This window comes from Streptomyces sp. NPDC046881 (genome assembly GCF_040645015.1).
Classification (GTDB): domain Bacteria; phylum Actinomycetota; class Actinomycetes; order Streptomycetales; family Streptomycetaceae; genus Streptomyces.
Genome location: NZ_JBEYXJ010000031.1, coordinates 1 through 57,671, shown reverse-complemented (window position 1 = coordinate 57,671; position 57,671 = coordinate 1). Strand labels below are relative to the sequence as shown.

The window sequence follows — 57,671 nt, the reverse complement described above, 5'->3', positions numbered from 1 at the left end:
CGCGCAGTGTTCGTGCAGGCGCGTTTACGATGGAAGCCTTCACGTCACAGCACCCGCCTCGCCGACCTGACATGCCCTCAAAAGCGCAGGAAGGCCAGATGAATCCGGATGGGGAACTCAATGTCGTTCATCGGCCGTGACATGGCTGTCGACCTCGGGACCGCCAACACGCTGGTGTACGTCAGGGGTCGCGGGATCGTACTGAACGAGCCGTCCGTCGTGGCGATCAACACCAACACGGGTGGGATCCTCGCGGTCGGTGCCGAAGCGAAGAAGATGATCGGCCGGACGCCGGGCAACATCGTGGCCGTCCGCCCGCTGAAGGACGGCGTGATCGCCGACTTCGAGATCACCGAGCGGATGCTCCGCTACTTCATCCTGAAGATCCACAAGCGGCGGTATCTGGCCCGGCCGCGGGTCGTCGTCTGTGTGCCCTCCGGTATCACGGGCGTCGAGCGCCGCGCGGTCATCGAGGCGTCCTCCCAGGCAGGCGCCCGCCAGGTGCACATCATCGAGGAGCCCATGGCCGCCGCCATCGGCTCCGGTCTGCCGGTCCACGAGGCCACCGGCAACATGGTGGTGGACATCGGCGGCGGCACCACCGAGGTCGCGGTCATCTCGCTCGGCGGCATCGTCACCGCCCAGTCCATCCGCGTCGCCGGAGACGAACTGGACAACGCGATCATCCAGTACATCAAGAAGGAGTACAGCCTCCTGCTGGGTGAGCGCACGGCCGAGCAGATCAAGATCACGATCGGTTCGGCGTACGACCTCGACACCGACGAGCACACCGAAGTGCGCGGCCGGGACCTGGTGTCCGGGCTGCCGAAGACCGTCGTCATCTCGGCGGCCGAGGTCCGCAAGGCGATCGAGGAACCGGTCAACGCGATCGTGGACGCGGTGAAGACCACCCTCGACAAGTGCCCGCCGGAGCTGTCCGGCGACATCATGGACCGGGGAATCGTTCTGACCGGCGGCGGCGCCCTGCTGCGCGGGCTCGACGAGCGGCTGCGGCGGGAGACCGGCATGCCGATCCACATCGCCGAGGACCCGCTGGACAGCGTCGCGCTCGGTTCCGGCAAGTGCGTCGAGGAGTTCGAGGCGCTGCAGCAGGTCCTGGACGCCCAGCCGCGCAGATGACGCGACGCAGCGATTCCGCCGTACGAGACGTTCTCCTCTCGTGCGGCGGATCGTTGACATAGAGGCATAAGCTCCCGCACATGGGCCACTTGGGTCGCGCCGCAGCACGCGCGTCCCCAGGGGTCCGACGAATTCCTACTTGAGGAAGGGCACGGCCGCCGCACGTGAGGGACACGAAAGAGAGCCGGCTGCTCCTGGTCCTGCTGGTCGCCATCGCGTTCGCGCTGATCACGGTGGACATCCGGGGAGGCCGGAACTCCCCGGTCGACGGTGCCCGGCACGCCGCCGCGGCGGTGTTCGGCCCGGTCGAGGACGGGCTGTCCTCCGCGGTCGACCCGGTCGGCAACGCCGTCTCCGCGGTCCGTGACTCCGGCAGCCGGCACGACCGGCTCGCCGCGCTGGAGAAGGAGAACGCGGCCCTCAAGGCCAAGCTCGGCAGCGACGACCGCAACCGCAGCCGCCTCAAGCAGCTGGACAAGCTGCTGAAGATCGCCGGCGAGGGGCAGTACGGCATCAAGGGCGCCCAGGTCATCGCCATCGGCTCGGCCCAGGGCTTCTCCTGGACCATCACCATCGACGCCGGCGCCGACGACGGCATCCGGCGGGACATGACCGTCCTCAACGGCGACGGCCTGGTCGGCCGGGTCACCACCGTCGGCCCCGGCACCTCCACCGTGCTGCTGGCCAACGACCCCGACTTCACCGTCGGCACCCGCATGGAGGCGGGCGACGAACTGGGCTTCGCCTCCGGCCAGGGCGACCGCCCGCTGCGCGTGGAACTGCTCAACGGCAAGGCGGAGGTGAAGAAGGGCGACCGGCTCGTCACGTTCGGCTCGCAGGCCGACAAGCCGTTCGTGCCCGGCGTCCCGGTCGGCGTGGTCTCCCGCGTGGACCCGTCCGGCGGCGGCCTGACCCGCACCCTCTACGTCACCCCGTACGTCAGCTTCACCAAGCTCGACATCGTCGGCGTGGTCGTGCAGGCGCCGGAGAAGGACCCGCGGGACACCGTGCTCCCGGCCCGGCCGAAACCGGTCCCGACACCGACGGTGACCGTCACGGTCACCCCGTCGGCCGACGCCCCCGCCACCGACGAAGAGCAGTAGGAGCCGAATCCCATGCGTGTCAACCGGATCCTGCTCTCCACCGCGCTGGTCGTCGTGGCCCTGGTCATCCAGGTGAGCGTCCTCGCCCGGCTGCACCTGCCCGGTGCCGTCCCCGACCTGCTGCTGCTCACCGTCCTCGGCCTGGCCATGGTGTACGGCCATGTCGGCGGCGCCCTCGTCGGCTTCGGCGCCGGCCTGCTCGCCGACCTGGCCCCGCCTGCCGACCACGCGGCCGGCCGGTACGCGCTCGTGCTGTGCGTCATCGGCTACCTCGCCGGGCTCGTCCGCCCGGAGAACGGCCGGCTGAAGTCGGCGACCGGCCCCATGGCCGTCGTGGTCGCCGCCGCCATCGGCTCCACCCTGCTCTACGCCGGGGTGGGCGCCCTGGTCGGCGACACCGCCGCCCGCCATGTCGGCCTGCCCGGGCTGCTGTTCTCGGCCGCCCTGTACGACCTGCTGCTCGCCCCGTTCGTGGTGCCCGGCGTGATGTGGCTGGCCCGCCGCTCCGACAACGACCCGCTCACCGAGAGCGGGCCCGCCGCCAAGGCCGGGGACATCTCCTCCGGCTGGCTCTCCTCCGGCACCGGACTGCGCATCGGCAGCCAGCGCGGCGGCCTCGGCGCACTGAAGGCCAAGGCACGCACCCGCTCCGCCAAGGTCGGCCGCATCAAGGGGGTCAAGCGGCTGTGAGCGGCGGCGAGTTCCACCTCGGCGAGTTCACCCGAACGGGTCAGCTTTCCCGGAACGCGGGTTCACAGGCTGGTCGTTCATCATTCGTACGCGCACAGGCGGTTCGCACGGACGCCCGCCGCGCCCAGACGTCCGCACACTGAGAGGGGGAGACAGCCGCAGTGACCAACATCCCCGAGACCGGTCGGACCCCACGCGTCCAGACCCGGCTCGTCGTGATCCAGATCCTCGTCCTCTCCCTCCTCGGCACACTCGGCGGCCGCCTGTGGTACCTGCAGATCCGCGAGGGCGCCGAGTACCAGAAGGAGGCCTCCGGCAACCACGTCCAGCAGGTCGTCGACCCCGCCGTGCGCGGCGACATCCTGGACGCCCGCGGTGTGCCCCTCGCGGACAACGAGACCCGCCTGGTCGTCTCCGCCTCCCGCACCGACCTGCTGAAGCAGAAGGACGACGGCAAGGCCGTCCTCACCAAGCTGGCCGGCGTCCTCGGCATGAGCCCCCAGGAGGTCATGCAGAAGGTCCGGCTGTGCGACGCCAAGACCCCCCAGCCCTGCTGGAACGGCTCGCCCTACCAGCCGATCCCCATCACCGACGAGGCCACGGCCAAGCAGGCCCTGCAGATCCGCGAGCGCTCCGAGGACTTCCCCGGCATCACCGCCGAACCCGAGGCCGTCCGCCGCTACCCGGGCCCCGGCAAGTCCAACACCGCGCAGGTCCTCGGCTACCTCTCGCCCGTCACCGACGACGAGATCCAGAAGGCCAAGGACACCGACTCGCCCTACCTGCGCTCCGACATGGTCGGCCGCTCCGGCCTGGAGCGGACCTACGACAGGATGCTGCGCGGCAAGGCCGGCGTCACCCGCTACGAGGTCGACAACCTCGGCCGGGTCATCGGCAAGGCCAAGTCGGACGCGGCCGAGCCCGGTTCCAACCTGGTCACCAGCATCGACTCCCGCGTCCAGCGGGTCGCCGAGTACGAACTGGACAAGGCGATGAAGGCCGCCCGCCAGCAGTTCGACAAGATCACCGGCACCAACTACAAGGCCGACTCCGGCGCCGTCGTCGTGATGGAGGCCAAGACCGGCCGGATCGTCGCCATGGCCTCCGCGCCGACGTACGACCCGAACGTCTGGGTCGGCGGCATCTCCGCCAAGGACTACAAGGCCCTCACCGGCAAGGACTCCGACTACCCCCTGCTCAACCGGGCCATACAGGGCCAGGCCGCACCCGGCTCGACCTTCAAGGTGGTCTCCACGGCCGCCGCGGTCGAGGCCGGCTACGACTTCGACGGCCGCTACCCCTGCACCAGCTCCTACTCGGTGGGCGGCCAGGTCTTCAAGAACTTCGAGGGCGAGAGCTTCGGCCCGATCCCGCTGGGCCGCGCCCTGGAGGTCTCCTGCGACACCGTCTTCTACTACCTGGCCGACAAGGAGTGGAAGAAGGACGGCGGCATCAACCCCAAGAAGGGCCAGCCGAAGGACTACTTCTACAAGGCCGCCCACCAGTTCGGCCTCGGCAAGGAGACCGGCATCGACCTGCCCAACGAGGTCACCGGCCGCGTCCCCGACCGCCAGTGGAAGCTGAACTACTGGAAGGCCAACAAGGACGCCTGGTGCAAGACCGGCAAGAAGGACGGCTCCTACGTCGAGAAGATCGCCTACGAGAACTGCCTCGAAGGCAACAAGATGCGCGAGGGTGACTCGATCAACTACTCCATCGGCCAGGGTGACACGCTCGTCACGCCGATTCAGGAGGCCGTGATCTACGGCGCCGTCGCCAACGGCGGCACGATGTACCAGCCGACCATCGGCAAGGCGATCATCAGTGCCGACGGCAAGAGCGTGCAGGAGATCAAGCCGACCAAGCGCGGGAAACTCCCGGTCAGCCAGGCCACCCTGCGCGGCATGAACGACGCCTTCGCCGGCGTCATCACCCGCGGTACCGCGGCCTGGAAGTTCGGCGGCTGGCCGCAGAACAAGATCCCGCTGCACGCCAAGACCGGTACGGCCGAGGTCTACGGCAAGCAGACCACGTCCTGGCTGGCCACCTACTCCGAGGACTACACGGTGATCATGACGATCGCCCAGGCCGGTACGGGTTCCGGAGCCTCCGGTGAGGCCGTGCGCAACATCTACAGCGCGCTCTACGGCGTCCAGGGCGACGGCTCCATCGACCACAAGAAGGCGCTGCTGCCCGAACCGCAGAAGGGCCTGCCCAAGGTCCGCACCGACGGCACCATCGCCGCCCCCAAGGTCACCGGCGACCCGGCGAAGGACGCCGAGGCCGCCCAGAAGAACAACCCCACCAACGGCGACGACCAACAGCCCGCGGGGACCACACCCTCGCCCACCACGGGCAACCGCGACACCCGCAGGCGGCCGCGCAGGCGGGGGAGCCGGAGGATGCCCTCATGACCGGCGCGAACAGCTTCTCCGTCTCCGGGTACGGCCCCGAGCGGGCCGGCTGGACCAGGATCTTCGCCCGCGACTCGCTCGCCCGCCGGCTGGACTGGCCGATCCTGTTCGCGGCCACCGCCCTGTCCCTGCTGGGCTCGCTGCTGGTGTACTCGGCGACCCGCAACCGCACCGAGCTGAACCAGGGCGACCCGTACTTCTTCCTGGTCCGGCACCTGATGAACCTCGGCATCGGGATCGCCCTGATGATCGGCACGGTCTGGCTCGGCCACCGCGCCCTGCGCAACGCCGTGCCGATCCTCTACGGCCTGTCCGTGCTCCTCGCCCTGGTGGTCCTCACCCCGCTCGGCGCCACGATCAACGGCCAGCGCAACTGGCTGGTCATCGGCGGCTTCTCGCTCCAGCCCGCCGAATTCCTCAAGGTCACGATCATCCTGGGCATGGCCATGATGCTGGCCGCCCGGGTGGACGCGGGCGACAAGCCGTACCCCGACCACCGGACCGTGTTCCAGTCCCTGTGCCTGGCCGCCGTACCCATCCTGATCCTGCTGCTCATGCCCGACCTCGGTTCGGTGCTGGCCATGGTGGCGATCATCCTGGGCGTGCTGCTCGCCTCCGGCGCCTCCAACCGCTGGGTCTTCGGCCTGCTCATCGCCGGTGTGATCGGCTGCATCGCGATCTGGCAGCTGCACATCCTGGACGACTACCAGATCAACCGGTTCGCCGCCTTCGCCAACCCGGACCTGGACCCGGCCGGCGTCGGCTACAACACCAACCAGGCCCGCATCGCCATCGGCTCCGGCGGGCTCACCGGAGCCGGACTCTTCCACGGCTCGCAGACCACCGGCCAGTTCGTGCCCGAGCAGCAGACGGACTTCGTGTTCACGGTCGCGGGGGAGGAGCTGGGCTTCGTCGGCGCGGGCTTCATCATCTTCCTGCTCGGCGTCGTCCTGTGGCGCGCCTGCCGGATAGCGCGTGACTCCACCGAGCTGTACGGGACGACCGTCGCCGCCGGGATCGTCGCCTGGTTCGCCTTCCAGGCCTTCGAGAACATCGGCATGACCCTCGGCATCATGCCGGTCACGGGCCTGCCCCTGCCGTTCGTGTCGTACGGCGGCTCGTCGATGTTCGCGGTATGGGTCGCGGTGGGCCTGCTCCAGTCGATCAAGGTGCAGCGCCCGATGTCGGCGTAGGCCCCGGGCGCCCCCTGCCGCACCGGCGCCTCGGACACTAGATTCGGTGCATGGCGGAGACGAAACGCGAGATCGAGCGCAAGTACGAATCCGACGACAGCGGGCTGCCCGACCTGACCGGCACCGGCGGCGTGGCGGCCGTCCTCGACAAGGGCGTGGCCGAGCTGGACGCCACCTACTACGACACCGCGGACGAACGGCTCACCGCCGCCTCGCTCACGCTGCGCCGCCGCACCGGAGGCTCGGACGCCGGCTGGCACCTGAAGTTCCCGGTCGCCCCCGGGGTCCGCGACGAGATCCGGGCCCCGCTGTCCGACACCGTCCCCGAGGAGATCGCCGCCCTGGTCCGCTCCCGCGTCCGGGACGCCGAACTGATCCCCCTGGTCCGGCTGTGCTCCGCCCGCGATGTACGCCACCTGGTCGACGCCGAGGGCACCCTGCTGGCCGAGGCGAGCCTCGACACCGTGACCGCCGAACGGCTCACCGGCAAGAGGCGGGCCGCCCAGTGGACCGAGATCGAGGTGGAACTGGCCGACGGCGGCGACCCGGCCGTCCTCGACCAGCTGGACGAACGGCTGCGCGGGGCGGGCGTACGCCCAGCCGCCGCACCGTCCAAACTGGCCCGCGCCCTGGAGCTGACGGGCGGCCGCCGCCGCGGCGGGAAGAGCGGGCCCCCGCCTCCGGTGACCGCCGGCGACCACGTCCTGGCCTATCTGCGCGCCCAGCGGGACGCCCTGGTCGAGCTGGACCCCGCCGTCCGCCGCGGCCTGCCCGACGCGGTGCACCGCATGCGGGTCGCCACCCGCCGCGCCCGCAGCACCCTGCGCACCTTCGGCACCGTCCTGGACCGCGCCGTCACCGACCCCGTCGGCGCCGAGCTGAAGTGGCTCGCCGGCGAGCTGGGCATCGACCGGGACCAGGAGGTGCTGGCCGACCGACTGAAGACCGCCCTCGACGCGCTCCCGCCCGCCCTGGTCGCCGGCCCCGCCCGGGAACGGCTCACCGCCTGGGCCGGGGCCCGGCAGGGCGGCGCCCACGCCCACCTGACCGGCGTCCTGGACTCCCACCGCTACCTGACCCTGCTGGACAGCCTGGACGCCCTCCTCGCCGACCCGCCGCTGCGCAAGGCGGCCGGGAAGAAACCGGCGAAGCCGCTCGGCAAGGCCGTACACAAGGACGAGAGGAAGCTGGCGGCCGTCCTGGAGCACGCGCTGCAGCTGCCGCCGGGCCAGGACCGCGACCTCGCCCTGCACGAGGCCCGCAAGAAGGCCAAGCGCACCCGCTACGCCGCCGAGGCCGGCACCCCCGCCCTGGGCGCCCCCGCCCGCGCCCTCACCGGGGCCATGAAGTCCCTCACCACCCTCCTCGGCGACCACCAGGACAGCGTCATGGCCCGCCGCACCCTCCAGGAGCTCGCGGCGGTGGCCCACGCGGCCGGCGAGAGCGCCTTCACCTACGGGGTGCTGTACGGCAGGGAGGAGGCGCGGGCGGCCGCGCTGGAGGCCGAGCTGCCCGGCCGGTGGAAGAAGATCAGGAGCGGGGCGCCCGGCTGAGCGTCCGCCCGGGCGTTCGGGGGAGGCCGCCGGCCGGGTTACGCTTGATGGTCACCCCCGTCAGCTCATGAAGGTTCGCGAGATGCCTGTCGAGTCGGTTTTCCCGCAGCTCGAAGCTCTGCTCCCGCACGTGCAGAAGCCGATCCAGTACGTCGGCGGAGAGCTCAACTCCACGGTCAAGCCGTGGGACGAGTGCGACGTCCGCTGGGCGCTCATGTACCCGGACGCGTACGAGGTCGGCCTGCCCAACCAGGGCGTGATGATCCTCTACGAGGTCCTCAACGAGCAGGAGGGCGTCCTCGCCGAGCGCACCTACAGCGTGTGGCCGGACCTGGAGGCGCTGATGCGTGAGCACCGCGTCCCGCAGTTCACGGTGGACAGCCACCGCCCGGTGAAGGCGTTCGACGTGTTCGGCCTCAGCTTCTCCACGGAGCTGGGCTACACCAACATGCTCACCGCCCTGGACCTGGCCGGCATCCCGCTGGAGTCCAAGGACCGCACGATCGACGACCCGATCGTCCTGGCCGGCGGCCACGCGGCCTTCAACCCGGAGCCGATCGCCGACTTCATCGACGCGGCCGTCATCGGCGACGGCGAGCAGGCCGTCCTGGACATGACCCGGATCATCCGCGAGTGGAAGGCCGAGGGCCGCCCGGGAGGCCGCGAGGAGGTCCTCTTCCGCCTCGCGAAGACCGGCGGGGTCTACATCCCGGCGTTCTACGACGTCGAGTACCTCCCCGACGGCCGTATCGCCCGCGTCGTCCCCAACAAGTCGGGCGTCCCGTGGCGCGTGTCCAAGCACACGGTCATGGACCTCGACGAGTGGCCCTACCCCAAGCAGCCCCTCGTGCCGCTCGCCGAGACGGTCCACGAGCGCATGTCGGTGGAGATCTTCCGCGGCTGCACCCGCGGCTGCCGCTTCTGCCAGGCCGGCATGATCACCCGTCCGGTGCGCGAGCGCTCCATCACCGGCATCGGCGAGATGGTCGACAAGGGCCTGAAGGCGACGGGCTTCGAGGAGGTGGGCCTGCTGTCCCTCTCCTCGGCGGACCACTCGGAGATCGGCGACATCGCCAAGGGCCTGGCGGACCGCTACGAGGACGACAAGATCGGCCTCTCCCTCCCGTCCACCCGCGTCGACGCCTTCAACATCGACCTGGCGAACGAACTGACCCGCAACGGCCGCCGCTCCGGCCTGACCTTCGCCCCCGAGGGCGGCTCGGAGCGCATCCGCAAGGTCATCAACAAGATGGTCTCGGAGGACGACCTGATCCGCACGGTCGCCACGGCCTACGGCAACGGCTGGCGCCAGGTGAAGCTGTACTTCATGTGCGGCCTGCCCACGGAGACCGACGACGACGTCCTCCAGATCGCCGACATGGCGACGCGGGTGATCGCCAAGGGCCGCGAGGTCTCGGGCTCCAACGACATCCGCTGCACGGTCTCGATCGGCGGCTTCGTCCCCAAGCCCCACACCCCCTTCCAGTGGGCCCCGCAGCTCTCGGCGGAGGAGACGGACGCCCGCCTGGAGAAGCTCCGCGACAAGATCCGCGGCGACAAGAAGTACGGCCGCTCCATCGGCTTCCGCTACCACGACGGCAAGCCCGGCATCGTCGAGGGCCTCCTCTCCCGCGGCGACCGCCGCATCGGCGCCGTCATCCGCGCCGTCTACGACGACGGCGGCCGCTTCGACGGCTGGCGCGAGCACTTCTCCTACGACCGCTGGATGGCCTGCGCGGACAAGGCGCTGGCCCCCTACGGCGTGGACGTCGACTGGTACACCACCCGCGAGCGCACCTACGAGGAGGTCCTGCCCTGGGACCACCTCGACTCCGGCCTGGACAAGGACTGGCTCTGGGAGGACTGGCAGGACGCCCTCGACGAGACGGAGGTCGAGGACTGCCGCTGGACCCCGTGCTTCGACTGCGGCGTGTGCCCGCAGATGGACACGTCCATCCAGATCGGCCCGACCGGCAAGAAGCTGCTGCCTCTGACGGTCAAGAACGCGGGTCCGACGCCGGCTTCGAGTGGTCACGCGCACTGAGGCGGGCGAGGCACTCGACCGGATGATGGAGGCGCTGGCGAGGGTGAGCGAGGAGGACGTGGCTGCGGCGTTGGCTGCGGTCGGTGCTTCGCGTCCTCGCCCTTAGGCGCCGCTGGCATCCTCTCGGACGCCGCTGCCGAGCCGTGGAAGTGCCAAGAACATCGTCTCCGAGGCGGAGTGGGTCTGAGGGCCGTTCCCGGCTTGTCCACAACTGCATGGCCCCCGAGTCCCCTTCCCTGAGGGAGGGGACTCGCTGGTGTGCTTTGGCGGCCGTACCGTGCACAGCAATCAGTCGCCCGCGAAGGGCCAGCGCCGGGCGAGGTGATGGCGACGGCGGCCGGTGACGAGCTGGGCGGCGGCCGGGAAAGGCCGCAGGCGTCCGGGCTCCCAGAGCCTGGCGGCGCCGGGGAGGGCGAGCATCGGCATCCAAGCCGGCAGGTCCAGGGCGGCGCAGCCGCGCTGTCGGTGCCGCGGCTGCAGTGCGGCGATCCCTCCGGCCACCCGGCGCGGGTGCCGGACACCGCCCGCGAGGTCATCATGGGACCGTGATGGAGCTTTTCCCACCGATGCCGTTGACGCAGTGGCGGGACACCAAGGAGACCCTGCACCGCTTCGAACAGATCGTCGGCAAGATCCGCCTGGCGGCGAGCGCCCGGCGCAACCACTGGTGGAACGTCCCGTTCCATGTCACGGGACGGGGCATCACCACGCGTCCGATGGGTCTGGTCGACGGGAATCCGATCTTCACGATCGACTTCGACTTCGTCGACCACCGGCTCATCGTCGCGACGCTGGACGGCGAAGAGCGGTCCTTCCCGCTTCTGGGCCATTCCGTGGCGTCCTTCCACGACGCGACCCTGGCCGCTCTGACCGCGCTGGGCGTCCGGGTGGACATCGCCATTCCCAGGCCTTTCGACCTGCCCGACGCCGGCCGACCGTTCGCCCAGGACACCGAGCACGCGACCTACGATCCGCTGGCCGCGAACCGCTACTGGCGGGTCCTGAGCCAGGTGGCGTCCGTGCTGGAGGAGTTCGCGGCGGGCTACTCGGGAAAGAGCAGCCCGGTGCACCACTTCTGGCACACCTTCGACATCGCCCACAGCCGGTTCTCCGGGCGACAGACCGATCAGCCTCGGCAGGCCGACCCGGTGACCCGGGAGGCGTACTCCAGGGAAGTGATCAGCTTCGGCTTCTGGTTCGGCGACGACACCTTCCCCGAGCCCGCCTTCTACTCCTATACCGCCCCCGAGCCCGCCGGCCTGGCCGGGGAGCCGCTCAGCCCCGCGTCCGCGCGGTGGGTCACGCGCGGCGACAACCATCTTGCCGTGCTGCGCTACGACGCGGCCCGCGTCGAGACCGATCCCCGTGCCGCCGTCCTCGCCTTCTACGAGAGCACCTACCGGGCCGGGGCCGGACGCGCCGGATGGGACATCGCGACGCTCGCGTGCCCCGGAGGCATCACGGACGCGGTCCGGCGGATCTGACTTCCGGTCCGGGAAGTCCGACGACCGAGCGCGGTCGTGGAGCTGCCGCTCCCGGACGCCAGGGACCTTGTCCCCGGAGTGGACCGGAGAGGGTGTTCCGCCTCGCGCGCGCTCCGTTCGGTGCTGCAAGGGTGAGGAACTGCGGGTCAGGTTTCGGTGTCGGTGCGCGCCAGGATGCCTTTGAGCAGCCCCGTGGCCTGGCCCACCTCGATGAGGTAGCCGTCCGGATCGCGCATATAGCAGCGCAGCTCGGCACGGCGGTCGATGGGCGGGGTGAGGAACTCGGCCCCTTTGGCGCTTGCCGTGGTGTAGAAGTCGTGGATGTCCGCCACCCGTACGTTCAGGAAGCTGGAGACGGTGTTGGGGTTCTCCGGTGTGCGCAGGACGACATCGGGTTTGTCGTCGGTGGGGCCGCCGCCCGGGTTCATGATGATCCAGCTGTTGGCGACCTTGACGATGCAGGGATTCTCATCCAGCACCACCCTTCCACCCAGTATGTCGGCGTAGAACGCGCGCGAGCGAGGGACATCGCTGACCGTGAGGAAGTGGGTGAGCACCAAGCCCTCGGCCGGTGCGGGAAGGTCGTCGGCTGTGGTGCCGCCAGACGTGACGTCGGACATGTGTCGAGCGTATGGCGCGCATGGCCGTGCGGCATTCTCAGCCGGTGGTCCGGCGCCGGTCCGGTCACGGCGAGTTGTCTTGCTTGTACAGGGGGTAGTTGCTAAGCCTTGGGCACTCGATGCTAGGGAGCACGCTGTGCATCAAGAGCCCCCTTTTCCCGTTCCTCCGCGTTCACGCGTCCGGGCGTTCGCCTGCGCCGTCGCGGCCGTCGCCCTGGTGACGCTCACCGCTGCGACAAGTCCCCCCGACACGGACACCCGGACGGCGGCGGACCCGGCAGCCGTGGTCCGCGAGTGGAACGCCATCGCCACCGACACGATCAAGACCAGCCTCGGCCCACGCCCCTCCGGGCAGGCGGCGATCTGGGAGGGCTTCGTCTCCGTCGCCGTGTACAACGCCGTGGTGGGGATCGAAGGCGGCTACTCCTTGTACAAATGGCACGAACGCGGTCCGGCCAGGGCCTCCTCCGCGGCGGCCGCCGCCACTGCGGCCCACGACGTGCTGCTCACCTACTTCCCGGCCTTCAAGGAGCGGCTCGACACCGCGTACGCGGACTCGCTCGCCGCTCTTCCGGCCGGTCATACCAGAGACCGGGGCGTGGACTACGGAAAGCGCGCTGCCGCCCGCATCATCGAACTCCGGGAAGGGGACGGCAGGTTCGCGGACGTTCCGTTCACCGCTTCCCCGGCACCGGGGGTCTGGCGGCCCACCCCGCCGGCGTTCCAGCCGTTCATCGACACCTGGCTCGCCAGGCTCCGCCCCCTCCTGCTCGCTTCCCCGCGGCAGTTCCGCCCCGGCGGACCGCCCGCCCTCTCCTCGGCCGCTTACGCCGAGGATGTCCAGGAGCTGAAGGCCATGGGCGCGAAGACCGGCTCGGGCCGGAGCGCGCAGCAGACCGAGACCGCCCTCTTCTTCAGCGGCAACCTGGTCGCACAGGTCCAGACAGCCGTACGAGACCGCGCCGCCCGGCACCGGCTCGGCATCGCCGAGACGGCCCGGCTGTTCGCCGCGGTGAACGCGTCGGCGGCCGACGCCGTCGTCACCGCATGGGACGCCAAGCTCCACTACGGCTCCTGGCGGCCGATCACCGCCATCCGCCTCGCCGACACCGACGGCAACCCGGCGACGACGGCTGACCCGGCCTGGGAGCCGCTGCTCCTCACTCCGCCACACCCGGACTACGTCGCCGGCCACACGACCGTCAGCGCGGCCGTCGCACGCGCCGTGACCGGCGTTCTCGGCACCTCGCACATCGACCTCTACGTCCCCTCCGAGGTCACCGGCACCACGCGGTACTACGGGTCCGCCGACGACCTCAACCGGGACGTCGTCGACGCCCGTGTGTGGGGCGGCGTCCACTCCCGAACGGCGGACGTGGCCGGCTGCCGGGCCGGCACCCGCGTGGCCGCCTGGGCACTGGAGCACTACTTCCAGCCGGTCGCCAAGGACGGCACCCAGCCGTCCCCGCCGACCCGAGCGGCTCGGCAGGGCGGGCCCGCCGAGCCGAAGTGCGGCGACGACACCGACTGAACCACAGAGCCGAAGTGGACCCCGCCTCTGCCGGATCCTGGGGAGCGGTGGGGTTCCACTCAGAAGTTGCCGCTGGAGCAGCCGATGCAAGTTGCCTGTGGCAAGTTGATGTCCGTCCCAGCGATTGCTGGATAAAGTCGTTCGGTTACTACTGGTTGTGGGGGCAACCAGCGCGTGGTCGGCTGTGCCGACGTCCTGGGGAGGGCCTGTAGCGCATGAGTCGTCGCTCTGCTGGTTTCGTAGGTGTCTGGGCGGAGATGCAGCGACAGCACCAGCGTCAAGTGGAAGCCGAGGCCAGACGGCGCCGGGAAGAGGAACGGCAGGCGCGGGCCTGTCAACGACGTGCCACGCAGGAGTACCGGCAGTACCGACAGGCAGAGGCGAGGCGGCGCACGGAGGAGCTGGATGCGCAGGTCGCCTCCTTGCAGGGGCTGCTGGCCGCGGGTTGTCAGGCGCCGGCCTTCAGGGCGTCGTCCCTGATGCGGGTGGAAGAGATACCGCCGTTCGACCCGGGACAGCTCGCTTGGCCCGTGCGCATGCCGGATCCGAGCCAGTACCAGGCACAGGGAGGTTGGACCGCAAGCCGGCGAGCCCAAGCTCAGGCGGAGGCGCAGACTCGTTTCGAACGGGACTGGCACGCCGCGCAAGCTGCCGAAGCACAGCGACAGCAGCGGCTGGCGGCCTTCCAGCGAGATTACGAGCAGAGGACTGGGGCCCAGCGGGCGGAGGTGCGTCGGCACAATGCCGGCATCGTCCAGGTGACTGAGGGTGTCAGGCGGGGAGACCCTGACTCCGTGGTCGAGTACTTCTCCGCCGCCCTCTACTCGTCGACTGCCTGGCCCGAAGGGTTTCCTCGGCAGGTTGCCGCAGCCTTCGACTCGGCGGCACGGCAGCTGGTCCTGGACTGGGAACTGCCCGGGTACGACGTGGTCCCCGAGGCGAAGTCCGTGAGGTACGTGCCTTCTCAGGACGAGGACAAGGAATCCGCGCGTCCTGTGACCCAGCGCCGTGGGCTGTACCGAGAGGTGTTGGCGCAGAGCCTGCTGCTGGTCCTGCACCAGCTCTTCGCGGCGGATGAGTACCGCATCCTCGACTCGGTGGCCCTGAACGGCTTCGTGGACGCCCACGATCCGGCGACGGGCAGGCGGACGCACATCTTTCTTGCGACCGTCATGGCCCAGCGGGCGGCGTTCACCGCTCTGCACCTGGAGCAGGTGGACGCGGTCAGCTGTCTGACCGACGCGCTGCGGGGCCAGCTCGCGTCCCGCCCTGATCAGCTCACCTCCGTACGCCCGGGCCGAAAGCCTGAGGACGTCGGAAATCATGTCGTCACCCACGGCGGTGATGAGGAACCGGATCTGTTCGAAATGGATCCGATCGAGTTCGAGTCACTCGTTGCCGACCTGTTCCGCGCCATGGGGATGCAGGCTGTGACGACCCAGCGCTCGAATGACGGCGGCGTGGACGTCGACGCGCTGGACCCGACGCCCATCCGAGGCGGCAAGATCGTCGTACAGGTGAAGCGCTACCGCAGCACAGTGCCGCCCACCGCGGTGCGTGACCTGTACGGAACGGTCCAGGACGTCGGCGCCAACAAGGGAGTGCTGGTGACCACGGCGGGCTTCGGCCCCGGCTCACACACCTTCGCTCGGGGTAAGCCCTTGGAGCTCATATCGGGCGGTGAGCTCGTCGACCTGTTGCACCGGCACGGGCTTCGTGGGCGCCTGGGGGAGGGGGGACGGCCGATTCCCGCGCAGCCGTCGCCGTCCCGTCCTGCAACAGCGCCCGACGACCACAATGTCCTGGGCATGGTTTGGTCCGGCGGTGTCGCACTGGACGTATGCGCTCTTGTCTGCCGTGGCAATCGAGTCCTGAGTGAAGACCACTTCGTCTTCTTCAACAATCCGCGGACTCCGGACGGTTCGGTACGCGCAGTGCCGGCTGCGGCGCCGGACAAGGCGGCGCTCCGTGTTTCCTTCGACGCGTTGCCGGAAGCGGCTGATCGGCTCGTTCTCGTGGCGGCCGTCGACCCGGAGGTGAACCCGCAAGCCGACCTGTCCGGATTCACCGATGCATGCATCCGATTGCTGGACCCGGCAATGACTGAGCTCGGTCGGCTTGAGGTCTCCGACGGCCGCTCCGGCGAGACCGCATTGGTGCTCGGCTCCTTCCGGCACAGGCCCAATGGAGACTGGGACTTCGTGCTCGGAGGGAAGGGGTACACAGGGGGGCTGGAGCAGCTCGTCCAGGAGTACGGCATCGAAGTGGAGTGACGACAGGGGGCTCCTGCATAGTGCTGCCTTGTCCGCAGATGGACACCCGCATCCCGTCGGCCCCACGGGCAAAAAGCTGCTGCCTCTGACGGTCAAGAACGCGGGTCGTCGGCGAACACGCCAGTGACCGATCTCCGCGAAGGAGGGGTGTGTTCTTCTTAGCATGAGCTGGTGGTCAAGTCTGGCCGACGACGTGCCCAGCAGCGGTGCGAGGGGCAGAAGACCATGCAGCGTCACCGCCCGATCACCCTCGGTCTGCCACCAGCGGCGTGCTGCAAGTCACCCTCCGCGCCGACGGCACCTACGTGTCGGGGTGCCTGCGCCCGACCCGGATCGTGGAGCCAGGCACACCGGAATCGGGCGGCGACGGGATCGACCTCGTCGGCGATGTGTCGGAGGAGGACTTCGGTCCGCACGCGGCGCACATCTCGGCGGACGGGACGATCCAGCGCCCGTAGCCGAGCCTTGCCTGGCCCGGGACGTCGGGATCCCGGAGGGCATTGGCTGGCGCACCCCGGACGTCACCGCGGACCGTGGGATGCGGTCGGCAGGGCGGTCGGGAAGAGGGGCCCTGCCCCGGTTCCCGACCGCCCTGAGTTGGATGGAGTTCACCTGTGCAGTTGTGTGGTACGGGCAGGAACGGCTGTTGCCTGTCCGTCAGTTGCAGAAGTTGAGGATGGGGAGGAGGCCGTTCCCGCACTGGAACTCGTCGCCGTCGCCGCCGCCACCGTGACCGCCGTAGACGGGGCTGGCCTTGGTGACGGCGTGCGTGGCGGGCGTTGCGGCCACGGCGGATGTGGCGGTTGCCACCCCCGCCGCACAAGCGATGCCCACGGCGACGCTCACCGCGAATACTCGCGGAATCCGGGAAACGATCTTCTTGGAGTGAGGTGTTGTGTTCATGAACTCACCATGCACACTCCCGCGAGCAGTTGCTCGCCGAGCGCATCCGAGCGAGTGAGCCACCGAGTCACCCCGTACGTCGCTCGGTGGGGATGACGGTGTTGCCGTGACGAACTGTCGGGCATGCACGTGCGGTTGAGTGCGGCAACTCCGGCGCAGCCGGACGGCGAACGATCGGGACTCGCTGCCTTGATGGCGGTCAGTGCAGGATGCTGACGGCTCGCGCGATCACGAGCAGCGAGGTCAGGAGGGCGGAGACGCTCTGAACGGTCATCATGACTTTGGCGCGGGTCGACAGCGGCATGGTGTCCGTGGGGCTGAAGGCCGTGGAGTTGGTGACGGACACGTACAGGTAGTCGATGAGGGTGGGAACCCAGTCGGAGGTGCCGCTGGCGCCGTCGGCGACTTCCTGGACGGCGTCGTCGTTCTCGTCCTGCGAGAAACGGAAGTCCGCCAGGGGCAAAGCGGAGCGGGGCACCTGGGTGCGGCTGACCGGGCCGCCCCGATCCAGCTCCCAGTAGGCCAGACCGAAGACGATGATGTTGGTGAGCCAGACCTGCAGCGCCGCCACCAGCAGGGAGCGGCCGTCCTTCACGCCGGCGTACACCAGTTCATGGATCAGGATGGTCAGCGCCACGAGATTGCTGACCGCAATGACGGCCACGAGCGTCAGCGAGAGCACCCGGAAGGCTTTCGTCTGCCGGGTCAGACGTTTCGGGTTGATCGCGATGAGCGGAATGAGCAGCAGACATTCCAGGGCGGGGAGCACGTAACGGGGAGCGATCAGCAACCGTTGCGGCAGGAACAGGTACAGAGCGATTGCGGCAAGCGTCGCCACCACTGCCGGCAGCCGTGCCTCCCCCCTGCGCTCATGCCGGGGATGCCTGGTCCTCGCGTCCGCACGCGTACGCGCCATACCACCTCGCCTTCCGGTCCCACCACGACAACGCCACGGCACCCTCGTACCCATCGGCGATGCAGCGGCCTCCTGGCGGCGCTGCGGCGCCACTTCGGTCCCTTTCCGTGGAGCCCGGTTTCATGCCGGCTGGGGGCGGGGGGCTCCTGCGGCCAGCCGGGTGCGGGCGAAGTCGCGGTTGGCGAGGACCCGTTCGCGCTCGGCCTCGGGCAGTCTGCCGCCGTCCAGGAGGCGCTCGCAGCACTCCAGGGACTCACGGTAGGAGCCCATCCAGTACGCCGACACCGCCAGCTCGTCCAGGGCTTGCCAGTCGTACCAGGCGTGCTCGACGAACAGGATGTCGGCGGGGCGCGGGATCTCCACCGCGCGCCGGGCGTACAGGTAGGCGAGCGGCCAGCGCTCTCCCTGGACGCGGCAGAGGCGGGCGAGTTCGCCGAGCGGTTCGGCGCGGGTGGGCCGGTACGCGTGGGCGTCCAGGAAGCGGGCCATGACCTCGGACGTCTTGCGCTTGAGGCTCTGGGCGAGCCGGGCCGCGTAGAGCCGGGCGCAGAACACCTCCTCGGCGAAGCCGCCCATGGCCGCGCGGCGGTCGTAGGCGGCGAGTGCCTTCGCGGGTTCGCCGGCGTCGCGCCAGCTCTGGGCGAGATAGAAGACGTAGCGGGTGTTCTCGGGTTCCTTGGCGAGTCCGTCTTTCAGGACGGCGGCGTCGCGCAGGTATTTTCTGCGCTGGTCGCCCTGCTGGCGTCCGCCGCCGCCCAGAATGACCATGCGGACGCCGGGCAGCGTCGCGCGGCTGAACCGTGCGTCGCATTCCAGGTATTCGTGCAGGACGCCGACGTAGCGCCAGGGCAGCCGGGTCGAGACCAGTGTCGGGCGCCAGTGGACGACGGGGCCGTGGCGCACCTCGACGTCGTAGCAGTCGTGGGTCAGCTCCGGCATCGTGAAGCCGGGGTCGGTCTCCAGCACGTCGTCGGCGTCGATGAACAGCAGGTAGCGGGCCTGGTCCCGGGCCCGTTCGATCGCCTCCGTACGGCTGAGGTCGAAGCCTTTCCAGGGGCTTTCGCAGAGCGTGCCGGGCAGGTCGGCGAGCGTGTCGCGGATGACGTCCTGGGTCCCGTCGGTCGAGCCCGTGTCAAGGATCACCCAGGTGTCGACAAGGGGGCGTACGGATTCGAGGCAACGGCGGATCACATGTGCCTCGTCCTTGACGATCATATTGAGGCAGACCGTTTTCATGGGCTCTTTCTTTTCCCTGGCAGAAAGGACCGGCTCGTGAATTCAAGCGCAAGGGGTGTCCGGCAGCCGGCAATGACGTGCCGGACACTCCTCATACGTCATGCGCTACGGGACGATGGTCCCGCCGTTCACGGCGCCGGGGGCCGGCTGTCTGTTCACGAGGACCCAGGGATTGTTGTCGCAGTTCAGGGTGCGGTTGCTGGTGACGACCTGACAGGTGGTCTCGTAGACGGCGCCCGTGGTGGTCACGACGTCGACCCTCAGGTCGCCTTCCGCCTGGTTGCCCTGGCTGTGCTGGGCGAGGGCGATGCCGCAGGCGTTCTGCGGGTAGTTGGGGTGCGTGCTGAGGTCGGTCCACAGGAAGGGTCCGGGAGTCGCCGTCGTGAGGTCACGGATGCCCGCGTAGGCCCTGGCGGGGTTGGAGCCGGTGAGGGCGGCCCGCAGTTCGAAGTTGTTGCTGTCCTGGCTGGCGTCGATGTCGGCGCACGGACCGGTCGCACCCGTGGCGCCGGTCGCACCCGTGGCGCCGGTGGCACCCGTGGCGCCCGTCGCACCTGTGGCGCCCGTGGCACCGGTCGCACCCGTCGCACCCGTCGCACCGGTCGCGCCCCGGCATCCCTCGTGGTCTCCGCCGGTCGGGCCCGTGGTCGTCTTCGGATCGTCGCGGGGATCGTCGCAGTCGTGGCCGCCGCCCCGCATGGCGGTCGGCGTGTGATCGGTGACGGCGCGGCCGGCCGCCACGGCCGGCGAGGCCAGTCCGGCCGTCAGCGCGAGGGTGAGGGAGGTAAGCATCCCGGCCTGCTTGAACCGCGCCCGGGCCACCGGCCCGAGCCGCGAGGCCCTGTACTCAGGACTCATGCAGTGCTCCTTGAGTCGAAGCGGTCCGGGCGGGACCCGGACGGCGGTCCGGGGGGCCCGGACTCCAGTGCGAGCGTGACCTGAGCGCGCGGCACCGGCCGACCCGTACGAGCCGAATGAGGCGTTTTATCCTCATATCAGAGCAATCGCTGCCGTCTGATGGGGCACCCTTTACCCACGGTCACCCGTTCGCAGCAACTGGCGGCGCGACAGCGCCTCCTGAGGCGCCGTCCGCCGGCCGTCCGCCGGCCGCCCGCTAGCCGTCCGACCGGGTCAGGCGGCCGTCCAGCCAGTCGAAGACCCGCTGCTCGAACAGCGCGCGGCCCATCGGCTCGCAGTGCAGATGCGCCCCCTCCTCCTCGGTGAAGCGCACCAGCTGCTTCGGGCCGGGCAGGAGGTCGTACAACTCCTGTGCCGCGCCCGGCCAGAAGTGCTCGCCGTCCGGATCGGTGATCAGCAGCGGGGTGGTGATCCGGCCGGCGACGGGCGTGACGTCGTACCGGGAGACCTCCGTCAGCAGGTCGAACGGCGAGTCGACGCCGTACGGCTTGGCGCGCCAGCGCCACAGGGTGGCCAGGGCCGGATCCCGGCGCAGGCCCTCCGCCATGAAGCCGTCGAAGGCGGCACGGTCGCCGGACTCCCACAGGGTGCGCAGGTCGGGGCCGAGGTTGTGCCACCAGCTGTCCGCCACCCGGACCACCCCCGGGTCGGCGACCGCGGCGGCGATCCGGTGCTCGAAGGCGAGCGAGCGCGGAACCCAGTACCCGGCCTGGCTGATGCCGGCCAGGGCGAGCCGCCGGGGGTCGGTGCCGGGGCGGGCGAGGAGGAAGTCGACGACCGGGGTGATCACGTTCTCCCAGTCGGGCCGGAAGGTCACCCCCCGCTCGAAGAGCATCGACTGCTGGCCCGGGCCGTCGAAGAGCAGGACGCGGTAGCCGCGGGCCACCGCCGGGGCGCCGAGCAGCGTCCAGGCGGAGCTGATCGGGCCGTCGCTGCCGTTGTTGACGATCAGCGTGGGCAGCGGGCCGGACCCGCCCGAGGGGCCGACCAGGTAGCCGGGCAGGGACGTGTCCTCGTACGGGATCGACACCGGCTCGGCGGGCGGGTCCCAGGCCCCGAGGAAGCGGTCGAAGCACGCGCGGTGCTCGGCAAACACCTCGGCCAGCCGTTTTTCGGGATCGGCGGCCGCGTCCACGCCCACCAGGGCGGTGCCGGAGTACCCGGCGGCACGCAGCCAGCCGTCCCGCGCGCTCACCGTCCGCCCCTCGGCCGCGGCGCGTTCGGCCCGCTCCCGGACCCCGCGGGCCAGCTCCGCCCAGGCCGTGCACCAGGTCTCGCCGTCCCCGTCCGCCACGGCGGAGGCGGTGGCCAGGACCTCGCCCACATCGGCGCCCTGCCGCCAGCCCGAGCCCAGGGCGAGCCGGATCTCGTAGTCGAACTGCTCGTTCGCGCTGAAGCGGTAGGTCATGGCGGCTCCAGGACAGGCCGTTCCGGCACCCCTCGACCGTCCGCACCGCACCGCACCGCACGTTCACGCTAGAAGGCTTCCGCCCGCCCCGCACTTCGCCCGCCCGCACTTCCGCCCGGCCTCGCACGACAGGCGGCACCCGGCCCCGCGGCGGCACGATGGGAGGGGAGCGGGCCTCGGGATCCGACGGGAGGAGCTGCCATGGCTCAGCAGACGGCGGCGAAGGCACCCGCCAAGAAGCCCGTCGGCACCGGCGGCATCTTCTTCTCGTTCGCACCGTGGATCATCTTCGGGGTGATCGCCAGCCCCAGTACCTGGGAGTACGCGGCACTCGCCGCCCTGGTCGCCTCGATCGTCCTGTCAGGACAGGACATGCTGCACGGCAGGCTCCGGGTCCTCGACATGACCGGCATCGTGTTCTTCGCCGTGCTCTCCGTCCTCGCGCTGGCCCTCGGCCGCGGGCAGCTCGCCTGGCTGGAGACGTACGCGCAGGTCGTCTCCAACGGGCTGGTGGCCGTCGTGGCGCTCGGCTCGCTGCTCACCGACCCGTTCACCGCGCAGTACGCCCGCGAGCAGACACGCCGGGAGGTGTGGGACTCGCCCGTCTTCCGGCACGTCAACAGGGTGCTGACGGCCGTGTGGGGGCTGGCCTTCGCGTTGATGACGGTCTCGACCTGGCTGGCCGTCCGCTACCCCGCCCAGGACGACTGGTTCAACTGGGTCGTCCCCGTCGTCCTGCTGGTGGCGGCCGTGAAGTTCACCGAGCGCTATCCGGAGTCGTACAAGGCGCGCGTGGTGCGGGCGGGCGCGTGACGCCGACGAGCGCGGACACGCGGGACGGCGGGACACGTTTTCGACATGGCCGGATCCGGACGGGCGGCCCGTGCGTCTAGCACGGTATGGACCTCCAGAAGCCGCCACCCGCGCCGTCCCCGCCCGAGGGATGCCTCGTCGTCGCCATCCGCCTGCCGGTGCGGATCGTCGTCCTGGTGCTGGTCGTGCCGGTGCGCATGGTCTGGGACGCGCTCGTCGTCACCGGGCGGTTCCTCCGGGACACCGTGCTCCGGCCGTTCGGGCGGGCACTGCTGTGGGCCGGCAAGGCCGTGTTCGTCTGGCCGTTCGTGGGCCTGTGGCGGTACGTCCTGGTCCCCGCCGGCCGGGCGCTGGGCTGGCTCGGCACCGTTTTCGTCGTCGTACCGGCCGGGTGGCTCCACCGGTACGTCCTCACCCCCGTCGGGCAGGCCCTCGCCTGGCTCGCGCGCGGGGTGGGCGCCGGGTTCGGGTGGGTGTACGCGCGCGTGCTCACCCCGGTCGGGCATGCGCTGACCTGGCTGCTGAAGGGCGTCGGCGCGGTGCTGGCCGCCGTCGGGCTCGGCGTGTACACCGCCGTCGCCTGGCTGGTGCGGTATCTGCTCGTCGTACCCGCGCGCTGGCTGTACACCTGGCTCCTCGCCCCCGTCGGCCGGGCCGTCGCCTGGTGCGTACGGGGACTCGGGTGGCTGCTGGGCGTGCTCGGCACCGGCGCCGGCCTCGCCCTGTACTGGACCGCCCGCGTCCTGTTCGTGCTGCCCGCGCTCGCCCTGTGGCGCTGGGTGCTGGCGCCCGTCGGCCGGTTCCTCGCGGTCGTCGCGCGCGAGGTCGGCGACGCGCTCGGACACGCCTGGCGGGTCGCCGGGCGGATCTCCCGGGCCGTCGGGAGGGCGCTCGGGACCCTCTTCCGGTGGATCTTCGTGGAGCCGGTGCGCTGGGTGTACCGGAGTGTCCTCACCCCGGTCGGGCACGTCGTACGGGACGCCGTCCTGCGGCCCGTCGCCGACGGGGTGCGCGCGGTGGGCCGGGTCTCGCGCGAGGTGCTGGCCTCGGCCCGCGCCACGGTGCGACAGGCCCGCGCCGACGTGCGGCGCATGCTGTTCGGCGAGGCCCGGCAACCGGCGCCGGTGGACCGGCGGGAACCCTCGGGCCACGACACACGTACTCTTGGTAGGAGTACGACCGCTCTCACGAAGGACTAGGACACTGGGCAAGCGACAGCCCGAAGGCCCGCCGCCCGCACCCGCGGTGCAGCGCATCCGACTGCGCTACACCAAGCGCGGCCGCCTGAGGTTCACCAGCCACCGAGACTTCCAGCGCGCCTTCGAGCGGGCGCTGCGCCGCGCCGAGGTGCCCATGGCCTACTCGGCCGGGTTCACGCCGCACCCGAAGGTGTCGTACGCCAATGCCGCACCCACCGGCACGGGCAGCGAGGCGGAGTACCTGGAGATCGCGCTCACCGAAGCGCGCGATCCCGAGACCCTGCGCGTCCTCCTCGACGAGTCGCTGCCCGCCGGGCTCGACGTCGTCGAGGCGGTCGAGGCGCGGACCTCGGGTCTCGCCGACCGGCTGACGGCCTCCGTGTGGGAGCTGCGGCTGGACGGCGTCGACCCGGCCGACGCCCGGCGTGCGGTCGAGGCCTTCACCGGGGCCGACACCGTCGAGGTGCAGCGCATGACCAAGAACGGCGTCCGCACCTTCGACGCCCGCCCGGCCGTGGTGAGCCTGGAGACGCACGGTGCGCCGGCTGATAGGCCGACGGACCAGCCCTGTGCGATACTGCGGCTGGTTGTTCGGCACGTGACGCCTGCCGTACGACCCGACGACGTCCTGTCCGGTCTCCGCGCCGTGGCCGACCTGGCGCCGCCGGTCCCCGCAGCGGTGACCAGGCTGGCGCAGGGGCTGTTCGATGAAGAGACCGGCACGGTGACCGACCCGCTCGCGCCCGACCGCGAGGCTGCCGGGGCCCTGACGGCCCAGCCGGCCGCCGCCGCGACGGCGCCGACGCCGGAAGGTCCCGCGTAGGGACGGACGTCGTAGCGCCGCCCTCGTACTCGGGAGCCACCTGGGTCGGGCAGCGCACCGACCAGAAGACTTTCGCCAGGCCGTACCGACAAGGCGTACGGAACCGGCGAGACAGGACACAGAGTGCTCCCGTGCGGCGCCCGCGCCCCGGACGGCGGCCATCGCGCATCGCGCGGGCCGCGGACGTCAACGGCGGACGGCCTCCAGAGGCCGGCGCCGGACCAGGTGCGGCGCCCGGGAGCCTGACGGGAGAAACGCCCGCATGCTCGAGCCGACCGAACCCACCGAGGGTTCCGAACTCAACACCCCCAGCGACACCCTGCCGCCGCGCAGGCGTCGCCGTGCCGCCTCTCGCCCGGCGGGCCCGCCCGCCGCGGCCGCCGAGGCGCCCGCCGAGGTCACCGTGCCGGCCATACCGGCCGCCGATGCCGACGAGGTCGCCGAAGTGACCGAGGACGTCGAGGCCGTCGAGGTCACCGAGGCCGAAGAGGCCGCTGCGGCGCCCGCCGCCGAGGAGGCCGCTCCCGCCGCGCGTCCGCGTCGCCGGGTCGCCCGCCGGGCCTCCGCGCCCACCGGATCGCCGACCTCCGCCGAGGCCGCCGAGACCGTCGTCCCGGCCGCCGGCGAGCCGGAGAAGACCGCCGTGGCCGAGGCCGGCGCGGTCGTCACCGGCGAGGAAGCCGCTCCGCGCCGCACCCGGCGCCGGGCCACGCGCAGCGTCTCCGCGCCGACCGCCGCCGAGACCGCCGCCGCCGAGGCCGCTGCGACCGCTGCGACCGCCGAGGCCGCCGTGACGGAGGTGCCCGCCGCCGCGGAGGCCGCCGCTCCGGCGCCCGCCGCCGAGGAGGCCCCGGCCGCGCGTCCGCGTCGCCGTGCCGTCCGCCGGGCCTCCGCGCCCACCGGGGCGCCCGCGTCCGCCGAGGCCGCCGAGACCGTCGTCCCGGCCGCCGCGCCCGCTTCGCAGACCGAGGCCGAAGAGGCCGCCGCCCCCGCGCCCGCCGCCGAGGAGACCCCCGCCGAGGAGGCCCCGGCCCCGCGTCCGCGTCGCCGTGCCGCCCGGCGCGCCGGCGCGCCGAAGGCCGCCGAGGCCCCGGCCGCCGCGCCGCAGGCCGCCGACGAGGCTCCCGCCGCCGTGGAGCCGGAGGCGCCGGCCGCCGCCGCGGAGCCCGAGGCCGCCGCCGAGGATGCGGCTCCCAAGGGCCGTACGCGCCGTCGCGCCACCCGCCGGGTGTCCGCGCCCGCCGGTGCGCCCGCGGCCGGCGAGGCCGAGCAGGCCCCCGCCGCCGCGGAGCCGGAGGAGGCTGCCGTCGTGGAGGCGCCGGCCGCCGCCGCGGAGCCCGAGGTTCCCGCCGCCGAGGAGGCCGCTCCCAAGGGCCGTACGCGCCGTCGCGCCACCCGCCGGGTGTCCGCGCCCGTCACCGAGGAAGCCGTGGCCGCCGAGGCCGGCCAGGAAGAGGATGCCGCGGTGACCACCCCCGCCCCGGAGGTCCCCGCGACCACGCACACCACCGAGCCGGCTCCCGCCGCTCAGGCACCGCAGGCCGCCGCCGAGGCCGAGGCCGAGGCGGGGACGCCGCGCCGGTCCCGCCGCCGGGTGGTCCGCGCCGCGTCCGGGTTCGCCGAGCCCGCCCGCCCGGCCCGGCCCGCCGCCGCGGAGGCCGACGAGGCCGATGGCCCGCGCCGGCCCGCCCGCCCCGCCGTCGCCGTCTTCCAGCCGCCGGTCTTCGCCGAGCCCAAGTTCCAGACCCCGGAGCGGGCCGCTGCCGAGGCCGCCGCGGAGGCCGCCGAGGTGGAGGAGCCCGAGGAGTACGCGGAGGAGCGCGCCGAGACCGGCACCCGCCGGCGCCGGCGCCGCCGTGCCGCCGCCGAGGAGACCCGCCCGGCCGAGGCCGCCGCCGTGGAAGAGGAGGAGGCCGAGGAGGCCCCCGAGTCGGCCGAGGACCTCGCCGAGGGCGAGGAGGGCGACGAGACCGAGGGCGCCGAGGGCTTCGAGGAGTCCGGCTCGCGCCGCCGGCGCCGCCGTGGCGGACGCCGTCGCCGGCGCGGTGACGCGGCCGACGGCGAGTCCGGCGAGGGCGTGGACGCCGAGGGCGACGAACTGGCCGCCGAACAGGCCGCGCAGGACGCCGAGGACACCGCCGAGCAGGAGGAGGAGGACGCCGAGGAGGGCCGCTCCGAGGAGTCCGCTTCCAGCACCAGCAGCCGCCGGCGTCGCCGCCGCCGGCGCCGGGCCGGTGACACCGCCGCCGACGCCGAGCCGTCCGACGACGACCCGGAGCGCACGGTCGTCAAGGTCCGCGAGCCGCGCAAGGCCAGCGAGCCGTCCGACGAGGTGCAGTCCATCAAGGGCTCGACCCGTCTGGAGGCCAAGAAGCAGCGCCGCCGGGAAGGCCGTGAGCAGGGCCGCCGGCGCGTTCCGATCATCACCGAGGCCGAGTTCCTGGCCCGCCGCGAGGCCGTCGAGCGCGTGATGGTGGTCCGCCAGCACGGCGACCGTACGCAGATCGGTGTCCTGGAGGACGGCGTGCTCGTCGAGCACTACGTCAACAAGGAGCAGTCGACCTCGTACGTCGGCAACGTCTACCTGGGCAAGGTCCAGAACGTGCTGCCGTCGATGGAGGCCGCCTTCATCGACATCGGCAAGGGCCGCAACGCCGTGCTGTACGCCGGTGAGGTCAACTTCGAGGCGCTGGGCATGGCCAACGGGCCGCGGCGCATCGAGGCCGCGCTGAAGTCCGGCCAGTCCGTGCTCGTGCAGGTCACGAAGGACCCGATCGGTCACAAGGGCGCGCGTCTGACCAGCCAGGTCTCCCTGCCGGGCCGCTACCTCGTGTACGTTCCCGAGGGTTCGATGACCGGCATCAGCCGCAAGCTGCCCGACACCGAGCGGGCCCGGCTGAAGACCATCCTCAAGAAGATCGTCCCCGAGGACGCGGGCGTCATCGTGCGCACCGCCGCCGAGGGCGCGAGCGAGGACGAGCTGCGCCGCGACGTCGAACGGCTCCAGGCGCAGTGGGAGGAGATCCAGAAGAAGGCCAAGAACGGCGGCAGCGCGCCGACGCTGCTGTACGGCGAGCCGGACATGACCGTCCGGGTCGTGCGCGACATCTTCAACGAGGACTTCTCCAAGGTCATCGTCAGCGGTGACGAGGCCTGGCAGACGATCCACGGCTACGTCTCGCACGTCGCCCCGGACCTGGCCGGCCGGCTGTCGCGGTGGACGAGCGAGGTCGACGTCTTCGCCACCTACCGGATCGACGAGCAGCTCGCCAAGGCGCTGGACCGCAAGGTCTGGCTGCCCAGCGGCGGTTCGCTGGTGATCGACCGGACCGAGGCGATGGTCGTCATCGACGTCAACACCGGCAAGTTCACCGGCCAGGGCGGCAACCTGGAGGAGACGGTCACCAGGAACAACCTGGAGGCGGCCGAGGAGATCGTGCGCCAGCTGCGGCTGCGCGACCTCGGCGGCATCATCGTGATCGACTTCATCGACATGGTCCTGGAGTCCAACCGGGACCTGGTGCTGCGCCGCCTGCTGGAGTGCCTGGGCCGCGACCGTACGAAGCACCAGGTGGCCGAGGTGACCTCGCTGGGCCTGGTGCAGATGACCCGCAAGCGGGTCGGCCAGGGCCTGCTGGAGTCCTTCTCCGAGACCTGCGTCCACTGCAACGGCCGCGGTGTCATCGTCCACCTGGACCAGGCCACCGCGAACGGCGGCGGCGGCAAGCGCAAGAAGCGCGGCGGCCGCGGCGAGGCGCCGGAGCCGGTGCACGAGCACGTGCACGAGACGGCCGCCGTGGCCGTGGAGACCGGCGAGGCCGTCGAGCCCGAGGTGGAGACCGCGGCGGAGGTGGCCGCCGAGGCCGCCGAGCCGGTGTCCCTGCCGGCGCCCGAGTTCGCGCCGGACGAGGAGCTGTACAGCAGCGTCGCCGAGGCGGAGGCGGCGGCCGGCCGTGGCCGTACGCGCCGCCGGGCCAGCCGCCGGGCGTCGGCTCCTGCGGGCGCGCCGAAGGCGGAGCGTGCGCCGAAGGCCGAGCGGGCACCCAGGGCCGAGCGGGCCGCCAAGGCGGAGGCCCCGGCGGGCGAGCAGGCCCCGGTGGCCGAGCAGGCCGCGCAGGCCCAGGTTCCGACCGCCCAGGACGTCACCGCCGAGGAGGCGGCGGCGCGCCCGGTGCAGCCGGAGCCGGCCGCGGAGGCGCTGGCCGAGCCGGTGGCCGCCGAGGACCAGGTGGTTCCGGCGCCGCAGGCCGAGGCCCCCGCCGCCGAGGAGGCCGCGCCCAAGGGCCGTACGCGCCGTCGGGCGACCCGGAAGGTGTCGGCCCCGGCCGGCTCTCCCGAGGGTGCCGAGGCGGCCGTGGTGACGGTGCCGGAGACCGAGCACGCGGCCGAGGCGCCGGCGGAGCAGCCCGCTCCGGCCGCGGAGGCCCCGGTCGCCGAGGCCCCGGCCGAGCAGCCGGCGGAGGCCGAGAGCGCCGCCGCCCCGGCCCGCCCGCGGCGCCGTGCGGTGCGCAAGGCCACCGCGCCGACCGCGCCCGAGGAGGCGGCCGTCGTGGTCGTCCCGGCGGCCGCGCCGGAGGCGGCCGAGGCGGCACCGGCTGAAGCCGCCCCGTCCGAGGCGGCCGCGCAGGCCCCGGCGGGCGAGGTGACGGCCGAGGAGGCGGCCGAGGCCACCGCTCCGGCCAAGAAGGCGGTCCGCAAGACCGCCGCCAAGAAGACGGCGGCGAAGAAGACGGCCGCCACCGCCAAGAAGACCGCGGCCAAGAAGACGGCCGCGAAGAAGACGACGGCCAAGAAGGCGGCCAAGACCGCCAAGACGGCCGCCGCGAAGTCGACGGCGAAGAAGACCACCACGGTCTCCACCGCCGGCGACGAGGGCTGACGCCCGCGGTGTGCGGCCGGTTCACGTGACCGGCCGCACACCGGTGGGGCCCGTCCCGAGTGACCGGCCGCACACCCCCGGGGCCCGGTTTGACCCCCTCGCCCGTGGCCCCGTAACCTTGACCGTCGGCGTGTCCACTGAACACGCCACATCCCCGTAAACCTCTTCCTTCCGGACGCATGGCGGGCCGGGAGAGGTCGTCCGTGGTCTTCCTGGACGACTGGCCTGCGGGGGTGCCGTTTCTTCGAGCGAAAGTGAGATCCGCGTGTACGCCATCGTGCGCAGCGGTGGTCGCCAGCACAAGGTTGCTGTCGGCGACATCGTTGAGGTTGACAAGATTTCCACTGCCAAGGTTGGCGACACGGTCGAGCTCTCGACCCTGCTCGTTGTCGACGGCGACTCCGTGACCAGCGACCCGTGGGTGCTGGCCGGCATCAAGGTCCAGGCCGAGGTCGTGGACCACCACAAGGGCCAGAAGATCGACATTCTGCGCTACAAGAACAAGACCGGCTACCGCCGTCGGCAGGGCCACCGCCAGCAGTACACGGCGATCAAGGTCACGTCGATCCCCACGGCTGCGAAGTAAGGGACTGAGGAGAAATGGCACACAAGAAGGGCGCATCGTCCACCCGGAACGGTCGCGACTCCAACGCCCAGCGGCTCGGCGTGAAGCGCTTCGGCGGTCAGGTCGTCAACGCGGGTGAGATCCTGGTCCGCCAGCGTGGCACCCACTTCCACCCCGGCGCCGGTGTCGGCCGCGGCGGCGACGACACGCTGTTCGCGCTGCAGGCCGGTGCGGTGGAGTTCGGTACCCACCGCGGCCGCAAGGTCGTGAACATCGTTCCGGTCGCCTGAATCGTCTGATTCACGCGCTGAACGCTTTCGCGAGGCGGACCTCACTTCCCGGTCGGGAAGGCGGGTCCGCCTTTCGCGTGTTACCCCCACAAGACACACCCGTACGCCCCCGGCCCGGCCGGGGGGATCCCCAGGAGGCACCGAACCATGACCACCTTCGTGGACCGCGTCGAGCTGCACGTCGCCGCGGGTAACGGAGGCCACGGCTGTGCCTCCGTCCACCGTGAGAAGTTCAAGCCGCTCGGCGGCCCCGACGGCGGCAACGGCGGCCGGGGCGGAGACGTCATCCTGACCGTCGACCAGTCGGTCACGACGCTGCTGGACTACCACCACTCCCCGCACCGCAAGGCCACCAACGGCAAGCCCGGCGAGGGCGGCAACCGCTCCGGCAAGGACGGCCAGGACCTGATCCTGCCGGTGCCGGACGGCACGGTCGTCCTGGACAAGGCGGGCAACGTGCTCGCCGACCTGGTCGGCCACGGCACCTCGTTCATCGCCGCGCAGGGCGGCCGGGGCGGCCTCGGCAACGCGGCGCTGGCCTCCGCCCGCCGCAAGGCGCCCGGTTTCGCGCTGCTCGGCGAGCCCGGGGACGTCCAGGACATCGTCCTGGAGCTGAAGACCGTCGCCGACGTGGCCCTCGTCGGCTACCCGAGCGCCGGCAAGTCCTCGCTCATCTCCGTCCTGAGCGCGGCCAAGCCGAAGATCGCCGACTACCCGTTCACCACGCTGGTCCCGAACCTGGGCGTGGTCACCGCCGGCTCCACCGTCTACACCATCGCCGACGTGCCCGGCCTGATCCCGGGCGCCAGCCAGGGCAGGGGCCTGGGCCTGGAGTTCCTGCGGCACGTGGAGCGGTGCAGCGTGCTGGTGCACGTGCTGGACACCGCGACGCTGGAGTCCGACCGCGACCCGGTCTCCGACCTCGACATCATCGAGGAGGAGCTGCGGCAGTACGGCGGGCTCGACAACCGTCCCCGGATCGTCGTCCTGAACAAGGTCGACGTGCCGGACGGCAAGGACCTCGCCGAGATGGTCCGCCCCGACCTGGAGGCCCGCGGCTACCGGGTCTTCGAGGTGTCGGCCGTGGCGCACATCGGGCTGCGCGAGCTGTCCTTCGCCCTCGGCGAGCTGGTCTCCACCGCGCGTGCCGCCAAGCCGAAGGAGGAGGCGACCCGGATCGTCATCCGGCCCAAGGCCGTGGACGACGCGGGCTTCACCGTCGTACGCGAGGATGTCGGCGGCGAGCCGCTGTTCCGGGTGCGCGGCGAGAAGCCGGAGCGCTGGGTGCGCCAGACCGACTTCAACAACGACGAGGCCGTCGGCTACCTCGCCGACCGGCTCAACCGCCTCGGTGTGGAGGAGCAGCTGATGAAGGCGGGCGCTCGCTCGGGCGACGGCGTGGCCATCGGCCCCGAGGAGAACGCGGTCGTCTTCGACTGGGAGCCGACGGTCATGGCCGGCGCCGAGATGCTCGGCCGCCGCGGCGAGGACCACCGCTTGGACGAGCCCCGGCCCGCGGCACAGCGCCGGCGGGACAAGCAGGCGGAGCGCGACGAGGCACTGCGGGAGTTCGACGAGTTCAACCCGTTCGAGTAGGGCTCGGCGGGCGCTGCCCGGCCGCGGCTGAGCCCGCGGTGCGCTGACGGTACGACGCGGAGAGGACCCCGGTCCTCTCCGCGTCGCGTTTTCGCGGTGCGGGACCGGCTGGTCACCGGCGGCCCCGGCCGGGCCTTCCCCGGCCGGCTCCCTTTCATTCGCTTTTTCCGGACAATCGTCGGCCCGGCCACCGGGGCCGGTGCGTGCGCCGCCCCGGCCTGGTCCGGTGCACGGTCCCGCGGCTGACGGCCCCTCAGGAGAGCGTGCGACACGCCGGTGGGCGTCAGTGGCGGGGCGGATTCCGATCTACCGTCAGATCCGTTGTGGCGCGACGGTTTTCTCGTGCCGCAACGGGTCTCCTGTTGTCTCCCTATTTGTCATGCTCGCGATGCGCTTGGTTCAGCAGGCGGACCGTCCGGCCGTGGGAACTTCCGACTGTCCGACACACCTGTCCAAGTGGCCACTGTGGCAAAGGGAGTCAGCGCATGACCGCACCATCGCCCGACCGCCGCCGCTTTCTGACCGCCGGGGCCGCCGTCCTCGGGGCCGCGGCCTCCGCCCAGTTGTGGCTGCCCGGCACCGCCCGCGCCGCCGGCACCCCGCTCCCCGACGGCGTCTTCACCCTCGGCGTCGCCTCCGGCGATCCGCTGCCCGACGGGGTCGTGCTGTGGACCAGACTCGCGCCCGACCCGCTGAACGGAGGCGGCATGCCCGATGCCGTCTTCCCCGTGGAGTGGGAGATCGCCGAGGACGAGCGGTTCCGCAGAACCGCCCGCCGGGGCACCGCCGAGGCCCGCCCGGAACTCGGCCACAGCGTCCACGTGGACGTCCGCGGCCTGCGCCCGGACCGCCCGTACTGGTACCGCTTCCGGGCCGGCACCCAGCTCTCGCCCACCGGCCGCACCCGCACCGCGCCCCACCGGCACCAGCGGGGCGGCTCCCTGCGCGTCGCCCTCGCCTCCTGCCAGAACTGGCAGCACGGCTACTTCACGCCGTACGCCGACATGCTCGCCCAGGACCCCGATGTCGTGCTCTTCGTCGGTGACTACATCTACGAGTCCGCGCCCTCGGCGACGGCCGTACGGCGGCACGAGGGCAAGGGCGAGCCGTACACCCTGGTGCAGTACCGCAACCGGTACGCCCAGTACAAGACCGACCCCGACCTCGCCGCGATGCACGCGAGCGCCCCCTGGGTGGTCACCTTCGACGACCACGAGGTGGACAACGACTGGGCCGGCGAGATCCCGCAGGACCCCGACAAGCAGCCGCACGACAAGTTCGTGGCCCGGCTGACGGCGGCCTTCCAGGCGTACTACGAGCACATGCCGGTGCGTGCCACCGCGGTCCCCACCGGCCCGCACATCCAGATGTACCGCCGCCTGGAGTTCGGCCGGCTGGCCCGGCTCAACGTGCTCGACACCCGGCAGTACCGCAGCGACCAGGCCACCACGCAGGAGGGCGCCGAGGCGCCGGCGCAGACCATGCTCGGCGCCGAGCAGAAGCAGTGGCTGCTCGACGGGCTGTACGACTCCCCGGCCCGCTGGAACCTCGTCGCCTCGCAGATCATGATGGCGGAGACCGACCTGCTGCCCGGCGACGGCAAGCTCTGGTACTACGACGCCTGGGACGGCTACCAGGTCGAACGCAACGCCCTGCTGGAGGAGTTCGCCGACATCCGCAACCCGGTCGTGCTGAGCGGCGACCGCCACCTGACGATGATCAGCGACCTGCGGACCGACTACGCCGACCCCGACTCGGACGTGGTCGGCGCCGAGTTCGTCGGCACCTCCATCTCCAGCAGCGGCGACCAGGACCAGGACGCCTTCCACCGGCAGTGGGACCCGCTGATGGCGGACAACCCGCACTGGAAGTTCATCGACGCCCACCGCGGCTACCACCTGTTCGACATCCGCCGCGACGGCATCGACGCCCGGGTGCGGGCCGTCGACACGGTGCTGAAGCCGCAGGCGACGGCGAGCACCCTGGCCCGGCTGCGGGTGGAGTCGGACGAACCGGGCGTCCGGCTGGTGTGACGCCCCCGAGCCTGGGACTCAGCCGGGTCCCAGGCTCCACTCAGCCCTACCTCAGGCGACACTCCTACCGTCCGTTGCCCATGGAGACGGACTGTACGACCACACCCCCGCCCGCGGCGGCGGACCGCGCGCCCACGTCTGCCGTCGAGCCCCTGCCCGCCGGCACCCGGCTGCTGCACATCGGCCCGCACAAGACCGGGACCACCGCCGTCCAGGGCGCCCTCTTCGCCGCCAGGGAGCGGCTGCCGGCGTACGGCGTGGCGTTCCCCGCGCACACCCGGCACCCGATGGAGGCCGCCCTCGCCGCCTGCGCCCGGCCCCCGATGATGGGCGACACCAGGCCCACCGGCCGGCACTGGACCCGGCTGCTGGAGCAGGTGCGGGCCACCGGCGGCAGCACCTCGGTGATCAGCAGCGAGTTCTTCGCCGACGCCCCCGACGACGGCACGATCGCCCGGATCGTGGAGCAGCTCGGCGGCGACCGCGTGCACGTCCTGGTCACCCTGCGGCCGCTCGTCCGGATCATGCCCTCGCAGTGGCAGCAGTACGTGCAGAACGGACTGCGCATGGGCTACGCGGACTGGCTGGAGCACATGCTGCGCAAGCCGCCGTACGAGAAGCCGAACCCGAGCTTCTGGCAGCGGCACCGGCACGACCGGCTGGTCGAGCGCTGGGCCCGGGCGACCGGTCCCGAGCGGGTCACCGTGGTCGTGGTGGACGACCGGGACCGGGGCGGGCTGATGCGCACCTTCGAGGCGCTGCTCGGCCTGCCGGAGAATCTCCTGCAGCCGGTTCCGGACGCCACCAATCGGTCACTCACCCTGGCCGAGACCGAAATGCTGCGGCACCTCAATGTGGAATTCCGCGGCAATGGGCTGCCGGACGAGCTGTATTCCCGCCTCGTCCGCAACGGTGCCGTGCCGCATATGAAGAACACGTGCAGCCCCACGCCCCGGGACGTGAAGATCCCGACCCCCCGCTGGGCGGTCGACGCGGCCGCCGCGCTCGGTGCCGAGGCGGCGGAGCGGATCACCGCGCTGGGCGTCCGCGTCCTCGGCGATCCGGCGCTGCTGTCCGCCGTACCGGAACGGCCGGAGCGGCCGGACGGACCTGATCAACAGGGCTCGGAAGAGCCCGGGATCGCGCCGGAGGCCGCGGCTCGGGCACTGTACGGAGCGCTCGCCGCGGCGGCCTCGGCGGCTCCCGCACGCGATGTGCACCGGACGCCGTCGAAGGAACTCGTGCGGGTACTCGGGCACCGTTGCCTGAAGCGACTGCGGCGGCGCTGAACCCCGTTCACGGGCACCTGTGGACTTACTCACAGCAAATTCACGGGCGTTCACGCGGCCCGCCGCCAATCACCAGGAGTGCAAGGTGAATGACAGGTTGCGCGCACATATGCAACGGAGGGCACTCACCTTGCACTGCGGTTACCGGAAGTGGGACCATTTCACGGTTCCCTGTCGCCCCAAGGTAGGTCACCTGTGTCCCAGCACATAGCCAAGCCCCGTACCACCGCAGTGATCCTGGCCGGTGGCACCGGTCAGCGGGTGGGTCTGTCGATCCCCAAGCAGCTGCTGAAGATCGCCGGGAAGGCAGTCATCGAGCACACCCTGACCACCTTCGAGAAGGCGGACTCGATCGACGACGTCATCGTGCTGATGGCCCCGGGCTACGTACCGGACGTCGAGAAGATCGTCGCCAAGGCGGGCTTCACCAAGGTGAAGAAGATCATCGAGGGTGGTTCGACGAGGAACGAGACCACCGAGCGCGCCATCTCCGCGCTCCGCGAGGGCCTGGCCGAGGGCGAGGACCTCAACGTCCTCTTCCACGACGCCGTACGCCCGCTGCTCTCGCAGCGCGTCATCGACGACTGCGTGGCCGCGCTGGAGCGCTACCAGGCGGTGGACGTCGCCATCCCGTCCGCCGACACCATCATCGTCACGCGCACGCACGGCGAGGACGGCGAGTTCATCACCGAGATCCCGGACCGCTCCCGGCTGCGCCGCGGCCAGACCCCGCAGGCCTTCAAGCTGTCCACCATCCGCCGCGCCTACGAGGTCGCCGCCGGCGACCCCAACTTCCAGGCCACGGACGACTGCTCGGTGGTCCTCAAGTACCTGCCGGACGTGCCGATCCACGTCGTCGCGGGCGACGAGTACAACATGAAGGTGACCCAGCCGGTCGACGTCTTCATCGCCGACAAGCTGTTCCAGCTCGCCTCCACCGCCGCGCCCGAGCAGAACGGCGAGGAGGCCTACCGCGAACTCCTCACCGGCAAGACCGTCGTCATCTTCGGCGGCTCCTACGGCATCGGCAAGGACATCGCCGAACTCGCCGGATCCTACGGCGCGAACGTCTACGCGCTGGGCCGCTCCACCACCGGCACCCACGTGGAGAACCCGGAGGAGGTCGACGACGCGCTGTCCAAGGCGTACGCGGAGACCGGCCGGATCGACTACGTCGTCAACACCGCGGGCGTGCTGCGCATCGGCAAGCTCGCCGAGACCGACAACGCCACCATCGAGGAGGCGCTGAAGGTCAACTACCTGGCCCCGGTGCAGATCGCGCGCTCCTCCTACAAGTACCTCGCGGAGACCAAGGGCCAGCTGCTGCTCTACACCTCCAGCAGCTACACCCGCGGCCGCGCCGAGTACTCCCTGTACTCCTCCACCAAGGCCGCCATGGTGAACCTCACCCAGGCGCTGTCCGACGAGTGGGCCGGCGACGGCATCCGGGTCAACTGCATCAACCCCGAGCGCACCGCCACCCCGATGCGCACCAAGGCCTTCGGCCAGGAACCGTCCGGCTCCCTGCTCTCCTCCGAGGCCGTGGCCCGTACCTCCCTGGACGTGCTGCTGTCCGAGCTGACCGGGCACGTCATCGACGTCCGCCAGCAGGACCCGACCGCGGGTGCCGCCAAGGCCTCCGGCTTCGAGCAGGCGCTGGCCACCGTCCTGGACCGTCAGGACGGCGTGTAATAATCAGAGCTAATTAAGCTTTTGGGAATTCAGGCCTCTGCGGGTACCCGTTCACCGGGTATTCGCAGAGGCCTGTATCCGTACCCCACAGGAATTACCGGCTTCTCCCGACATTCCTGAACAAAACCGGCACTCCCCCCTCCCAGAGCAGGTTTCTCCGTGATATCCACCGCTATTCGCGTCGCCCGGGTGGGCAGCGCGGCCGAGCTGGCCGCGGCGGCCCTCGTGATGCTGGGCTTCCCGGCACTCATGCTGGCCGCGCTGGTCCCGAGCGTTCCCGCCTTCGCGGCCCTGGCCGCCGTGACGTACCTGGCGGACCACTATCTGCACCGCAAGGGCAGCTACCTGATCAACCGCCTCAGCAAGGTCCGGGCGGGCCTGTCGATCCGCTTCCTGATCCGACAGCTGCTGCTGATCCTGCTGCTGGCCCGTCTGTCCCTCTCGGACGACCTGATCTTCTACGGCGCGGTCGCCTGCTTCATCGCCTTCTACGGCCTCCAGGCCCCGCACGGCGCCCTGGTCACGCTGATCCGCAACCGGCGCCGCATGCCGGTCGCCACCCGCAACATCGACCTGAAGTCCCGGATCCGCATCCCGGACGCCCCGCCGCGCGGGCTGCTGCACCGCTCCGCGGAGAAGATGCTCCACCTCGACCTGTTCGCGGTCGTCGGCATCCTCGTCTCCGCGGAACTGGGGTCCGCCGGGTTCGGCTTCCTCGGCATCGGTCTCACCGTCGGCCTGGGCACCGGGTACATCCTGCGCCTCCTGCCGTACGTGCGCGGCCGGCGGGTCCCGCCGAAGGCCGAGACCGTGCTCGCCGCCGTCGACGACTGGCTGGCCGCCTACAAGCCCGAGACGGTCCTGTACTTCTCCGGCTCCAAGGACTCCGCGTACCAGGTCAACATGTGGCTGGAGACGATGGAGCAGCTGGAGACCCGGCCACTGATCATCCTCCGCGAGCGCGTCATCCTCGGCAACCTCGCGCCGACCACGGTCCCCGTCATCTGCGTGCCCGGAGGGGTGCACCTGATGAACCTGGACCTGTCCACCGTGCGGGTCGCCCTGTACGCGGCCAACGTCGGCAAGAACATCCACCTGCTGCGCGTGCCCACCATGAAGCACGTCTTCATCGGCCACGGCGACAGCGACAAGCTGGCCAGTGTCAACCCGTACAGCAAGGTGTACGACGAGGTGTGGACCGCCGGCCGGGCCGGCCGCGACCGGTACGCCATCGCCGACGTCGGCGTCCGCGACGAGGACATCGTGGAGGTCGGCCGCCCGCAGCTGGCCCCCATCCAGGGCTGGCAGGGCGTGCCCGAGGGCCGCATCCCGACCGTGCTGTACGCGCCCACCTGGGAGGGCTGGGACGGCAACCCCGGCAACACCTCGATCGTGCTCGCCGGCGAGAACATCGTGCAGAAGCTGGTCGTGGCCGACCCGCCGGTCCGCGTCCTGTACAAGCCGCACCCGTTCACCGGCACCGTCAGCAGGGAGGCCAAGGCCGCCCACCAGCGCATCACCGCCCTGGTCGAGAAGGCCGCCGCCGAGCGCGCCGCCGACTCCCGGTTCACCGCCGACGGCGCCGCCATGGAGCAGGCCAAGGCCGAGCTGGCCCGCATCGAGGCCCGTCTTGCCGAGCTGACCGTCGCCGGCGGCACCAAGGGCGACGAGGCCGAGGCCACCCGCGACGGCGTCGTGGACGTGCACCGGCACGAGGAGATCGCCCGGCTGCGCGCCGAGTGGAACGACGCCTACTGGCGCTCCTTCCCCTCGTACGAGCACCGCGTCATCACGGGCGCCGAGCCGCGCCTGTACGACTGCTTCAACGTCTCCGACGCGATGGTCTCCGACATCTCCTCCGTGGTCTCCGACTTCATCGCGAGCGGCAAGCCGTACGCCGTCACCGACTCCGGTGAGCTGGGCGCCGAGGAGTTCAAGCGGCAGAACACGGCCGTGCGCGCCGCGGTGATCCTGTCCAACAGCGCGGCCGAGCTGGGTGGTCTGCTGGACGCCGTGCGCGACCCGGCGGGCGACCCGCTGGCGGAGGACCGCAAGGAGCTGAAGCAGTACCTGCTCGGCCCGGACGAGCCGAAGTCGATCGACCAGTTCAACGCCGCGGTCGCCGACCTCGCCCTCAAGGCCGAGGCCCGCAACGTCGGCCAGCAGTCCCGGCTGGGCGCGGCGAACGCCGACCCCGCCGAGACGGCCGAGCTGACCAACGCGGTGCCGGGCCAGCGCACCGCGTCGGCCGGCGAGACGGACGGCGTCGGCGCGGGCTGACCGCCCCGAAGCGCGCACCGGGCCCCCGAGGAGCACGCTCCTCGGGGGCCCTTTCTCACCCTCGATCCCGGCAGGGCGTTGTGTCATGTCCCACTCTTTGCCTTCCGTAGAGCAACCGCTTCCCCCGGTTGTCCGTCTAACACATTGCGATTGAGGTGATACGGGGGAAATACTCCGTGATGAGGGGGAAAAGTGACCGTCGTGACGCAGCCTGATGTGAGCGTGATCATCGGGGCGTACGAAGCGATGCCGTACCTGGTCGAGTGCCTGGCATCCGTCGAGGCACAGACCATCGACCCGGCGCGCCTGGAGGTCATCGCGGTCGACGACGGCTCGACCGACGGCACGGGCGACTGCCTCGAGGAGTTCGCCGCCCGCGCCCCCATGCGGGTCACCGTGATCCGCCAGGAGAACTCCGGCGGCCCCAGCGGCCCGCGCAACGTCGGCCTGGGCAAGGCGGCCGGACGCTTCGTCTTCTTCCTCGACGCCGACGACCGGCTCGGCCCCGAGGCCCTGGAACGCATGGTCGCCATGGCCGACAAGAACGGCACGGACGTCGTCCTCGGCCGGGTCGAGGGCGTCAACCGCACCGCGCCGAAGTCCATGTGGGGCAAGAACCTCGACCGGGCCGACGTCTTCACCTCGAACATCAAGTTCACGCTCAGCGCGCAGAAGCTGTTCCGCCGCTCGCTGCTGGAGCAGCACGGCATGCGCTTCGACGAGTCGCTGTTCACCGGCGAGGACGCCCTGTTCACGCTGGAGGCGTACCTGCGCGCGGACGGCGTCTCCGTGCTCGCCGACTACACCTGCTACTACCTGGTCGGCCGCGACGACGGCAAGCACGTCACCAAGAGCGGCAGCTACACCTTGCGCTTCGACTCCGCGCGCGCCCTGATGAAGCTGATCGCCGACATGGTCCCGGCCGGCGACAAGCGCGACCTGCTCATGGTCCGGCCGTTCCTCATCACCCTGCTGCCGCAGTTCGGGCCCAAGTTCCTCACCGACAGCGAAGAGGTCCGCCGGCACAAGTTCGAGCTGGCCAAGCCGCTGATGGACGCCTACTGGACGCCCGGGGTGTCCCGCCGTCTGAAGGTCCACGAGCGGCTGCGGCTGCACCTGGTCGCCATGCAGCGCGCCGACCTGCTGCTGGACGTCGTCAAGTTCGTCAAGGCGAAGAAGCAGGCCGCGGCCGTGCTGGAGAAGCGCGGCACCCGCCTGTACCTGATCTACCCGCACTTCCGGTCCAGAACGGCCCGCATCCCCGACGAGATCTACCTCGCCGACCCCCGCGAGGCCCGCGCCTTCCTGGGCTACCGCGAGGCGGTCGCCAACTCCGTCCCGCGCCGCGCCCTGCGCAAGGCGCGGCGGATCCTGCGCCGGATGCTGCCGGGCAAGCGCTTCGGGGCGGCCGCGGCCTGAGCGGCCGGCCGGGTACGACCGCGGGGCCCCGAGCCGGTGCGCCAGGGGCCCTTCGTTCCGCCGGAGGCGGCTACTGCCTGCCCGACTGCAGGGCGCGGCGCAGGGGCCGGCCCACCACGCGCCGCGCGCGCCGGTAGACGGACGTGGCCGGGGCCGCGCCCGCCGTGGCCTTCTGCGCCTTCGCCTTCTGCGACTTCGCCAGTTCGCGCCGCAACCGGGCGTTGTCCTGGGTCAGTTCCGTCACCTGGCTGTGCAGCCAGCCGAACCGGCTGCTGAGCGAGGCGAGATCGGTGTCGTTCCACGGCCGGACGCCCGGCGGGAACGACAGCGCGCGCATCCTTTGGTCGAAGGCCGCGCCGCCGTCGCCGTGCGTGAAGGTGTTCCGCAGCCCGTTCCCGTCCAGGAACCGCACGAACCGGTCGAAGCGCTCCGCGTGCCCCCGGACCAGCCCGCTCAGGTCCGCCTGCTCGTACAACCGGGCCGGATCCGCCGCCTGGGGGTCCTTCGCGGCCTGGTCCAGCCGCAGGTGCGGGATCTCGAAGTAGCGGCACAACTCCAGCGTGCGCGAGTCGCCGCACAGCACCGTCGCGGGCGTCCCCGCCAGCAGGGCCGCGATGTTGCCGTGGATGCGGGAGCCGAAGGAGAAGTCGAAGGACCGCAGGTCGTCGATCCAGGTGACCGGGTCGACGTACACCCGCACCTTGCCCTCCCGGTACATCGGGTGGTCCGGGTGCGTCGGCATCGCCGTCACGCGGGCGTTCGGGTCCGTGAGGTCCCGCCAGTGCAACTGCCGTGCGTCGCTGATGTTCTGGCCGACGAAGCACAGGTTCGGGTAGCGGGCGTGGGTCCGGGTGATGATCCGGTCCAGGCCCTGCTTCTGCACCGCGCTGTGCGAACCGTTCACCGCGATCCGCGCGTCCGCGGTCAGCTCCGGCACCTTCTTGCGCACGTCGAGATCGCTGCCGTACAGGAACATCGACGGGCAGCCGATGACCTCGACGTCCCGGAAACCCATGTCCCGCAGGTACTGCTCGGTGAACTCGCCGCGCACCCCGATCGAGGCGCTGCGGTCCAGCACCGCCGCGCAGAACTCGCGCACGGTCTGCTCCATCGGCTTCAGCCGCGCCGGGTCGTAGCCGAGCCCGGTCTGCGCGCCGACGCCCAGGACCACCACGGGGATCCGCAGCTTGCCGATCAGCCGGGTCAGCCGCTTCAGCCGGCTCTCGAAGGACGGCCGGAAGGCGTTGGCCAGCGGCACGACGAACGCGTCGTACTCCTCGTTGATCCGGGCGGCCGCGGTCACGTCCGTGCCGATGCCGTTGGAGACGACCTCGGTCCCGGGCGTTTCGAGGATCTTGTGCGCCGCGTCACTGAAGATCAGGTTGCCGGCGTTGGTGGCGATGACGTCCCGGTGGAGAGCCTCCTCGACGGAGAGGACGTCGTACGGGCTCTTGCCCGAGCGCAGCAGGATGCGCCTCACAGGGGGAACAGTAGGTGACACAAACTTCAACATATGTTGAACAGGGATTTAATTTCTACAAGCAACCAACACAACTTTTTTGCCGTACGCAAATGGTGAGCGAATGACTACTCTTCGCCTGTCCGGGAGCTGGACCGGTGCGCACCACCCGATCCCCTTCGCGTAGATTGCCGGACAGGCAGCCGGCAACGCGCGAGGGGACCGAGGGCAAGGTGGCAAGGGCAAGGCAGGCCGTGGGCGAGGCCCGCAGGATCGTCGTCAAGGTGGGCTCCTCCTCGCTGACCACCGCCGCGGGCGGTCTGGACGCCGACCGCGTCGACGCGCTCGTCGACGTCCTCGCCAAGATCCGCAGCGGCGGCGAGAAGGAGATCGTGCTCGTCTCCTCCGGTGCCATCGCCGCCGGCCTCGCCCCGCTCGGCCTGCGCCGCCGCCCCAAGGACCTGGCCCGCCAGCAGGCCGCCGCCAGTGTCGGCCAGGGCCTGCTCGTCGCCCGCTACACCGCCTCCTTCGCCCGCTACGGCGTCCGCGTCGGCCAAGTCCTGCTCACCAGCGACGACATGAGCCGCCGCGCCCACCACCGCAACGCCTCCCGCACCCTCGACAAGCTGCTCGCGATGGGCGCCTTCCCGATCGTCAACGAGAACGACACCGTCGCCACCGACGAGATCCGCTTCGGCGACAACGACCGCCTCGCCGCCCTCGTCGCCCACCTCGTCCACGCCGACCTCCTCGTCCTCCTCTCCGACGTCGACGGCGTCTACGACGGCGACCCCAGCAAACCCGGCACCTCGCGCATAGCCGAGGTGCGCGGGCCGGAGGACCTCGCCGGCGTCGAGATCGGCAGCGCGGGCAAGGCCGGTGTCGGCACCGGCGGCATGGTCACCAAGGTGGAGGCCGCCCGGATCGCCGCCGCCGCCGGCATCCCGGTGGTGCTGACCAGCGCCGTCCACGCGGCCGAGGCCCTGGCCGGCGGCGACACCGGCACCTACTTCCACCCCGCCGGCAAGCGTTCCGCCGACCGGCTCCTCTGGCTCCAGCACGCCTCCACCCCGCAGGGCGCCCTGGTCCTGGACGACGGCGCGGTGGACGCCGTCGTGAAGCGGCGCACGTCGCTGCTGCCGGCCGGAATCGCCGCCGTGGAGGGCGAGTTCAGCGCGGGCGACCCCGTCGAACTGCGGGACTCCGCCGGCCGCGCGGTGGCCCGCGGACTCGTCAACTTCGACGCCAAGGAGATCCCCCGGCTGATCGGACGGTCGACCCGGGAGCTGGCCCGCGAGCTGGGCCCCGCGTACGAACGCGAGGTCGTACACAGGGACGACCTCGTCCTCCTGCATACCTGACTCTCGCAAAACAGCTCGTAAAACAGGGCGTAAGGAACGCCCCCGGTGGGGGACGTTCCGTAAAACCACCACGCGGAGCCCTGCGGCCTGCTCAACTTTCCTTCGGGGACATGTTGAAAGGACACGTTCCGTCAAGGGGTCGAGCGAGCCATACGAGCCGTACGAGGCATGCACGTCATGCGTGCCAGGCGAGGCATGCGAGCCATGCGTGAAGGAGGCCGTCGTGAGACGAGTGCGCCCTGGGGCGACGTCCCGCGGGGCTCTGACGAGCGTCGCGGCCGGGGACACCTACGAGGAGCCCAAGGACCTGCCCAGGCTGTGGCACGTCACCCTCAGCGTCTCCGGGGAAGAGGTGCCCCTGCCCGAACTGCGGCGGGCCCTGGAACAGCTCGCCCACGACCACCCCTTCCTGCTGACCAGCAGATACGCGACCGACCACGCCGAGATCCGGTACTGGGAAGAGGCCCGCGACCTGCACGACGCCGCCGCCGTGGCGCTGCGCCTGTGGGGCGAGCACCGGCAGAGCGCCGGCCTTCCGGCCTGGGAGATCGTCGGCCTGGAGGTCATCGACCGCGAGACCTACCACCACCGCATCGCCGAGGGCTACGGCCCCGCACCGGCGACACCGGTGGGAGTACATCCATTCTGAGGCGGGGGAGGGGCCGGGGCGACGCCGGGGACGGGGGCGCTGTCCGGGGGCCGAGCTCGGGGGCGGTGTCGGGGTCGGGGTCGTTGTCCGGGGGGCGAGCCCGGGGTGGTGCCGGGGTCGGGGTCGTTGCCGGTGGTGGAGCTCGGCGTGGTGCCCTGGGGCGGTGCCGGGTGCGTGGCCGGGCCGGGCGCGAGAGGTGCCTGGCAGGGAGCGGGACGCGAGGGGCGGGGTTCGCCCGTTTTGGGGTGTCTCGGGGTGTGGGACGACCGCTGAACCGCCGCGCCCCGCGCACTACCCTTCCCTCATGACCACGCTCTCGCCTTACGACTCGATGTCCCCGGTCACCCAGGCCGCCTACCGGGCCAAGGCCGCCGCCGCCGACCTCGCGCCGCTCCCGCGCGCCGTGAAGGACGACGCGCTGCTCGCCATCGCCGACGCCCTGGAGGTCCGGACCGCCGAGATCGTCGAGGCCAACGCCAAGGACGTGGCCAAGGCCCGGGAGAACGGCACCAGCGAGGCCATCGTCGACCGGCTCACCCTCACCCCCGAGCGGGTCCGCGCCATCGCCGCCGACGTCCGCGACGTCGCGAAGCTGCCCGACCCGGTCGGCGAGGTCGTCCGCGGCTCCACCCTCCCCAACGGCATCGACCTGCGCCAGGTCCGCGTCCCGCTCGGCGTCGTCGGCATCATCTACGAGGCCCGGCCGAACGTCACCGTCGACGCCGCCGCCCTCTGCCTGAAGTCCGGCAACGCGGTCCTGCTGCGCGGCTCCGGCTCCGCCTACGAGTCCAACACCGCCCTCGTCCGGGTGATCCGCGACGCCGTCGGCGGCGCCGGCCTGCCCGCCGACGCCGTCCAGCTGGTGCCGGGCGAGAGCCGCGACTCCGTCCGCGAGCTGATGCGCGCCCGCGGCCTGGTCGACGTCCTCATCCCGCGCGGCGGCGCCTCCCTGATCCAGACCGTGGTCAACGAGTCCACGGTCCCCGTGATCGAGACCGGCACCGGCAACTGCCACGTCTACGTCGACGCCCAGGCCGACATCGACACGGCCGTCGAGATCCTGATCAACTCCAAGGCCCAGCGGGTCAGCGTCTGCAACGCCGCCGAGACCCTCCTCGTCCACCAGGACATCGCCCCCGAGTTCCTGCCGCGCGCCCTGGACGCCCTCGCCGAGGCCGGCGTCACCGTCCACGCCGACGAGCGGGTCATGGCCTACGCCAAGGACTCCAAGGCCACCGTGGTCGAGGCGACCGCCGAGGACTGGGAGACCGAGTACCTGTCCTACGACATCGCCGCCGCGGTGGTGGACTCGCTGGACAAGGCCGTCGAGCACATCCGGCTGTGGACCTCCGGCCACACCGAGGCCATCGTCACCACCTCCCAGCAGGCCGCCCGCCGCTTCACCCAGCTGGTCGACTCCACCACCGTCGCCGTGAACGCCTCCACCCGCTTCACCGACGGCGGACAGTTCGGCTTCGGCGCCGAGATCGGCATCTCCACCCAGAAGCTGCACGCCCGCGGCCCGATGGGTCTGCCGGAGCTGACCAGCACGAAGTACATCGTCACCGGCGACGGGCACGTACGCCGCTGAAGTTCACCCGTCCGGCCGTGAGCCCCGCTGTCCGCGGGCCGCGGCCGGAAGGCGTCTCACCAGGCAGACGAATTTCCATACCGTCTGCCCAAATTGACCCCCCAGGTCTACTCTGGATCCGTGCCGGAGGACGTGGGGGGCACGCCGTTCTCTGACGGCTGGGAGCCCGACGACGACCACGACCGCGGGGTGTCGGACGAAGAGTTCGCCTCCGTGGTCTTCGACGAGGCCTTCGTACGGGCCGCCACGGTCCACGAGCCGACCGCCGTGGAACGCCTCCTGGCCGCCGCCCAGGCCAGAGCCGAGGCCTCCGAGGCGGAGGCCCGCCGCGCCCACGCCCGAGGCGAGCGCTACGACGACTACGGCCCCGACGGCGCCGGATTCGGCCAAGATCACGACGATGACGAGCTGGACGACGCCTACGTCCTCGGTGACCGCCACGGCGCCTTCGGCCCCTACGGCAAGCAGGTCCGCTGGCACCGGCCCGTGGCCTGGGTCCTCGCCGTGGTGATGGGCGTCGGCATGGTCGCCCTGGCCTTCGCCGCCGTCTACCGGGGAGGCTCCTCGGGCACCCGGGACCGGGTCCCCGCCCCCGCCTCGACCGGCCTCGAACAGGGCGGCGCCTCCGTTCCCCAGGACCCCGCCGACCCCTCCCGGCCGGCCGTCTCGGCCATCCCGCCCACCCCCTGAAAAGCCCCGCCCCAACTTGGTGAGAACCTGTCAGAAGTTGTCGTGCGGCGGGGCGTTTACCCGAGCCTCACGAGACCTACCCTGAAAGTATGGGCGGGCCTGGAGACCCACCGGAGGGGACACCCGAGGGCGGCCCCGGCGGTGCGGAGGACGAATACCGATCCGTCGTCTTCGACGAGTCGTTCGTCCGTGCTGCCCGCCTCCAGGAGTTCTCCGCCAAGGAGCGGATGACCGATCACGCGCCCGCCGTCCGCCGCCGCCCGCCCCTGCACCGCGGACTCACCCGGCAGGCCCTGATCCTCGTCGTCCTGATCGCCGTCGCCTTCGGCACCGCGATCTACATGGGCATTCGCCACCCCTACAGCTCCCCGCCGACCCGGCGGCCCGCGGAGTTGCTGCGGATGACGGTCATCCCGCTCGCCCCGCAGGGCAAGGTGCCCGGCGCCGCCGACGCCGAGAGCCTGTACGCGCGCAGCCCCGCCGCCCCGTTCGAGGCCGGTGCCGAAGGGATCCCCCTGCCGCCCTCACGCAGCACCGCCCACTTCTCCGACAGCCAGGTGGTGACCGCCCTCACCACCGTCAAGGACTACATCGTCCGCTCCTCGCTCTACCCCGAGGTGCTCACCGGCCGCGAGGTGCGTCCCGCCCGGGCCCTGGTCGACTCCGAGCAGCTCGACCAGTTCGACCAGAGCTTCGACCACCCGGCGGCGGACGGCCGGCACGCGCCCACGGGCTGGGTGGTCCGCATCGACCCCGCCCGGGCCCGGCTGGCCGACGACCAGATCCGTGTCTCCGGCAGCCTGCAGGCCACCGAGGCCGACTCGGCGACGCTGGAGGTCACCGCCGACCACACCTTCGTCTACGCCCTGCGCCCCACCGGCGCCGCCTCCGGCGGCCCCGCCTCGCTCTTCACGGTCCGCCGCGCGGTCACCTTCCACCTCGACCGTGACGACCTGCGCACCCACCAGGTCCAGCTGATCGCCTCCTACGTCCAGGCAGGCCCCCTCGCCTGCGCCGAGGACTCCTCCGCCTACCTCCGCCCCCTCCTGGCCGGCCAGACGGCCAGAGCAGGCGGCCCCGCGGGCAGCAACCCCTACGAGACGGACAGCGCCCCGGCCCTGTGCGGAACGCTCGCCACCGGGGCCCAGCCGAAGGTCTGAGGCACCGGGGGGCTTCTCCGGCGCCGGGTGTTGGTGCGGGGGCCCCTGTACCGGCGGGGTTCCGGTACCTGCGAAGTTCCGGTACTGCGGAGCTCCGGTACCTGCCAGGGTCCGGTACCTGCGGGGGTCCGGTACCTGCGAGGGGCCGGTACCTGCGGGGCCCCGGTACAAGTGGCAGCGCGTGGCGGCAGCGCCGGGCGGTGCGGGACGGCGAGCCGCGGGCCGGGCGGGACCCCGCGGTGCTCGCCCGAGCCCGTTGTCCCGGCCTGTTGTCCCGGCCCACTGCCCCGACCCGCTGCAGCGGCCTCGACGGGTCGGCCTCGACGGGTCCGGGCCGGGTGCTACTCCTCGCCTACTCCTCGTCCCCGCCCGGGGTGTCCCCCTTGGCCGGCGGCGGGTTGCGGAAGCCGTCGAAGCCCCGGCGGACCCGGCCGCCCAGGTCACCCGCGCCGCCCGCGAGGTCCGTGACCAGCTTCATCAGCGGGTCCTTGGAGCCCTTCACATCGCTCGCGTAGCTGGCCGCCGACTCACGGAAGGAGTCGCTGACGGAGGCGTCCTTGTCCTCGCTGCGCCGCGGGTAGTGACCGTCCATGAGCCGCTGGTAGTCCCGGGACTCGGCCCACTTCTTCAGCTCGGCGGCCCGCACGGTGGTGAACGGGTGCGAACGCGGCAGCACGTTGAGGATCTTCAGCACCGAGTCGCGCAGGTCGCCCCCGGATTCGTACTCCTCGGCCTGCTTCAGGAACGCGTCCACGTTCATCTCGTGCAGATGGTTGCCGCCCGCGATCTTCATCAGGCCCCGCATCGCGGCCCGGAGGTCCTGGCCGACCAGCAGGCCCGCCCGGTCGGCGGACAGCTCCGACTTGCGGAACCACTCCCGCAGCGCCGTGATGATCGCCATGACCGCGAGGTTGCCCAGCGGGATCCAGGCGACCTTCAGCGCGAGGTTCGTCAGGAACAGCAGGATGGTCCGGTAGACGGCGTGCCCGGACAGCGCGTGCCCCACCTCGTGCCCGACGACCGCCCGCATCTCCTCCTCGTCGAGCAGCTCCACGAGACCCGTGCTGACCACGATGATCGGCTCGTCCAGGCCGATGCACATCGCGTTCGGCTGCGGATCCTGCGTGACGTACATCGGCGGGACCTTCTCCAGGTCCAGGATGTAACAGGCGTCCAGCAGCATGTCGTGCAGGTGCGCGAACTGCCGCTCGGAGACCCGCACCGAGTCCGACAGGAACAGCAGTCGGAGACTCCGCTCCGGCAGGAGTCCGCTGAGCGCCTTGAAGACCGTGTCGAACCCGCTCAGCTTGCGCAGCGCGACCAGGGCCGAGCGGTCGGCCGGGTGCTCGTACGCGCGCGTGGAGATCCCGGGGAAGCGCCTGCGTTGCCTGCTCGGCACCCGCTCGTGCCCCGTGCCCTGCCGGCCGTCGTCGGACATGTCTTCCCCCATGTGCGTGTGAGTGCCCACTGTGCCCCCGAGGCGAGGGCCAGCCTAGGCGGAGATACCGTGGACGGGCAGTACACCCGAAGGAGTCCCCGCCATGGAGCACCACCCCGCAGCCGCATGGCTGACCGAGGCCGCCGCGAGCGCCGTCCAGCAGCACGGGGCGGGAAACCTGCTCCGCGTCGTACTGATCGTGATGTTCCTCGGCTGTGTACTGACCGCGTGGTTCCTGCTGCGCGGCTACAAGCGGAAGGACGACTGACGGGCAGGGAAAGTTCCCCGCCGCCGCGCGGCCGACGATCTCCGCAGCTGCCGGGCCGCCGGCGCCCTCCGTCCCCAACGGCGGAGTCGGCGTGATCGCCGCACGGCCGCCCGCTTACGATGAGCCGACATCTTTATTCCGCCCACACGCGATAGGTCCTGCCGAAGATGAGCTTCCACAGCGCCGCAGCCCAGTTGGTCACCCTTGCCGCCGAGGGCGGGGAGCACGGCGGAAACCACAACAGCCTGAACCCGGCCGTCACCGGCGGCGGCGCCCTGGTCATCCTGCTCCTGCTGCTGTGGATCACCACGCGCTTCAACCGCGACCGCTGAGCGGGGACCCCGTCCCCGGCCGGACGTCCGAGACCGGGCCGGTAGGGTCTGCACGCATGGGAGAGCAGGACATGCCTACCGGTCCGGCGCACGAGACGGCCGACGACACGGTGAAGCACCCGCAGTACGGACCGGGTGACGGCCCCGCCCACACGGGCAAGCGGCGCCTGGGCGTCATGGGCGGGACGTTCGACCCGATCCACCACGGGCACCTCGTGGCGGCCAGCGAGGTCGCCGCGCAGTTCGAGCTGGACGAGGTGGTGTTCGTACCCACCGGCCAGCCGTGGCAGAAGTCCCACCGCAAGGTCTCCCCGGCCGAGGACCGCTACCTGATGACGGTCATCGCGACCGCCGAGAACCCTCAGTTCTCCGTCAGCCGCATCGACATCGACCGCGGCGGGCCCACCTACACCGTCGACACCCTGCGGGACCTGCGGGCCCTCAACCCGGACACCGACCTGTTCTTCATCACCGGCGCCGACGCCCTCGCCCAGCTGCTGACCTGGCGCGACTCGGAGGAACTGTTCTCCCTCGCGCACTTCATCGGCGTCACCCGCCCCGGTCACCACCTGACCAACCCCGGCCTGCCGGAAGGCGGCGTCTCGCTCGTGGAGGTGCCGGCGCTCGCCATCTCCTCCACGGACTGCCGCGCGCGAGTCGCCAAGGGAGACCCCATCTGGTACATGGTGCCGGACGGAGTCGTGCGCTATATCGACAAGCGCGAGCTGTACCGCGGCGAGTGAGCCGAGAGGGGCACCGGTGAACGACCGATACGACGCGGGTGACGCAGGCTACGGCGCCGGCCCGTACGAAGTCGTCGGCTACGACGAGTACGGGCGGCCCGTGTACCGGCAGGTCCCGGCACAGCAGGCTCCCCAGGCCCAGCAGGCCACCTACGACCCGTACACCCAGCAACAGGGGTACGGCTACGACCCCTACACCACCGGCCAGCAGCAGGCGGCCCCCTCCTACGGCTCCGGCCAGCAGCAGCCCGCCTACGACCCCTACGGCTCGCAGGCCCCGTACCACCCGTACGCCACCGGCACCCAGGACGCCACGGCCTACGACCCGTACGGGCAGGCGGCCGGCAGCGGACAGCAGCCCCGGGTCGCCGAGCAGACCGCCTACATCCCGCAGCAGGCCGGCCCGCCCGAGGACACGCAGGCCTCGCGGGACACCGAGCCGGCAGCAGGCGAACCGGACTACCGCACCGAGCAGTTCGCTTTCGTCGAGGAGCCGGACGGCGACTCCGAGGACGTCATCGACTGGCTGAAGTTCACCGAGAACCGCACCGAGCGCCGCGAGGAGGCCCGCCGCCGCGCCCGCAGCCGGGTCATCGCCCTCGTCGTCGTCCTCGCCCTCGTCGCGGTCGGCGGTGTCGGCTACCTCTGGTTCGCCGGAAAACTGCCCGGCCTGTCCTCCTCCGACGGCGAGGCCGGCAGCGCCACACCGGTGGCCGCCCAGAAGCGCGACGTGCTCGTCGTCCACCTGCACAACACCGCCAAGGGTGGCACCTCCACGGCCCTGCTGGTGGACAACACCACCACCAAGCAGGGCACCACGGTCCTGCTGCCCAACTCCCTCGCGCTGACCGACGACGACGGCTCCACCACGACCCTCGCCAAGTCCGTGGACGACGACGGCACCTCCGGCACCCGCGACCAGCTCGACACGGTTCTCGGCACCAGCATCCAGGGCACCTGGCGCCTCGACACGCCCTATCTGCAGAACCTCGTCGAACTCGTCGGCAACATCGAGATCGACACCGACACGGACGTGCCCGACCCGGACGCCAAGAAGAAGGGCGCCGCGCCGCTCGTCCACAAGGGCCGGCAGCAGACCCTCAGCGGCAAGATGGCCGTCGCCTACGCCACCTACCGCGCCGCCGGCGAGTCCCAGAACGCCCAGCTGGAGCGGTTCGGCCAGGTCATGCAGGGCGTCCTGCGCAAGATGTCCTCCGACGCGTCGTCCGCCACCACCACGGTGCAGACCCTGGCGCAGATCCTCGACCCGCCGCTCACCGACAAGGACCTCGGCGCCTTCCTCGCCAAGCTCGCCGACCTCGCCAAGAGCGGCGACTACAAGACCGCCCTGCTGCCCGTGCAGACCGACGGCACGCTCAGTGCGCAGACCAGCGGCAGTGTGGTGAAGGACATCCTCGGCGGCACCGCCAAGAGCCCCGCGGCCGGCTCCGCGGTCCGGGTCTCCGTGCAGAACGCCACCGGCGTGAAGGACGACACCGAGAAGGCCCGCGTCGTGCTCCTCAACGGCGGCTTCACCTTCCTGGAGGGCGGCAGCGCCTCCGGCACCGAGGCCGCCTCGAAGGTGCTCTACGCGGACACCGCCCACAAGGCCGACGCCGCCGAGGTCGCCAAGACCCTGGGCCTGCCCGCCGGCTCCGTGACCAAGGGCAGCGTGTCCTCCGGAGCCGACGTCTCGGTGATCCTCGGCCGCGACTACGAGCCGTCCTCCTCCTGACCCCGGGCCGCCTCCTCCGGGAGCGCGGCCGGGGGCACCCCACGTGCCCGCTGTAATCACGTGGGGTGCGCCGGGCGGTCCGTGAGACCCTTGATGTCAAAAGACCGCCGACGGAAAGCCATGTAGTGACCGCCACCGACCGTTCCCTTGAGCTCATCACCACCGCTGCCCAGGCAGCGGCCGACAAGCTCGCCCACGACGTCATCGCCTACGACGTGAGCGACGTGCTGTCGATCACGGACGCCTTCCTGCTGGCCTCCGCGCCGAACGACCGCCAGGTCAAGGCCATCGTCGACGAGATCGAGGAGCGCCTGCAGAAGGAGCTCGGCGCCAAGCCGGTCCGCCGCGAGGGCGACCGCGACTCCCGCTGGATCCTGCTCGACTACGTCGACATCGTCGTGCACGTCCAGCACAGCGAGGAGCGGGTCTTCTACGCCCTGGAGCGGCTGTGGAAGGACTGCCCCGAGCTCGACCTGCCCGCCGACGCCAAGGCCACCCGCGGCAAGGCCGAGGAGCACGCCAGGGCGCAGGCCGCCGAGGCCGATCAGGAGCCGGGCGGGGAGTGGTGATGAGCGCCACCGGCGAGGTGACCGACCGCAAGGGCCGGGGCCGCCGCATCATCCTCTGGCGGCACGGCCAGACCTCGTGGAACGTGGAGCGCCGCTTCCAGGGCACCACGGACGTCGAGCTGACCGAGACGGGCCTGGGCCAGGCCCGTCGTGCCGCGCGGCTGCTCGCCTCCCTGCGGCCCGACGCGATCATCGCCTCGGACCTGCAGCGGGCCGCGCACACGGCCGCCGAGCTGGCCGCCCTCACCGGGCTCGACGTCACCACCGACGAAGGCCTGCGGGAGACCTACGCGGGCGTCTGGCAGGGGCTGACGCACGAGGAGATCATCGCCCGCTTCGGCGAGGAGTACGCCGCCTGGAAGCGCGGCGAGGCGGTCCGCCGCGGCGGCGGCGAACTGGAGACCGAGGTCGCCGACCGCGCCGCCCCCGTCGTGCTGCGGCACGTCGAGAAGCTGCCCGAGGACGGCACCCTCGTCGTCGTCAGCCACGGCGGCACCATCCGCACCACCATCGGCCGCCTCCTCGGCCTGGAGGCCCGGCACTGGGAGAGCCTCGGCGGCCTCTCCAACTGCTGCTGGTCCGTGCTCGGCGAGGGCGCCCGCGGCTGGCGCCTGCTGGAGCACAACGCGGGCACCCTCCCGGAGCCCGTCCTCGGCGACGACGACTGACCGTCCCGCCGCCCCCCGACCCCGGATTTCACTTTCTGGCAGGTCACAGGCTAAAGTTCTTCTTGTTCGCCCCGCCGAGCGGGAAGAACGCAAGGGGCTATAGCTCAGTTGGTAGAGCGCCTGCATGGCATGCAGGAGGTCAGGAGTTCAATTCTCCTTAGCTCCACTGATCGACACTCTGTTGAGTTGTCAAGGATCGGTGATGAGGATCCCGTCCCCACAGGGGGGCGGGATTTTCTGCGTTCACAGTCGCTCTCTGCGCTCCCTCAGCAGCGCGATCTTCGTCCGCGCGTCCTCGTCCGCCGGGCTGTAGACCACGATCCGGCACTCGGGCATCCCGTCGATGGACAGCGACTGCGAGGTCATCCGCATCTTGCCCACCGCCGCGTGCCGGAACGTCTTCACCCGCGGCCCCGGTGGCGTCACCTCACCGCTCGCCCACAGCTCGGCGAACCAGGGGCTCGCCGCGGACAGCCCGCGTATGTACTCCTCCCAGGCCGGCTCGCCCACGTGTCTGCCGTAGGACGACCGCAGGGTCGCCACCATCAGCGGCAGCTCGGTCTCCCGGTGCACCAGCGGGCAGGTCCCCTCCGGCAGCGTGAAGAGCGTCCACAGCACGTTCGGCAGGCCGATCCTGACGGTCTCGGGCACCAGGAACAGGTCGCGGTAGGCCGCGTTGGTGGCCAGGACGTCGTACCGCGAGTTGTAGACCACCGCCAGCATCGGGTCGAGGGCGTCGATGATGCCCTGCACCTCCGGGCTGATCTGCCGGATCAGGCCCTGGGGATCCGGCTGGAACGGCACCTCCGCCAGCCGGTACAGGTGCTCCCGCTCGGGCGGGTCCAGCCGCAGGGTGCGCGCGACCGCGTCCAGCACCTGCGGCGAGGCGTTGATCGGCCGGCCCTGCTCCAGCCACGTATACCAGGTCACGCCCACCCCCGAGAGCTGCGCCACCTCCTCCCGGCGCAGCCCGGGCGTGCGACGCCGAAAGCCCGGCGGCATCCCCACATCGGCCGGTGTGACCCGTGCCCGCCTCGTGCGCAGAAAGGCGGCCAGCTCCGGCCTGCGTCGCTGTGTCCTCGTCCCCATTCCTCATGCCCCCGTCGTCCCCGTACTCATCGTCGGCACCCGGAGCGGCCCCTGCCAGGTGCTGGCAGTACCAGCATCGGCGGGCACTCGGCACCCGTACCGGCCCGTCGTCACGCTCGACGCCATGACGACGACATCCCGGACCGGTCCGGGCACCGATCCCGTTCCGAACCCTGCCATCAGTGAACCATCCGACACTGACAGTGACGTCCCGATCTCCGGCCGGACCGAACCCGGACCACCCGTCACGGACAGTGAAGCACCCGCCACTGACAATCGGCCCCGGCTGCTGCTCGGTGTGCTGCTCGCCGCCCTGTTCATGGCGGCGCTCGACGTCTTCATCGTGAACGTCGCGGCACCCACGATCGGTTCCGACCTGCACGCCTCGGGCGCCGACCTGCAACTGGTGATCGCCGGCTACACCATCACCTACTCCGTGCTGCTGATCACCGGTGCCCGGCTCGGCGACCGGCTCGGCCACGGTCGGGTCCACCTGGCCGGACTGGCCCTGTTCACCGCGGCCTCACTCGCCTGCGGGCTGGCGCAGGGCTCGACCGAGCTGATCGTGTTCCGGCTGGTGCAGGGCGCGGGCTCGGCGCTGATGATCCCGCAGGTGCTCAGCCTCATCCAGCGCACCTTCACCGGAGAGGCCCGGGTGCGGGCGCTCGGCGCCTACTCGGCGGTCCTGGCCGTCGGCGCGGCGGCCGGACAGGTGGCCGGCGGGGTGCTGGTCAGCGCCGACCTGCTCGGCACCGGCTGGCGGCCGGTCTTCCTGGTCAACGTGCCGGTCGGCGCCCTGCTCCTCGTGCTGGGCCGGCGGGTCCTGCCGCTGGGCGGTGCGGGCGGCCGGGAGCGGGCCCGGGCACTGGACCTGCCCGGACTGGTGCTGCTCGGCGCCGCGGTGTCGCTGCTGACCGTGCCGCTGGTGCTCGGCCAGGAGGAGGACTGGCCGCTGTGGTCCTGGCTGTCGCTGGCCGCGGCCGCGGTGCTGTTCGCCCTGTTCTGCGGCTACGAGTCCCGGCTGGCCCGGCGCGGCGGCGCCCCGCTCATCACCCCCCGCGTGCTGCGGCAGCCCGGCATCGGCCGGGCCGTCTTCCGGATCCTCGCCGTGATGTCGGTCAACGCCGGCTTCCTCTTCGCGCTGACCCTGCACGTCCAGGGCGGCCTCGGCTACAGCGCCCTGCGGGCCGGTCTGAGCTTCGCGCCGACCGCGGCCGTCTTCGGCGCCGTCAGCCTCACCTGGCGCAGGTGGCCGGCCGCCTGGCAGCGGGCCCTCGCACCGGCCGGGTTCGTGCTCACCGCGGTGTCCGTCGCCGTCGTCGGGCTGGCCTTCCACGGCGGCGGCGACGGGGGAGCGGGGCTGTACGCGGGGTACGCGGGCACGGGCGCCGGGCTGGCGCTGGCCTTCAGCCCGACGCTCACCGGCGCGCTGGCGACCGTACGGCCCGAGGACGCGGCGGACGCCAGCGGCCTGCTGGCGACGGTCGCGCAACTCGGTCAGCTGATCGGCGTGGCGGCATTCGGCACACTGTTCCTGAACCGGCTTGAGTCGTTCGGCGTCCCGCACGCGTATACGTCCGCGGAGGCGTTCTGGGTAAGCGCCTGGGCGCTGGCCGGAACCGCTGCGACGGGAGCTGTGTCCGGACTGGTACTGAGGCGTCGCTGACCGTATTGGTCCGGCCGTGGCAGAATCAAACGGCCGGAAGGGGGCGCGGCCCGACGGGAGGGAGTAAGCGATGCCTGCGAGCATCCTCGAGGAGGTCGGCCACCTCCTCGGTGCGGCGTTGATACGGGACACGACCACCCGGCTCAGCTGCCCTTCCTGCGGTTCCGCGCACGTGGCGCAAGTCCTGGGCGACAACGGCGGAATCTCCTACGTGTGCACGGCCTGCGGCCACAGCTGGAGCTGATCGATGGGTGCACACAGGCGAAAGTGCGACTGGTGCGGGAGCGGTACACCGATCGTCCGTGACATGGAACCGATCAATCCCGACTACCAGTACTGGTGCGAGGAGTGCGCGCGGGCGCTGATCATAAAAGGCGACCCGATCGAGACGTACCGGGAGCTGGAGGGCGAGCCGATCTACGGCCGCCTCCTGGAGGAGCACTGCACGCTCAAGAGGTTCTACCAGTTCGTCACGGCCTGACGCGGACCTCGCCGTCGGTCCTCGGCAACGATGTCCGGGCCAGCGCGAGGAAGAGCGCACCGGCTCCCCCGTAGACGGCCGCGAGCACCAACGCCGCTCCGGTCAGGTGCAGTTCGGGGCGGTCGGGGCCGTGCGGCACCCACCACGGGGCGTACGAGCAGAAGACCAGCGAAGTGCCCATGGCCGCCGCCCGGTGCCCGCGTGTCCACAGCAGCAGTACCAGCGGCACGCACCACACCCAGTGGTGGGTCCACGACACCGGGCTGATCAGCAGGGCGGTGACCGCGCACGCGCACACCGCCCAGGCCCGCCGCCCCTGCAACTCCGCCCGCACGGCCACGGAGAGCCCCAGGACGGCCGCCAGGGCCGCGGAGGCCGCCCAGAGGGCTCCCGGGTCGGGCGTGTGCAGAAAGCGGGCCAGGACGCCGCGCAGGGCCTGGTTGGCGGTCTCCTCGGCATATCCGGCCCGGTCCGCGCGGAACACCATGTCCGTCCAGAACCGCCACGAGTCGTACGGCAGCACGGCCGCCGCCAGCAGCGTCGCCCCGGCGAACGCGACGGCCGCCCCGCGCGCGTGGCGCAGCCACGGCTCTCCGTGCCCACCTTTCAGGCGGGCCGCGAGGCCCGTGGCGAGCAGGAACACCGGGAACAGCGCGGGCGTCAGCTTGACCGCCGCGGCCAGCCCGAGGCCGGCCCCCGTCCAGCGGTCGTACCCGCCGGTGGGGCGGCGGGTCAGGTCCCACAGCACCAGAACGGCCAGCAGCAGGTTGATCTGGCCGTAGCGCAGGGTCGTCCACACCGGCTCGCACCACACGGCCGACGCCGCGACCCACCAGGCGGTCTCCCCGCGCGCGTGGCCGACGAGTTTCAGCGACAGGCGTACGAACACCACCAGCAGCGCCAGGTTCCCGGCCGTCGCCAGCGCGCGCAGCAGCGCGGTGTCCAGCAGGGGCAGCGGGGTGAACAGCAGGGCGGCGAACGGCGGGTAGGTGGGGGGCAGGTGCGCGGCCGTCGCGCGCAGCGCGTACAGGTCGCCGCCGGCGCGCACGGCGGCTCCCTCGGCCCGGTAGACCAGCAGGTCGACCATCGACACGTGCGCGGCCCGCTGAGCGGCCCAGAACGCCGTGAACGACAGCAGGCACACCACCGGGGCGACCGGCATCCGGCGACGGGCGGCAGGGGGCGCGATCACGGGCACGGAAGCCGACATTAGCGCCCTAATCGGGACAGGGGGGAAACCGATTTGGTGCTGCACCAGAGGCCCTGTAATGTTTACGTCGTCGCCGGGGGAACCCGGGGGAGACAACAAGGGGCTATAGCTCAGTTGGTAGAGCGCCTGCATGGCATGCAGGAGGTCAGGAGTTCAATTCTCCTTAGCTCCACAGAAATCGAAGGCGGACCATCCCACGGATGGTCCGCCTTCGGCGTGTTGCGGAACAGGGGACACCTCGGAAACGCATGACACGCG

General features: G+C 71.4%; 47 protein-coding genes, 2 tRNA genes and 1 pseudogene. 39 read left to right on the top strand and 11 right to left on the bottom strand.

What is annotated here, in order from left to right:
* The first annotated feature begins 120 nt into the window (after positions 1 to 120).
* The 7 genes from ABZ923_RS17555 to ABZ923_RS17525 all read left to right on the top strand — a co-directional run bounded on the left by ABZ923_RS17555 (position 121) and on the right by ABZ923_RS17525 (position 10,137).
* Positions 121 to 1,140, top strand: a complete 1,020-nt coding sequence (locus ABZ923_RS17555; RefSeq protein WP_014672705.1) for a rod shape-determining protein — start codon at positions 121 to 123, stop codon at positions 1,138 to 1,140.
* 164 nt (positions 1,141 to 1,304) lie between these two features.
* On the top strand, positions 1,305 to 2,243 hold the full coding sequence (gene mreC, locus ABZ923_RS17550; RefSeq protein ID WP_361471984.1) for a rod shape-determining protein MreC: 939 nt from the start codon (positions 1,305 to 1,307) through the stop codon (positions 2,241 to 2,243).
* A gap of 12 nt (positions 2,244 to 2,255) precedes the next feature.
* Entirely contained in the window at positions 2,256 to 2,933 is a 678-nt protein-coding gene (gene mreD / locus ABZ923_RS17545) for a rod shape-determining protein MreD (protein WP_358644574.1), read from the top strand.
* A gap of 161 nt (positions 2,934 to 3,094) precedes the next feature.
* Complete coding sequence (gene mrdA / locus ABZ923_RS17540) at positions 3,095 to 5,347, top strand: penicillin-binding protein 2 (RefSeq protein ID WP_361471980.1); 2,253 nt, start codon at positions 3,095 to 3,097, stop codon at positions 5,345 to 5,347.
* Positions 5,344 to 6,540 (top strand): rod shape-determining protein RodA, encoded by a 1,197-nt coding sequence (gene rodA, locus ABZ923_RS17535; RefSeq protein WP_361471978.1) that lies wholly within the window; start codon positions 5,344 to 5,346, stop codon positions 6,538 to 6,540. The genes mrdA and rodA overlap by 4 nt, the downstream gene beginning before the upstream one ends.
* Before the next feature lie 50 nt (positions 6,541 to 6,590).
* On the top strand, positions 6,591 to 8,093 hold the full coding sequence (locus ABZ923_RS17530) for a CYTH and CHAD domain-containing protein (protein ID WP_361471976.1): 1,503 nt from the start codon (positions 6,591 to 6,593) through the stop codon (positions 8,091 to 8,093).
* An 82-nt stretch (positions 8,094 to 8,175) separates the two neighbouring features.
* Positions 8,176 to 10,137: a TIGR03960 family B12-binding radical SAM protein gene (locus ABZ923_RS17525; RefSeq protein ID WP_361471973.1), complete on the top strand. Its 1,962-nt coding sequence runs from the start codon at positions 8,176 to 8,178 to the stop codon at positions 10,135 to 10,137.
* A 288-nt stretch (positions 10,138 to 10,425) separates the two neighbouring features.
* Here the strand turns inward: ABZ923_RS17525 and ABZ923_RS17520 are convergent.
* Positions 10,426 to 10,584, bottom strand: a pseudogene (locus ABZ923_RS17520) (IS1380 family transposase); the annotation flags it as partial.
* A 101-nt stretch (positions 10,585 to 10,685) separates the two neighbouring features.
* Here ABZ923_RS17520 and ABZ923_RS17515 point away from each other — a divergent pair.
* Positions 10,686 to 11,621 carry a DUF5996 family protein gene (locus tag ABZ923_RS17515; RefSeq protein WP_361472035.1) on the top strand — a complete coding sequence of 312 codons (936 nt, stop codon included), beginning with the start codon at positions 10,686 to 10,688 and terminating at the stop codon, positions 11,619 to 11,621.
* Between the two features lie 146 nt (positions 11,622 to 11,767).
* Here ABZ923_RS17515 and ABZ923_RS17510 read toward each other — a convergent pair whose 3' ends face one another.
* Complete coding sequence (locus ABZ923_RS17510) at positions 11,768 to 12,241, bottom strand: VOC family protein (protein ID WP_361471971.1); 474 nt, start codon at positions 12,239 to 12,241, stop codon at positions 11,768 to 11,770.
* Between the two features lie 136 nt (positions 12,242 to 12,377).
* Here ABZ923_RS17510 and ABZ923_RS17505 point away from each other — a divergent pair, with 136 nt between their 5' ends.
* The 3 genes from ABZ923_RS17505 to ABZ923_RS17495 all read left to right on the top strand — a co-directional run bounded on the left by ABZ923_RS17505 (position 12,378) and on the right by ABZ923_RS17495 (position 16,503).
* On the top strand, positions 12,378 to 13,772 hold the full coding sequence (locus tag ABZ923_RS17505; RefSeq protein WP_361471969.1) for a vanadium-dependent haloperoxidase: 1,395 nt from the start codon (positions 12,378 to 12,380) through the stop codon (positions 13,770 to 13,772).
* Between the two features lie 215 nt (positions 13,773 to 13,987).
* Complete coding sequence (locus tag ABZ923_RS17500) at positions 13,988 to 16,045, top strand: restriction endonuclease (protein WP_361471966.1); 2,058 nt, start codon at positions 13,988 to 13,990, stop codon at positions 16,043 to 16,045.
* 269 nt (positions 16,046 to 16,314) lie between these two features.
* Positions 16,315 to 16,503: a hypothetical protein gene (locus ABZ923_RS17495; protein ID WP_361471964.1), complete on the top strand. Its 189-nt coding sequence runs from the start codon at positions 16,315 to 16,317 to the stop codon at positions 16,501 to 16,503.
* Positions 16,504 to 16,702: 199 nt separating this feature from the next.
* Here the strand turns inward: ABZ923_RS17495 and ABZ923_RS17490 are convergent, their stop codons facing one another.
* From ABZ923_RS17490 to ABZ923_RS17470, 5 genes are all read right to left on the bottom strand, one after another.
* Positions 16,703 to 16,948: a hypothetical protein gene (locus ABZ923_RS17490; protein ID WP_361471962.1), complete on the bottom strand. Its 246-nt coding sequence runs from the start codon at positions 16,946 to 16,948 to the stop codon at positions 16,703 to 16,705.
* A 199-nt stretch (positions 16,949 to 17,147) separates the two neighbouring features.
* Positions 17,148 to 17,786, bottom strand: a complete 639-nt coding sequence (locus ABZ923_RS17485) for a hypothetical protein (RefSeq protein ID WP_361471960.1) — start codon at positions 17,784 to 17,786, stop codon at positions 17,148 to 17,150.
* Positions 17,787 to 17,984: 198 nt separating this feature from the next.
* Complete coding sequence (locus tag ABZ923_RS17480; RefSeq protein WP_361471957.1) at positions 17,985 to 19,100, bottom strand: glycosyltransferase; 1,116 nt, start codon at positions 19,098 to 19,100, stop codon at positions 17,985 to 17,987.
* A 105-nt stretch (positions 19,101 to 19,205) separates the two neighbouring features.
* Positions 19,206 to 19,958: a hypothetical protein gene (locus ABZ923_RS17475; protein WP_361471954.1), complete on the bottom strand. Its 753-nt coding sequence runs from the start codon at positions 19,956 to 19,958 to the stop codon at positions 19,206 to 19,208.
* Between the two features lie 256 nt (positions 19,959 to 20,214).
* The gene (locus ABZ923_RS17470; protein ID WP_361471951.1) at positions 20,215 to 21,426 is read right to left on the bottom strand and encodes a dipeptidyl aminopeptidase; all 1,212 of its coding nucleotides are present in this window, start codon (positions 21,424 to 21,426) and stop codon (positions 20,215 to 20,217) included.
* Positions 21,427 to 21,627: 201 nt separating this feature from the next.
* Here ABZ923_RS17470 and ABZ923_RS17465 point away from each other — a divergent pair, with 201 nt between their 5' ends.
* The 12 genes from ABZ923_RS17465 (at position 21,628) to ABZ923_RS17410 (ending at position 40,304) form a co-directional block, all read left to right on the top strand.
* Complete coding sequence (locus tag ABZ923_RS17465) at positions 21,628 to 22,239, top strand: hypothetical protein (RefSeq protein ID WP_361471949.1); 612 nt, start codon at positions 21,628 to 21,630, stop codon at positions 22,237 to 22,239.
* Positions 22,240 to 22,325: 86 nt separating this feature from the next.
* Entirely contained in the window at positions 22,326 to 23,438 is a 1,113-nt protein-coding gene (locus tag ABZ923_RS17460; protein ID WP_361471947.1) for a hypothetical protein, read from the top strand.
* A gap of 46 nt (positions 23,439 to 23,484) precedes the next feature.
* Entirely contained in the window at positions 23,485 to 24,261 is a 777-nt protein-coding gene (locus tag ABZ923_RS17455) for a TIGR03936 family radical SAM-associated protein (protein ID WP_361471944.1), read from the top strand.
* 262 nt (positions 24,262 to 24,523) lie between these two features.
* A complete protein-coding gene (locus ABZ923_RS17450) occupies positions 24,524 to 29,140 on the top strand; it encodes an Rne/Rng family ribonuclease (protein ID WP_361471942.1) in 4,617 nt (1,538 codons plus the stop codon).
* A 265-nt stretch (positions 29,141 to 29,405) separates the two neighbouring features.
* Positions 29,406 to 29,726 carry a 50S ribosomal protein L21 gene (gene rplU / locus ABZ923_RS17445; protein ID WP_028422127.1) on the top strand — a complete coding sequence of 107 codons (321 nt, stop codon included), beginning with the start codon at positions 29,406 to 29,408 and terminating at the stop codon, positions 29,724 to 29,726.
* A 14-nt stretch (positions 29,727 to 29,740) separates the two neighbouring features.
* Positions 29,741 to 29,995, top strand: a complete 255-nt coding sequence (gene rpmA / locus ABZ923_RS17440; protein WP_023550764.1) for a 50S ribosomal protein L27 — start codon at positions 29,741 to 29,743, stop codon at positions 29,993 to 29,995.
* 147 nt (positions 29,996 to 30,142) lie between these two features.
* On the top strand, positions 30,143 to 31,591 hold the full coding sequence (gene obgE / locus ABZ923_RS17435; protein ID WP_361471939.1) for a GTPase ObgE: 1,449 nt from the start codon (positions 30,143 to 30,145) through the stop codon (positions 31,589 to 31,591).
* A gap of 485 nt (positions 31,592 to 32,076) precedes the next feature.
* Positions 32,077 to 33,624, top strand: coding sequence for an alkaline phosphatase D family protein (locus ABZ923_RS17430; protein ID WP_361471937.1), 1,548 nt, complete (start codon positions 32,077 to 32,079; stop codon positions 33,622 to 33,624).
* 80 nt (positions 33,625 to 33,704) lie between these two features.
* Complete coding sequence (locus ABZ923_RS17425) at positions 33,705 to 34,913, top strand: hypothetical protein (RefSeq protein WP_361471934.1); 1,209 nt, start codon at positions 33,705 to 33,707, stop codon at positions 34,911 to 34,913.
* Positions 34,914 to 35,108: 195 nt separating this feature from the next.
* Positions 35,109 to 36,605, top strand: a complete 1,497-nt coding sequence (locus ABZ923_RS17420) for a bifunctional cytidylyltransferase/SDR family oxidoreductase (protein ID WP_361471931.1) — start codon at positions 35,109 to 35,111, stop codon at positions 36,603 to 36,605.
* Positions 36,606 to 36,794: 189 nt separating this feature from the next.
* Entirely contained in the window at positions 36,795 to 38,885 is a 2,091-nt protein-coding gene (locus ABZ923_RS17415; RefSeq protein ID WP_361472032.1) for a hypothetical protein, read from the top strand.
* A 246-nt stretch (positions 38,886 to 39,131) separates the two neighbouring features.
* Complete coding sequence (locus ABZ923_RS17410) at positions 39,132 to 40,304, top strand: glycosyltransferase family A protein (protein ID WP_361472029.1); 1,173 nt, start codon at positions 39,132 to 39,134, stop codon at positions 40,302 to 40,304.
* A 70-nt stretch (positions 40,305 to 40,374) separates the two neighbouring features.
* On the opposite strand, the gene ABZ923_RS17405 is transcribed toward ABZ923_RS17410, so the two are convergent.
* On the bottom strand, positions 40,375 to 41,784 hold the full coding sequence (locus ABZ923_RS17405; RefSeq protein WP_361471928.1) for a polysaccharide pyruvyl transferase family protein: 1,410 nt from the start codon (positions 41,782 to 41,784) through the stop codon (positions 40,375 to 40,377).
* Between the two features lie 233 nt (positions 41,785 to 42,017).
* Between ABZ923_RS17405 and proB the strand changes: the two genes are divergently transcribed.
* The 5 genes from proB (at position 42,018) to ABZ923_RS17380 (ending at position 47,214) form a co-directional block, all read left to right on the top strand.
* Entirely contained in the window at positions 42,018 to 43,124 is a 1,107-nt protein-coding gene (gene proB, locus ABZ923_RS17400; RefSeq protein WP_361472026.1) for a glutamate 5-kinase, read from the top strand.
* A gap of 223 nt (positions 43,125 to 43,347) precedes the next feature.
* A complete protein-coding gene (locus ABZ923_RS17395; RefSeq protein ID WP_361471925.1) occupies positions 43,348 to 43,773 on the top strand; it encodes a hypothetical protein in 426 nt (141 codons plus the stop codon).
* Positions 43,774 to 44,077: 304 nt separating this feature from the next.
* On the top strand, positions 44,078 to 45,364 hold the full coding sequence (locus ABZ923_RS17390) for a glutamate-5-semialdehyde dehydrogenase (protein WP_361471922.1): 1,287 nt from the start codon (positions 44,078 to 44,080) through the stop codon (positions 45,362 to 45,364).
* 93 nt (positions 45,365 to 45,457) lie between these two features.
* Positions 45,458 to 46,054 carry a hypothetical protein gene (locus ABZ923_RS17385; protein ID WP_361471920.1) on the top strand — a complete coding sequence of 199 codons (597 nt, stop codon included), beginning with the start codon at positions 45,458 to 45,460 and terminating at the stop codon, positions 46,052 to 46,054.
* 89 nt (positions 46,055 to 46,143) lie between these two features.
* On the top strand, positions 46,144 to 47,214 hold the full coding sequence (locus tag ABZ923_RS17380) for a hypothetical protein (RefSeq protein WP_361471917.1): 1,071 nt from the start codon (positions 46,144 to 46,146) through the stop codon (positions 47,212 to 47,214).
* A gap of 352 nt (positions 47,215 to 47,566) precedes the next feature.
* Here ABZ923_RS17380 and ABZ923_RS17375 read toward each other — a convergent pair whose 3' ends face one another.
* Positions 47,567 to 48,652, bottom strand: a complete 1,086-nt coding sequence (locus ABZ923_RS17375) for a M48 family metallopeptidase (RefSeq protein WP_361471914.1) — start codon at positions 48,650 to 48,652, stop codon at positions 47,567 to 47,569.
* A gap of 103 nt (positions 48,653 to 48,755) precedes the next feature.
* On the opposite strand from ABZ923_RS17375, the gene ABZ923_RS17370 reads away from it, so the two are divergent.
* The 7 genes from ABZ923_RS17370 to ABZ923_RS17340 all read left to right on the top strand — a co-directional run bounded on the left by ABZ923_RS17370 (position 48,756) and on the right by ABZ923_RS17340 (position 53,133).
* Positions 48,756 to 48,920, top strand: coding sequence for a hypothetical protein (locus ABZ923_RS17370; protein ID WP_358646865.1), 165 nt, complete (start codon positions 48,756 to 48,758; stop codon positions 48,918 to 48,920).
* Between the two features lie 167 nt (positions 48,921 to 49,087).
* Positions 49,088 to 49,252, top strand: a complete 165-nt coding sequence (locus ABZ923_RS17365) for a hypothetical protein (RefSeq protein ID WP_030345028.1) — start codon at positions 49,088 to 49,090, stop codon at positions 49,250 to 49,252.
* Between the two features lie 56 nt (positions 49,253 to 49,308).
* Complete coding sequence (nadD, locus tag ABZ923_RS17360; protein WP_361471906.1) at positions 49,309 to 49,995, top strand: nicotinate-nucleotide adenylyltransferase; 687 nt, start codon at positions 49,309 to 49,311, stop codon at positions 49,993 to 49,995.
* Between the two features lie 16 nt (positions 49,996 to 50,011).
* On the top strand, positions 50,012 to 51,730 hold the full coding sequence (locus tag ABZ923_RS17355; protein ID WP_361471903.1) for an LCP family protein: 1,719 nt from the start codon (positions 50,012 to 50,014) through the stop codon (positions 51,728 to 51,730).
* 125 nt (positions 51,731 to 51,855) lie between these two features.
* Positions 51,856 to 52,299: a ribosome silencing factor gene (gene rsfS, locus ABZ923_RS17350; RefSeq protein WP_361471900.1), complete on the top strand. Its 444-nt coding sequence runs from the start codon at positions 51,856 to 51,858 to the stop codon at positions 52,297 to 52,299.
* The gene (locus ABZ923_RS17345; RefSeq protein WP_361471897.1) at positions 52,299 to 52,967 is read left to right on the top strand and encodes a histidine phosphatase family protein; all 669 of its coding nucleotides are present in this window, start codon (positions 52,299 to 52,301) and stop codon (positions 52,965 to 52,967) included. The genes rsfS and ABZ923_RS17345 overlap by 1 nt, the downstream gene beginning before the upstream one ends.
* A gap of 93 nt (positions 52,968 to 53,060) precedes the next feature.
* Positions 53,061 to 53,133: transfer RNA gene (locus tag ABZ923_RS17340), tRNA-Ala, on the top strand.
* 77 nt (positions 53,134 to 53,210) lie between these two features.
* Here the strand turns inward: ABZ923_RS17340 and ABZ923_RS17335 are convergent.
* Entirely contained in the window at positions 53,211 to 54,056 is an 846-nt protein-coding gene (locus ABZ923_RS17335) for a helix-turn-helix transcriptional regulator (RefSeq protein WP_361471894.1), read from the bottom strand.
* Positions 54,057 to 54,357: 301 nt separating this feature from the next.
* Here ABZ923_RS17335 and ABZ923_RS17330 point away from each other — a divergent pair, with 301 nt between their 5' ends.
* The 3 genes from ABZ923_RS17330 to ABZ923_RS17320 all read left to right on the top strand — a co-directional run bounded on the left by ABZ923_RS17330 (position 54,358) and on the right by ABZ923_RS17320 (position 56,203).
* Entirely contained in the window at positions 54,358 to 55,722 is a 1,365-nt protein-coding gene (locus ABZ923_RS17330; RefSeq protein ID WP_361472023.1) for an MFS transporter, read from the top strand.
* 70 nt (positions 55,723 to 55,792) lie between these two features.
* Positions 55,793 to 55,966, top strand: a complete 174-nt coding sequence (locus tag ABZ923_RS17325; protein ID WP_014672673.1) for a hypothetical protein — start codon at positions 55,793 to 55,795, stop codon at positions 55,964 to 55,966.
* Between the two features lie 3 nt (positions 55,967 to 55,969).
* Positions 55,970 to 56,203 carry a hypothetical protein gene (locus ABZ923_RS17320; protein ID WP_030653820.1) on the top strand — a complete coding sequence of 78 codons (234 nt, stop codon included), beginning with the start codon at positions 55,970 to 55,972 and terminating at the stop codon, positions 56,201 to 56,203.
* Here the strand turns inward: ABZ923_RS17320 and ABZ923_RS17315 are convergent.
* A complete protein-coding gene (locus ABZ923_RS17315; protein WP_361471890.1) occupies positions 56,193 to 57,413 on the bottom strand; it encodes a glycosyltransferase 87 family protein in 1,221 nt (406 codons plus the stop codon). The two genes, ABZ923_RS17320 and ABZ923_RS17315, sit on opposite strands and share 11 nt — an antisense overlap.
* Positions 57,414 to 57,512: 99 nt before the next feature.
* Between ABZ923_RS17315 and ABZ923_RS17310 the strand changes: the two genes are divergently transcribed.
* Positions 57,513 to 57,585: transfer RNA gene (locus ABZ923_RS17310), tRNA-Ala, on the top strand.
* The last annotated feature ends 86 nt before the right edge of the window (positions 57,586 to 57,671 follow it).

Coding starts and splice junctions, on each gene's coding strand:
- ABZ923_RS17320 (WP_030653820.1), top strand. CDS start 55,970: ATGGGTGCACACAGGCGAAAGTGCGACTGGTGCGGGAGCGGTACACCG.
- mreD (WP_358644574.1), top strand. CDS start 2,256: ATGCGTGTCAACCGGATCCTGCTCTCCACCGCGCTGGTCGTCGTGGCC.
- ABZ923_RS17460 (WP_361471947.1), top strand. CDS start 22,326: ATGGACCTCCAGAAGCCGCCACCCGCGCCGTCCCCGCCCGAGGGATGC.
- ABZ923_RS17345 (WP_361471897.1), top strand. CDS start 52,299: ATGAGCGCCACCGGCGAGGTGACCGACCGCAAGGGCCGGGGCCGCCGC.
- ABZ923_RS17500 (WP_361471966.1), top strand. CDS start 13,988: ATGAGTCGTCGCTCTGCTGGTTTCGTAGGTGTCTGGGCGGAGATGCAG.
- ABZ923_RS17470 (WP_361471951.1), bottom strand. CDS start 21,426: ATGACCTACCGCTTCAGCGCGAACGAGCAGTTCGACTACGAGATCCGG.
- ABZ923_RS17510 (WP_361471971.1), bottom strand. CDS start 12,241: ATGTCCGACGTCACGTCTGGCGGCACCACAGCCGACGACCTTCCCGCA.
- rodA (WP_361471978.1), top strand. CDS start 5,344: ATGACCGGCGCGAACAGCTTCTCCGTCTCCGGGTACGGCCCCGAGCGG.
- ABZ923_RS17410 (WP_361472029.1), top strand. CDS start 39,132: ATGCCGTACCTGGTCGAGTGCCTGGCATCCGTCGAGGCACAGACCATC.
- ABZ923_RS17335 (WP_361471894.1), bottom strand. CDS start 54,056: ATGGGGACGAGGACACAGCGACGCAGGCCGGAGCTGGCCGCCTTTCTG.
- ABZ923_RS17530 (WP_361471976.1), top strand. CDS start 6,591: ATGGCGGAGACGAAACGCGAGATCGAGCGCAAGTACGAATCCGACGAC.
- ABZ923_RS17515 (WP_361472035.1), top strand. CDS start 10,686: ATGGAGCTTTTCCCACCGATGCCGTTGACGCAGTGGCGGGACACCAAG.
- ABZ923_RS17315 (WP_361471890.1), bottom strand. CDS start 57,413: ATGTCGGCTTCCGTGCCCGTGATCGCGCCCCCTGCCGCCCGTCGCCGG.
- ABZ923_RS17425 (WP_361471934.1), top strand. CDS start 33,705: ATGGAGACGGACTGTACGACCACACCCCCGCCCGCGGCGGCGGACCGC.
- ABZ923_RS17480 (WP_361471957.1), bottom strand. CDS start 19,100: ATGAAAACGGTCTGCCTCAATATGATCGTCAAGGACGAGGCACATGTG.
- ABZ923_RS17465 (WP_361471949.1), top strand. CDS start 21,628: ATGGCTCAGCAGACGGCGGCGAAGGCACCCGCCAAGAAGCCCGTCGGC.
- ABZ923_RS17380 (WP_361471917.1), top strand. CDS start 46,144: ATGGGCGGGCCTGGAGACCCACCGGAGGGGACACCCGAGGGCGGCCCC.
- ABZ923_RS17430 (WP_361471937.1), top strand. CDS start 32,077: ATGACCGCACCATCGCCCGACCGCCGCCGCTTTCTGACCGCCGGGGCC.
- ABZ923_RS17490 (WP_361471962.1), bottom strand. CDS start 16,948: ATGAACACAACACCTCACTCCAAGAAGATCGTTTCCCGGATTCCGCGA.
- nadD (WP_361471906.1), top strand. CDS start 49,309: ATGGGAGAGCAGGACATGCCTACCGGTCCGGCGCACGAGACGGCCGAC.
- ABZ923_RS17525 (WP_361471973.1), top strand. CDS start 8,176: ATGCCTGTCGAGTCGGTTTTCCCGCAGCTCGAAGCTCTGCTCCCGCAC.
- ABZ923_RS17450 (WP_361471942.1), top strand. CDS start 24,524: ATGCTCGAGCCGACCGAACCCACCGAGGGTTCCGAACTCAACACCCCC.
- ABZ923_RS17475 (WP_361471954.1), bottom strand. CDS start 19,958: ATGAGTCCTGAGTACAGGGCCTCGCGGCTCGGGCCGGTGGCCCGGGCG.
- ABZ923_RS17555 (WP_014672705.1), top strand. CDS start 121: ATGTCGTTCATCGGCCGTGACATGGCTGTCGACCTCGGGACCGCCAAC.
- ABZ923_RS17375 (WP_361471914.1), bottom strand. CDS start 48,652: ATGTCCGACGACGGCCGGCAGGGCACGGGGCACGAGCGGGTGCCGAGC.
- ABZ923_RS17390 (WP_361471922.1), top strand. CDS start 44,078: ATGACCACGCTCTCGCCTTACGACTCGATGTCCCCGGTCACCCAGGCC.
- obgE (WP_361471939.1), top strand. CDS start 30,143: ATGACCACCTTCGTGGACCGCGTCGAGCTGCACGTCGCCGCGGGTAAC.
- ABZ923_RS17325 (WP_014672673.1), top strand. CDS start 55,793: ATGCCTGCGAGCATCCTCGAGGAGGTCGGCCACCTCCTCGGTGCGGCG.
- ABZ923_RS17370 (WP_358646865.1), top strand. CDS start 48,756: ATGGAGCACCACCCCGCAGCCGCATGGCTGACCGAGGCCGCCGCGAGC.
- ABZ923_RS17365 (WP_030345028.1), top strand. CDS start 49,088: ATGAGCTTCCACAGCGCCGCAGCCCAGTTGGTCACCCTTGCCGCCGAG.
- rpmA (WP_023550764.1), top strand. CDS start 29,741: ATGGCACACAAGAAGGGCGCATCGTCCACCCGGAACGGTCGCGACTCC.